Origin of the sequence: Aminobacter niigataensis (assembly GCF_014200015.1) — a bacterium.
GTDB lineage: Bacteria > Pseudomonadota > Alphaproteobacteria > Rhizobiales > Rhizobiaceae > Aminobacter > Aminobacter niigataensis.
On the sequence record NZ_JACHOT010000001.1, the window covers coordinates 164,145 to 219,353 of the forward strand.

The following is a 55,209-nucleotide window of genomic DNA, read 5'->3' on the forward strand; positions in this document are numbered from 1 at the left end:
TCGGCGTCGGTCGACCGGTCGCTGAAAAACCTCGGCACCGACTATCTCGACCTGCTGCTGATCCACCGGCCCGACCCGCTGATGGATGCCGACGAGACGGCGGCGGGGCTGGAGCGGGTGGTGAAGGCGGGCAAGGTGCGCGCCGTCGGCGTCTCGAATTTCACGGTGGCGCAGTTCGACCTTCTGGCGTCGCGGTTGCCGTTTCCTGTCGTTACCAACCAGGTCGAGCATTCGGTGCTCGAGACCTCGGCGCTGACGGACGGCCGTTTCGACCACGCGCAAAGGCAGCGCTACGCCCCGATGATCTGGTCGCCGCTCGGTGGCGGGTCGCTGTTTACCGGCGATGGCCAGCGTGAGCACAACGTTCGGGCGGCGCTGAGCCTGGTGGCGGCCGAGACCGGCGCCCATGATGTTGCGACCGTCGCCATCGCCTGGCTGCTGCGCCATCCGGCGCGCCTCGTGCCAGTGCTCGGCACGATGAAGCCGGAGCGGCTGGCGCAACTGGTGCGCGCACTCGAGGTCACACTCGACCGCCAGCAATGGTTTTCGATCCTCGAAGCGAGCGAGGGCAGGGCGGTCCCGTAACGTTCCGTCCGTGCCCCAAGACGCATCAGACATTTTGATGTGTTCACGTATTGTTCCTGATCGTTGCCGCTGATATAAGCGACGTTCCGCACTGCCCCCGGCGGTTCGATGCCGGTTGCTGCCTTCGGCGCAGCCGTAATAAGACATGCTGCGACAGCTTGAAGCCGCGCATCACCGGCATCGCCGATGCGCGAATTTGTGCCAGGTGGGTTTCGACATGGTTGATGAAAAGACCGCCAGAAGGGGCCTTGCGCTCGTCTTTACGACGCTGCTGCTCGACGTCATCGGCTTCGGCATCATCATGCCGGTGTTGCCGGCCTTCCTGCAGGAACTGACCGGCGTCGGCGTCAGTGCCGCGGCGATCGAGGGCGGCTGGCTGTTCTTCGTCTATGCGGCGATGCAGTTCCTGTTTGCGCCGCTGATGGGCAATCTGAGCGATCGTTTCGGCCGCCGGCCGATTCTGCTCGCCTCGGTGCTGACCTTCGCTATCGACAATCTGATCTGCGCCATCGCCTGGTCGTATTCGATGCTGTTCATCGGCCGCGTGCTGGCCGGCATCAGCGGCGCCAGCTATTCGACGGCCTCGGCCTTCATCGCCGACGTCTCGAACGACGAGAACAGGGCGAAGAATTTCGGCCTGCTCGGCATCGCCTTCGGCGTCGGTTTCGTGATCGGGCCAGTGCTCGGCGGCCTGCTGGGCGGGTTCGGACCGCGCGTGCCGTTCTTCTTTGCCGCCGGCCTTGCCTTCCTCAATTTCGTCGTCGCCTACTTCTTCCTGCCGGAGACGCTGACCAAAGAGAACCGCCGCAAGTTCGAGCTCAAGCGCGCCAACCCACTCGGGGCGCTGAAGCAGATGCGCAACTACAAGGGCATCGGCTGGATCGGCATGGTGTTCTTCCTGATGACGCTGGGCCACATGATGTATCCGGCGGTGTGGTCGTTCGTCGGCAGCTACCGCTACGGCTGGAGCGAGCAGCAGATCGGCTTCTCGCTCGGCGTGTTCGGCATCGGCGGTGCGCTTGTCATGGCGCTGGTGCTGCCGCGCGCCATACCGCTGCTCGGCGAGTGGCGCACGGCGGCGGTGGGCCTGGCGTTCACGACGGTCGCCGCCTTCGGCTATGCCGCCGCCTGGGAGGGCTGGCTGGTCTATGCGGTGATCGTGGCGACCTGCCTCGAGGCGCTGGCCGACCCGCCGCTGCGGAGCCTCGCGGCCGCCAAGGTGCCGCCATCGGCGCAAGGCGAGTTGCAAGGTGCGATGACCAGCCTGTTTTCGATCACCAGCATCATTACGCCGCTGCTCTATACCGGCATCTTCGCATGGTTCACCGGGCCGGACGCCCCGGTTTCATTCGCCGGCGCGCCCTATGTGCTGGGTGGGGTTTTCCTGTCGCTGTCGCTATTGGTGTTCTTGCTCAAGGTCGAAAGGCCGGCCACGACCGAGCAAGCGGCCCTAACGACAACCTCATAGCCGGGCGTCTCGCCAAGTCAGGCGAGGCCTGATGGGCCGTCAGGCCAGCAGGAAGCCACCACTATTGTTCCATGAAGCGCACACCCACCGATGTCGGTGAATACCAGCACACGCGCGCCGTTCGTTTCGCCGCCTCACCGGCAATTGCCAGATTGAACTCTGGCGGGACACCTGTTGTGTCGTCAAAATCCAACCTTGCGCCATTTTGGGACTGGTTGCGAACAATCCCCTCTAAGGAGCAATAGCCGCCGTAGAACGAGAGCTTGGCTCCCTTCAGCGTGCGGCGGCGGCCTTCCTTGCGTTGTTCTAGCTGTTCACGCGTATTGAGATCTATCACATATGCCATGACTGCCCCCGTTTCTTCAGTTCAGTCATAGTCGTCATGCACGAATCGTGCCAGCCCCAAAGAGGACGGCGTGCTTGTCGAAGTTGTATGCCAAGTACTGAAGACGCGAACTGAAAATATTGCCTCTTTGTGAACGGTCTCTACTTGTGAACTTGAGGTTCGGCGTCGTTGCGCTGCCGTGCGAAACTGGGCGCGAGCTTGACCGGAAGCTGGGCGAAGCACTGCCAGTGCGTCGCAGCTCTTGTGGCGGGTCGAGTTGCTCGGGCAACAAAAAAGGCCGCCCCAAGGCGGCCTTTTTTGTTCAGTCGAATGACTGATCAGCGCTCGGCGAGAGCGGGCTCGCCCTGGCGTTCGCGGATCAGGTTGGCGAAGCGGCGGAAGAGGTAGTGCGAATCCTGCGGGCCGGGCGAGGCCTCGGGATGGTGCTGGACCGAAAACACCGGCCGGCCGGTGAGTGCGATGCCGCAGTTGGAGCCGTCGAACAGCGAGACGTGGGTTTCTTCCACGCCTTGCGGCAGCGACCCGGCGTCGACCGCAAAGCCGTGGTTCATCGACACGATCTCGACCTTGCCGGTGGTGTGGTCCTTGACCGGATGGTTGGCGCCGTGGTGGCCCTGGTGCATCTTTGCGGTCTTGCCGCCGAGGGCAAGGGCCAGCATCTGGTGGCCGAGGCAGATGCCGAAGACCGGCAGTTCGGTCTTGAGCAGGTCCTTGATGACGGGCACCGAATATTCGCCTGTCGCGGCGGGATCGCCGGGGCCGTTGGACAGGAAGATGCCATCCGGCTTCATCGCCAGGATGTCTTCGGCCGAGGTCTTGGCGGGAACCACCGTGACCTTGGCGCCGAGGCCGGCGAGCAGGCGCAGGATGTTGCGCTTGACGCCGTAGTCGATGGCGACGACGTGCATGGTGGCTTCGTTGCGCTCGCCATAACCCTCGTTCCAGACCCAGGGCGTCTCGGTCCAGGACGACGACTGGCCCGATGTGACCTCCTTGGCGAGGTCGAGGCCGACGAGGCCGGACCAGGCGCGGGCCTGGGCCTTGAGGTTGTCGATGTCGAACTTGCCGTCGGGCGCATGCGCGATGACGGCATTGGGCATGCCTTTTTCGCGGATCAGCGCGGTCAGCGCGCGGGTGTCGACGCCGGACATGGCGACGATGCCGCGGCGCTTCAGCCACTGGTCGAGGTGACCGGCGGCACGATAGCTCGACGGGTTGGTGACATCGGCCTTGAACACGGCGCCGACCGCGCCGAAGCGGGCCGCCGGGTTGAGATCCTCGACGTCCTCGTCATTGGTGCCGATGTTGCCGATATGGGGAAAGGTGAAGGTGACGATCTGGCTGGCATAGGAGGGATCGGTGAGAACCTCCTGGTAGCCGGTCAGTGCGGTGTTGAAGCAGACTTCGGCGACGGCACTGCCTGTGGCGCCGAGGCCTCGGCCCGTAATGACCGTGCCGTCGGCCAGAACCAGAACGGCGGTCGGCACTTCGGTTGCCCAGGGGGCGGTCTCTGAGGCCATGGCGATGCTCCTGCGTAACGGCGCCGCGACTTGAAAAATGGCTCGGGAGAGGCCATATCGCGCAGCGAAAAGCACGGACGACCACCGTCAGGCGGGCCCCGTGCACAAAACAAACTAGTCCTTGCAAGGCGCGGACAATAAGCGAAGGCCGGCGGGTGGTCAATGACCGGTCCGGGATTCGCGGCTAATTATTTTTCCTAATGAAAACAGGAAGTTGGCCATTGTCATTCGGTTTGCCACTGTGGCAGGTCGGCGCTATTGTTTGCGACACGTTCAGGAGTAATGGCCATGCGCGAGATGCTCGCCGAGGCGCTGAAGACTGCATTGAAAGCCGGCGACAAGCGCCGTACCTCGACGCTGCGGCTGATCCAGGCCGCAATTCAGGACCGCGACATCGCCCATCGCGGCGCCGGCAAGGACCCGGTGTCGGACGAGGAAATCCTGCAGATCCTGACCAAGATGGTCAAGCAGCGGCAGGAATCGGCCAAGGCCTTCGAGGAAGGCTCACGGCTGGAGCTCGCCGCGCAGGAGCGCGACGAAATCACCATCATCACCGACTTCCTGCCCAAGCAGATGGAGGAGGGGGCGGTGCGCGACGCGGCGCAGAAGGTGATCGCCGAGGTCGGTGCCGACGGCCTGCGCGACATGGGGCGCTGCATGAATGCGCTCAAGGAGCGCTATCCCGGCCAGATGGATTTCGGCAAGGCGAGCGGCATCGTCAAGAACCTGCTGCAGTAGGCTTTGCCCCGATTGGGTTTTTGAACAACGCCCCGGCTGCCATGCAGTAGGGGCGTTGTTCTTGGGAGCTCAGGCGGCTCGGCGAAGACTGAGGGGCGTCCTGTCCTGAAGCGCCCAGATATGGCCGAACGGATCGAACACCGTGGCGCCGCGTCGGCCGTCGGTCGCTACATCCAGCTCTCCCCGTAGGGTCGCCCCCGCATTGACCGCTCTTTGCAGGGCGATCTCAGCGTTGGCGACGTCAAGTATGAAGACCGTACTGACCGCGCCCTTGGCCTTGGGATAAAAGGGGCCGCCTCGGTGCGGCTCCAGTTCCCTGCGGGGGTTGGCTCCTCCGACTTGCATTGCCGTATCCCCGATGTGAAGGTCTATGGAGATCGGCTCGCCCTCGAACATGTAGGCACCGCCACGAACGGCGCCGAAAGCCCGCTGGTAGAACGCGGCCGCTTCCTCCTCGCAGCCGTGCTCGACCACGATCGAGATGTGGAATTCGGACTTGGTGTCGCAGTGCGCCTTGAGCATGTCGTAAAAGCCGAATTGGTGCGCGACGATTTCGAGGCAGGCGCTGTGCGAGAGGTGGATGTTTTGTGTGGCCAGGCTGCTGCGCAGTTCCTTGGCCATGGACTTCACGCGATCAAGTGACGGCATGGATTGGTTCCCTTGGAAGGGGTGACAAACAACGTCAGTGCTCGCATTGCCGACGGCCACCCAAAAGGGTCAAATCAAGGGTGAGGTGCATTCACCAATCCGGAAGGAGCGAGCGGCAGGCTGCACGGCCAGCTTGAGTGTCGCCAACAAATCCGATTCGGGCAAGGTCGATGTCGTCAAGGATGCCGGCGCGCTGGCGCACGATGGCGTGGGTCACGCCTCGGGCAGGCGCTGGCGCACGATGGCTGCGTGGAAGCGCGCGCCGTGGATCAGGGCTTCGTCGTTGAAATCGAAGGACGGGTTGTGCAGCGGCGCCGAGGCTTCGCCATTGCCGATGCAAGCGAAACAGCCGGGCACATGATCGAGGAAGCGGGCGAAATCCTCGGAAGCAGTGACGATCTCGCCGTGGCCGTTGACCGCGCCGGTTTCAAAGACGGTGCGGGCTGCCGCGATCGCCGCCTCGGTGGCATCGGCGTCGTTGATCAGCGGTACGAACTCCCTGGTGTAGGCCACCTCGGCGGTGCAATTGTAGGTCAGCGCCGTGCCTTCGGCGATGATGCGCATCTGCCGTTCGATTTCGGCGCTGACCTCCGGGCGAAAGCTGCGGGCGTCGCCGAGCACGCGGGCAAAGCCGGGCAGGGCGTTGCGGGTGCCGTCGGTGATGAGTTCGGTGACCGAGACGACGGAGATGTCGGCCGGGCTCAGCCGGCGCGAGACGATGGTCTGCAGATTGGCGACCAGCGCGCAGGCGGCGACGAGCACCTCGCGGCCGCCATGCGGGCGGGCGGCGTGGCCGCCGAGGCCGCGCAGCACGATCTCGAAATTGTCCTCCGCCGACATGATCGGCCCGGGCCGGGTCTCGAAATGGCCGACGGGCAGGCCCGGCATGTTGTGCAGGCCGTAGATCTCGTCGAAGGGGAAGCGGCTCATCAGGCCGTCGTCGAGCATGGCGAGCGCGCCCTTTCCCCACTCCTCGGCGGGCTGGAAGACGAAGCGCACGGTGCCGTCGAAGCCGCCGTCGCCGGCAAGCAGCTTGGCTGCGCCCAACAGCATCGCCGTGTGGCCGTCATGGCCGCAGGCATGCATGACGCCGGGATTTTGCGAGGCGTGGCCGTGGCTGGCCTGCTCGGTGATGCGCAAGGCGTCCATGTCGGCCCTGAGCGCGATGGCTCGATTGCCGGTTCCGCGGCGCAGCGTACCGACGACGCCGGTGCCGCCGATACCTTCGACGACTTCGTCGAGGCCGAATTCCCTCAGCTTTCGGGCGACAAAGGCGCCGGTGCGCTTCTCCTCGAAGCCGAATTCGGGATGGGCATGCAGGTCGCGCCGCCATGCGGTCATCTCAGCGATGAGGGTTTTCTGGTCGAGCGCGGCCATGTGCTGATCCCCGGGTTCGGAGGGAGAGCCTCACTCGGATTGGCGGTGGCAGGCAAGGCTTGTCCGTGAGGCCAGGGCGCGAGGCTTACCTTCTCCCCTTATGGGAGAAGGTGGATCGGCGCGTAGCGCCGAGAGGATGAGGGGTGCTGGGCGGAGTGGGAGGGTGGAGAATGCGTGCCGTCAAAGAGAGTTTGGAAATACCATACTCCGTCCAGCACCCCTCATCTGCCCCTTCGGGGCACCCCGGCCCTCCGCTATGGCTCTGGGCGCTCGTCGTTGGAACAGCCAAATCGTTGGCTTTTCCTGGCCTTCGGCCACCACTCCTCACCCCACAATGGGAGAAGGGGATGTCTGAGTCCGCTCAGCTTGCCTTGAGGCGCGAGCCGCGCAGCAGGCCCTGCTCTTCGAGCACCGGATAGGCCATCGAGGCGAGCAGCGAGTTGATCTGCTTGAGGTCGCGGATGGTGTCGAGGTGGATGGAACTGGTCTCGACGCTCTTGATGGTGCCGTCGCGCAGGCGCAGGAAATGGCTCTGGCTGGTCTGCTTCTCGACGTCGCGCAGCCTGTCCTTCTCGAGCACGAGCTGGCGGGCGGTGTTGGCGTCGCGCGACACCAGCACGTTGAAGGCAAGGCGCGCATTGGCCATCACCGAGGCGTGGAATGCGGTCAGTTCGCGCCAGCCCTCGGGCGTGAACTCGAGGCCGCGGTCGAGCTTCTTCTGCACATGGGCGAGCATGTTGCGGACGATGATGTCGCCGACCTGCTCGAGCTTGACGCAGGCGCCGAGCAGTTCCTGGCAGCGCAGCGCCTCGTCCTCGGTCATCGGCCGGATGGTGGCCTTGGCGAGGTAGAGCTTGATCGCCGCATGCTTGCGGTCGACCCGATCGTCGAGGGATGCAAGGGCTGCGATCTTGTCGGCCTCGGGCTTTTCGTAGAGCTCGATGATGCGCTGGAGCATGATCTCGACGGTTTCGCAGACGCGGACCACTTCGCGCGTGGCGTTGGCCAGCGCCTGGGACGGCGTGTCGAGCGCGGCCTCGTTGAGCGCGCTGAGTTCGGCAAGCGCCATGTCCTTGGCCGGGTCGGCCTTGGTGCCCAGCGCGACGATCTTTTCCGAGGCGCTGTAGACCAGCTTGGCGAGCGGGATACCGGCGACCAGGATGATGCAGTTGAACAGGATATGGGCGTTGATGATCTGGTCGGGCACGGTCGCGCCGAGGAAGGCGACCGACGGCTTGGCCCAGAGGAAGGCAACCAGCATGACGAGCGAGCCTGCGCCGCGCATCAGAAGATTGCCGATGGGGACGACACGGACGCCGGGTTCGGCGTTGCGGGTGAGCAGGGGGGCGATGATCGAGCTGCCGAGATTGACGCCGAGCACCAGCACGATGCCGAGTTCGGGCGGCACGAAGCCGCGGCCGGCAAGGGTGACGATCAACAGCACGGCGGCGATCGAGGAATGGAACAGCCAGGTGACGACGGCGGCCAGCAGGTAGGCGGTGATGGGATCGCCGGCGAAATAGTCGACGATGACGGGCAGCAGCCTGCTTTCGCGCAGCGGCTCGGAGGCCTGGCCGACCATTTCGAGCGAGAGCACGAGAAGGCCGATGCCGACGAGGATGCGGCCGGTCTGCTGCCAGCTGCGGCGGTCGGTGGCCAGGAACATGGTGGTGCCGGCGGCGAGGCAGATCGGCACCAGCAGCGACAGGTCGAAGGTCAGGATCTTGATGACCAGTGCCGAGCCGATCTCAGCGCCGCGCACGGCAAGCTGGCCGGCGATGCCGCTGACGATGCCGGCCCCGGCGAAGGAGCCGACGAGCAGGGTGACCGCGGTGGAACTCTGGAAGGCGATGGCGAGCGCGGTGCCGGCCAGAACGGCCAGGATCGGGTTGCGCATGGTGTTGCGCAGCTTGTGGCGTAGGACGTCGCCATAGGCGCGTTCGACGCCGGTGCGCACCATGCGCGTGGCGAACAGCAGCAAGGCTATCGCGCCGGCGAGGTGGAGCAGGACGACGGAGCCGCTCATCGGCGGCACCGGCTGAAGTCTGGGGCGGCTGCGAAGGGCAGGACGCGCATGCGAATCACTGTCTTGACCATGTCGATTAGATTAGCCGGATAATATTTTTCGTCCATATTGCACGCGTGTGCACTGCTCGCAAGATATCTGAGTTGCTCATATATGAGATACGTCCGGCGGAGCCTCGGGTTCCCGGGCGACATTCCGTGCACGCAATTGGGATGGTCGCTGCGATTGGCCTGTGAACAGCGGGCATGCTGGCGAATAGGAGTCGTGTCCGACGGAGCGAGCGCCTATATCAGTTTCAAACAAGCAGGGCCCGATGCGCTTTTCCGACGGATTCTTGAGCGAGATACGCGACCGCGTGCCGATTTCGGCCGTGGTGGGCCTGCGCGTGACCTGGGATCGCAAGAAGACCAACGCGCCGCGCGGCGATTTCTGGGCGTGTTGCCCGTTCCACGGCGAGAAGTCACCGTCGTTCCACTGCGAGGACCGCAAGGGCCGCTACCACTGCTTCGGCTGCGGTGTGTCGGGCGACCATTTCCGTTTCCTGACTGACCTCGACGGCATGACCTTCCCGGAGGCGGTCGAGCGGATCGCCGAGATGGCCGGCGTGCCGATGCCGGCGCGCGACGCGCATGAGGAGCGGCGCGAGAAGGAACGCGCCAGTCTGACCGACGTCATGGAGCTGGCGACGAAATTCTTCGAGGACCGGCTGCAGAGTGCGGACGGGGCAAGGGCGCGGGCCTATCTGCGCGACCGCGGACTGACGCCGGCGACGCAACAGACTTTCAGGCTCGGTTTTGCGCCTGATAGCCGAAATGCGCTGAAGGAATTCCTGGCTTCGAAAGGCATCGAAAAAGTACAGATGGAGGCCTGCGGACTGACCGTGTTCGAGGACGTGCCGGTCTCCTACGACCGCTTCCGCGACCGCATCATGTTCCCGATTCCCGATTCGCGCGGACGCATCATCGCCTTTGGCGGCCGCGCCATGTCGGCGGAGGTCTCTGCCAAGTATCTGAACTCGCCGGAGACCGAGCTCTTCCACAAGGGCAACGTGCTCTACAACTTCGCTCGCGCCCGCAAGGCGCTACAGAAGGGCGGGGCGGTCATCGCCGTCGAAGGCTACATGGACGTGATCGCGCTGGCCCAGGCCGGCTTCGACAATGCGGTGGCGCCGCTCGGCACGGCGTTGACCGAAAATCAGCTCGAACTGTTGTGGCGCATGTCGGGCGAGCCGGTGCTGTGCTTCGACGGCGACAAGGCCGGGCTCAAGGCCGCCTATCGCGCCGCCGACATGGTGCTGCCGTTGGTGGCGCCCGGCCATACCGCGCGCTTTGCGTTGCTGCCCGAGGGCAAGGACCCCGACGACCTAGTCAAGGGGGAGGGACCGGAGGCGTTTCGAACGGTACTTACCGCCGCGCGACCGTTGTCCGAACTGGTCTGGATGCGCGAGACTTCGGGCGGCGTGTTCGACACGCCCGAGCGCCGCGCCGAGCTTGAAAAGACGCTGCGCGAGCTGACCGGCAGGATCAAGGACGAAAGCGTCCGCTATCACTACCAGCAGGAGATGCGCGAACGGGTGCTGAGTTTCTTCGGCAACCAGCGCGGCAGGCAGCAAGGCCAGGGCGAGCGCGGCAAGGGTTCGTTCGGCAAGGGCGGCGAGCGTGGCCAGTGGAACAAGGGCGGCGCGGGCGCGGCGGCCGGCCGGTTTGCCGTATCGGAAAGCCTGGCGCGCTCGGCGATGGTCAAGCGGGCGGGCGGCATCATGCCGTTGCGCGAGGCCGCCCTGGTTGTGGCGCTGGTCAACCATCCCGCGCTGATCGACGAGAATTTCGACCATGTCGAAAAGCTCGATCTCAGCCACGGTGAACTGAGGCAACTGCATACGGTGCTGATCGATGCCATGGCGCATGGCGAAGCCAACACGCGCGAGGCGGTGGTGGCGGCTATCGAACGGGCCTCGTGCGCGGAGATGTGGGAGCGGGCGGTGGCGCTGGCGCGGCGGACGCGGCAGTGGACGGCACTCGAGGATGCGGCGATCGAAGATGCCCGCGACGCCTTCGCCCAGGCGCTGCACTTGCACCGCAGCGCCCGCACCTTACATAAGGAACTGAAACAGGCCGAGGCGGCGCTGGCTACCGATCCGACCGACGAGAATTATCGGCATCTGGTGGAGATCCAGGCGCAGTTTCACGACGTGCAAGCCACCGAGGCGCTTATCGAAGGCTTCGGGGTGTCCTCGGGCCGAGGCGGGCGGAACTAGAGCGAGATTGCGATAATCCCGCATTTGATTCGCTTTTTTGTCGCGAATCATGCGACAGGCGCTTGACCTTCCGCCGGAATGACGGAATCAGGTCGATTCGAAAAGTTAACCGGCGGCCAGACCGCCAGTCGTGTCGACGGCCTGTAGAATGCGGATTGGGGCGCTTGTCACTGGACAGGAAGATATTCCGCCACAGATATCAGGGTTAATCTGGACTTAACACAGGTGCAGCTACTGGCAGTTCAGGCGCAGGTTGGATGAAGCCATCTGATTTGCACTGTCCGAGAGTTTAAGCGGCTGACGGGCCGCCTGGAGAAAGCAAAGAATGGCGACAAAAGAAAAGGAAGAGGTCGAGACCGAACGCGAAGGCGCAACTGACGGCCCTTTGCTCGACCTTTCCGATGACGCTGTCAAGAAGATGATCAAGGTCGCGAAGAAGCGCGGCTATGTCACCATGGACGAGCTCAACGCGGTGCTGCCTTCGGAGGAAGTGACCTCCGAACAGATCGAAGACACGATGGCGATGCTGTCCGACATGGGCATCAACGTGGTCGAGGACGACGAGCAGGGTGAAGAAGCCGAGGCCGCCGAAGGCGATGCCGAGGAAGATGCCAACGAGCTTGCCGAACAGACCGGCACGGCCGTTGCCGCGACGACGACCAAGAAAGAGCCGACCGACCGCACCGACGACCCCGTGCGCATGTATCTGCGCGAGATGGGCTCGGTGGAGCTTCTGTCGCGCGAGGGCGAGATCGCGATCGCCAAGCGCATCGAGGCCGGCCGCGAGACGATGATCGCGGGCCTGTGCGAAAGCCCGCTGACCTTCCAGGCCATCATCATCTGGCGCGACGAACTCAACGAAGCCAAGATCCTGCTGCGCGAGATCATCGATCTCGAAGCGACCTATGCAGGCCCCGAGGCCAAGCAGGCGCCGATCGTCGAGCGTGTCGACGAGGACGCCAAGCCGAAGGCCGACGAAAAGTCGCGCCGCGGCGGCCGCGACGAGGAAGACGACGTCACCAACGTGGGTGGCGACACCCGCGGCGAAGAGGATGAGGAAGAAGACGACGAGGCAAGCCTGTCGCTGGCGGCCATGGAAGCGGAACTGCGTCCGCAGGTCATGGAGACCCTCGACGTCATCGCCGACACCTACAAGAAGCTGCGCAAGCTGCAGGACCAGCAGGTCGAAAACCGTCTCGCTGCCGCCGGCACCCTGTCGCCGAGCCAGGACCGTCGTCTCAAGGAACTGAAGGACCAACTCGTCAAGGCGGTGAAGTCGCTGTCGCTCAACAATGCGCGCATCGAGGCGCTTGTCGAGCAGCTCTACGACATCAACAAGCGGCTGGTGCAGAACGAGGGCAAGCTGCTGCGCCTGGCCGAAAGCTACGGTGTGCGCCGCGAGGAATTCCTGCGCGAATATCAGGGTTCGGAACTCGATCCGAACTGGATCCGCTCGATCTCGAACCTGTCCAGCCGTGGCTGGAAGGAGTTCACCAAGAACGAGAAGGACGCGATCCGCGACCTGCGCGCCGAAATCCAGAACCTCGCCACAGAAACGGCGATCTCGATTCTGGAATTCCGCAAGATCGTCAACCAGGTGCAGAAGGGCGAGCGCGAAGCGGCGATGGCCAAGAAGGAGATGGTGGAAGCCAACCTCCGTCTCGTCATCTCGATCGCCAAGAAGTACACCAACCGCGGCCTGCAGTTCCTCGACCTGATCCAGGAAGGCAACATCGGCCTGATGAAGGCGGTCGACAAGTTCGAGTACCGTCGTGGCTACAAGTTCTCGACCTATGCGACATGGTGGATCAGGCAGGCGATCACGCGTTCGATCGCCGACCAGGCCCGCACCATCCGCATCCCGGTGCACATGATCGAGACGATCAACAAGATCGTGCGGACCTCGCGCCAGATGCTGCACGAGATCGGCCGCGAGCCGACGCCGGAAGAACTGGCTGAAAAGCTCGCCATGCCGCTCGAGAAGGTGCGCAAGGTGCTGAAGATCGCCAAGGAGCCGATCAGCCTCGAAACGCCGGTCGGCGACGAGGAGGATTCGCACCTCGGCGATTTCATCGAAGACAAGATGGCGATCCTGCCGATCGATGCGGCAATCCAGGCGAACCTGCGCGAGACGACCACGCGCGTGCTCGCCTCGCTCACCCCGCGCGAGGAGCGCGTGCTGCGCATGCGCTTCGGCATCGGCATGAACACCGACCACACGCTCGAAGAGGTTGGCCAGCAGTTCTCGGTCACCCGCGAACGCATCCGCCAGATCGAGGCCAAGGCGCTGCGCAAGCTCAAGCATCCGAGCCGCAGCCGTAAGCTGCGCAGCTTCCTCGACAGCTGACAAGAAACTCAGAAATGGCCGTCCCCAGGACGGCCATTTTGCTTTCCACCGTTCAAAATCGGGTCAGCCTGTTTGAGTTCACCTGTCTATTACGATCTGAGCGAACTTTATCTGCTGAGCCGGGGCAGGCTCAAATTCTATGGCATCGCCAGGGTGGTGGCGGAGATCGGCTATGAGCTTCATCTCCTCGACAAGGGCGTGGTATTTGTCGTGTACGATGAGACCGCGCGCGACTTCTTCGAGGTCAAACCGCATTTCGGCAAGGCGTCCTATAACGGCGTCGTCGATCTCGGCTTTCCGGAAGGCGCGATTCCTTTCCGGCTGCGTGGACCGAAGGCGGGCCGCAGCCTGCCGAACCGCATGTTTGCGACCACGTTCAGCGCATTCCTGAGAGCGGTCAACCGTTCAAAACTGCGCGCGCTCCGGTCGCATTTGAAGCCGATTGCGCTCAATGATGGATATCTGGTGTCGGCGGGGCGGCCGAAGCTCCTGGTCGACATGATCGATTGCCTGGTCCGGACCCGTTCCAAGACGCGGTTCTACCCGCTGCTGCACGATTGCATCCCGTTGCACGATTTTGGTGACAAGCCGGATGCATTCCAGCTCAATTTCCATGCCGACAACAACAAGGTGATCCGCCACGCCAGCCATATCATCGCCAACTCGCAGTTCACTGCGAGGGACCTGCAGGCGAAGGTGAAGGAGGGACTGTTGCCGCCGCTTCCCGGGGTCTCGGTGGTTCCCCTGGCGCATGAATGCCGCGCGGACGGCGAGAAGCCGAAGCTCGAGCTGCCGGCGCGGCCCTATGTGCTGGGCGTGGGCATCACGCTCGGGCGCAAGAACCTGGATGTCGTTCTCGCCGCACAGCGGCTGCTGGTGGAGCAAGGCAAGACACCGCCGCTGATGGTGATCGCCGGCGCCAACCGTCGCAGGACGGTCGCCGGCCTCAAGAGCGGCCTGAATGCGATGGTGGCGCCGCATGTGCTGATGGTCGACAGCCCGTCGCAGGCGGACCTCATCAGGCTGTACCAGAACGCGCTGGCCACCCTGATGCCGAGCAAACTCGAAGGCTGGGGCCTGCCGCTGGGGGAGTCGCTCTGGCTGGGCACGCCCGCACTGGCGTCGCCATCGTCCAGCCTGCCGGAGGTTGGTGGTGACCTCGCTGTCTATTTCGACCCGGATTCGCCGGGGGAACTGGCCGGCCTGCTGGAACGGCTGGCCACCGACCAGGACTATCGTCGCAGCCTGCAACAGCGCATTGCCGAGGCAAGGCCCAGCCTGCGGAGCTGGCGACATGTCGCCGAGGACATGCTGGCGGCGATCCAGAGCCCCGACTGCCAGCCGATGCACGTGGCCGGCTGATCGGGACAGGCCGTTTGCCGAGGTCCTAGGACGCTGACCGAACCCGGATCATGGGTGACCTTCCCTGCATTGGCGGGATCGCGGCCGCAGCCTTGGCCGAGGCAGGATCATGCGCCTTCCAGACGCTGCAAGATCTATCTCATCTTGTCGATCTCGGCCTGCTGGCCGGGCACGATATCGGCGCACAGCGCGGAGATCTCCGCGTCGCCGAGGGTGGCGTTTTCGCACATCAGCACCGCGCCGGAGTGATGCGGGATCATCGATTTCAGGAACTGCACGTCGCCAACCCCCGTCTGTTCCCTGATCATGAACCACGACGCGGCGAACACCAGAAGGCTGAAGGCGACGATCGCCATGTTCATCGCGCGGTTGGGATACATGGCGCGCATGAGCAGGAGCTCGATCAGAATCATCGGGAACACCATCAGTGCTGCCATGTAGAACTGGTTCAGGTTTGCAAATACATCGGCGAACGTGTTCACCATGGCATACATCAGCGCAAACATGGCGATGTAGGATAGAACGGCCATCGCCAGAAGACGAAGGTAGTTCTGCATGGAATGATGTTGACTGTTCATGGCATCATCCTTGGTTTGCTTTCACCAAGCCAAACCAACTGGTTGCACAAAAGTTCCGATTGTTTGCACGTTGCGGACAGAGTGGCGGCTTGTACGGCATGCCTCCGCCGGGTTTTGACCCGCGCAACGGCAGGAACTGGGTGGCGCCTGGCGCCACCCATAGTAGTCACGACGCCCTGGGAGACTCGACGACCAGTGCGACGATGCGGCGGACGAGCGGCAGCACCAAGAGCAGGGTGGGAAACGCCACCAGCCAGGACAGCGCCCAAGCCGACGGCCAAGTGGCGAGGAAGGCGGGCGTCGGGCCGAGGCTCTTCAGCGTCGAGATGGCCGAGACCACAAAGGTCATCACCACCGACAGAACCAGCGGCATGGCAAAGGCGGCATAACGCGCCGGCAGCTTGCCGCGCGGCTTCGAACGTAGGGTCATGGGAGAGTATTTCCTGAGATCGGCATCAATCACGAGAGCGCAAGACATGGCATTCCTCCCGGTCGGGCCGGTTGAATGCGTTGCTTGACGTGAGACGCTTACGGCGTGCGTTGGCGCAGCGGCCCGTTCCTGGGCCTGGGCACAAAAGGCAATGGTTGCGAAATCGGGTGGCTTCCGCAGGCGCGCCTGTTCAATTATGGTCCTGGCGACCTGGGAGGTTGCCGTGTCGATCGAATTCCTGCTGACCACGCTGATCATTGTCGCTTCGCCCGGCTCCGGTGTTGTCTACACGCTCGTTGCCGGCCTTTCGCGCGGCGGCAAGGCAAGCGTGCTAGCCGCTTTTGCCTGCACGCTCGGCATCGTGCCGCATCTGATCGCGGCGCTGACCGGCATTGCCGCGCTGCTGCACACCAGCGCGCTGCTGTTCGAGATCGTCAAATATGCCGGCGTCGCCTATCTGCTCTACATGGCATGGCATAGCCTGCGCGAACATGGCGCGCTCAAGATCGAAACCAACGCCGATCCGCGCAGCACATGGCAGGTGCTGATCGACGGCATCCTGGTCAATCTGCTCAATCCGAAGCTGTCGATCTTCTTCGTCGCCTTCCTGCCGCAGTTCATTGCACCCAACGAGCCGAACGTGCTCGGGCGGATGCTCGAATTGTCCGGTGTCTTCATGCTGGCGACGTTCGTCATCTTCGCCATCTACGGCCTGTGCGCCGCCGCCATGCGCGACAAGGTGACGAGCAGCCCGCGGGTCATGACCTGGATGCGGCGGACCTTTGCTGCGGCCTTCGTCATGCTCGGCGCCAAGCTGGCGCTGACCGAACGCTGAAGGGCCATGTGATGCAGTTCAGCATCGGCCGCGAAGATCCGGCCACGCCGGGGGTCATCGCGCTGCTGGAAGACGGCGACGCCTATGGCGCGTCGCTCTATCCGGCCGAAAGCAACCACTTCCTGCCGCTCGAAGCCCTCAGGGCCGACAATGTGCATTTTGTCGTCGCGCGCGACGATCAGGGGACCGCCGTCGGCACCGGCGCACTCGCCATGGCGGACGGTTGGGCCGAACTCAAACGCATGTGGGTGATACCGGCAGCCAGGGGCAAAGGGCTTTCCAAGGCGATCCTGGCCGAACTCGAGGCTCGTGCCAGGGCGGTCGGCCTTACCTTGCTGCGGCTCGAGACCGGTATCGCCAATCACGAGGCACTGGCGCTCTACGAGCGCACCGGGTTTGAGCGTCGAGGGCCGTTCGGCGACTACGGCGAAGACCCGCTCAGCGTGTTCATGGAAAAGCGCCTCGCCAGCCCAGGCCACAGCGGCTGAGCGCCAGAGGCCCGCTGCCGCCCCAGCACAGCACGAACTTGCACCTGATACGGAGGGGGAGGATACTCCCGCGCGTGGATGCATTGAGGGCGACGACCCGGATGCCCGCCCCGGCTATTTGAGCCGTGCTCCGTGGCACCGGAGGGAGGTGTGCCATGACGACATATATCATGCTGCTCAATTGGACGGACCAGGGCGTGCGCGAGGTGCGCAACTCGCCCAAGCGGCTCGACGCGGCCAAAAAGCTGCTCGGCGACATGGGCGGCTCGTTCAAGCAGTTCTACCTGACCATGGGCGAATGCGACATGGTGGCGGTGGCCGAGGCGCCGGACGACGCGGTGGTGGCGCGCTTCGCGCTGATCCTTGGACAGGGCGGCAACGTCAGGACGCGCACGTTGAAGGCATTCCCGGAACTTGCCTATCGCGAAATCATCGCATCGCTCGGCTAGCGACCGGCAGTGAAGAGGCAGGGCGCACGTGCGGTGCGTGTGCCCTGGCTGCCGCCGGTTCGAAACGCCTCGACTGATTCAGGACAAGCGTCTAAGCTTCGGAAAAACAACGGGAAGAACAAGCATGTCGTTTCTGAAGAGGCTTTTTGGCGGTGGTGGCGGTGCGGCCGAGCCCGCCGCTGCGGCCGTTGCCAAGGAGATCGAATACAAGGGCTTTTCGATCAAAGCGATGCCCTACAAGGAAGGCGGCCAGTTCCAGACCTGTGGCGTGGTTTCCAAGGAAATCGGCGGTACGGTCAAGGAGCACAAGTTCATCCGCGCCGACCGCTTCGCGGCACTCGACGATGCCGTCGAAGTGTCGCTGACCAAGGGTCGGCAGCTGGTCGACGAACAGGGCGAGCGCATGTTCGGCTGAGGCTGGCGGCGATTGCCTCGCAGATCATGGCCCGGCCCTTGTGCCGGGCTTTTGCTTTTCAGGGTCGCTCGCGTAGCATCAGCCCGTCAATGACCGCCGAGATGACGGCAATCTCGTCTTCGGGTGGGGCGCCGGCATCGATCGCCAAGGCTGCTCGGTCGAAGGCGGCGGCAAGCAGGCCGGTCAGCGCAGCCAGCGGCAGCTTGCGCATGGCGCCGGCCCGCATCGTGGCGGCGAGGCCCTCGCGCAAGGTGCGGTTGCCGTGGCGGTTGTCGATCTCGTCCATGCCGGCGCGGCCGAGCACAGCGGGGCCGTCGAGCAACAACAGCCGCGTCCTGCCGGGCGAGCGCATGGCTTCGATATAGGCCTTGCTGCCGGTGAGCAAAGCTTCGCGGGCGCCCATGGCTTGCGGTGCAGCATCCTCGATTTCGGCGGCGACCGATGCCGCCTCCTGCTCGGCCACGGCGCGGAACAGCTCCTGCTTGTCGGCAAAGTGGTGGTAGAGGGCGCCGCGCGTGACGCCCGCGGCGGCGACGATCTCCGGTGTGCTGGTCTCGGCGTAGGATTTTTCGGCAAACAACCGGCGTGCCGCCTCGATCAGGAGGGCGCGTGTCGCCTCGGTGCGGTCGCGGTTGGAGCGGCGCTCGGTTTTCTCTTGCATGCATGCAGCCTGTATGTTAGTTCACATTTACATGCAGACTGTATGTTGATTGAGGAGAGAAGGAAAGCCATGAAAACGACGAGCTACTATCCCGTGCTAATGACCGGCGATGTCGCCGGCACCGCCGCTTTCTACATCAAGCACTTCCGCTTCGCGTATGAGTTTGACGCTGGCTGGTATGTCCATCTGCGGTCGACGGAAGACAAGGGCGTCGATCTCGCCATCGTCCAGGGCGACCACGAGACGATCCCCGAGGAGGGGCGCGGGCGGGTCGCCGGCCTGCTGATCAATTTCGAGGTCAAGGATGTCGATGCCGTGCACGCGCGGCTCGTCGCGGAAGGGCTGCCGATCCTGCGCTCGCTGCGCGACGAAGACTTCGGACAACGCCACTTCATCACCAGGGATCCCAATGGCGTGCTGATCGACGTCATCACACAGATCCCGCCGAGCCCCGAGTACCTGGCGATGTATGTGCCGGATAGGGTTGAGGCCTGACGCAAATGAAAACGGAGGCGCCGCGAGGCGCCTCTTTTGATGTTCCGCTCAAGGTGATGGGAAACCTCAGATCGACGCGTCGCTGCCACGCTCGGCGGGATCTGAGCCCTCGGTAGCCGGCCTGGGATACTCTATCGTACGACCAGGACCGGGGCCTTGGAGTAATGGACGACCTCTGCCGTCTGGCTGCCGAGCAGAAGCCTGCTCACGCCGCGGCGGCCGTGGGAGGCCATGACGATGAGGTCGCAGCCACGCTCCGCGGCGGTCTCGACGATCGCTTCGGCGGGCGACTCGCCGAATGCCTGGACCGGCTCCACGCTGACGCCGATCCGGGAGGCCGCTTCTTTGGCGAGGCTCAGCGCTGCATCGGCATGCTTTTGCTGGGCATCGCTCCACGAAGCCATCGTGGCAGGACTGTTCAATGGATAGGGCTCGGTGACGGTGATGACCGTGACCTTGCTGCCAAGATTCTTGGCCAGCGTCAGCCCGTGGTCGACGCCCTTCTGCGCAAGTTCGGAACCATCGGTGGTTATGAGGATATGCGTGTACAAATCTACCTCCACTGCTTGATCATCGTCGTATTGATCGGGTCCCGCGGCCGGCGGCTGCGGGGGCAGTCCATCAGCTTGCTGCGACAGCGCCTGCGATCGCGTCCTTGAGCATCAGCCGGCGCTTTCGCAACGTCGCCTCGTGTTCCTGGCTCACCGGTTCGATGTGGGTTTCAGCCTTGTGGATCTGGTCGTTCACATCGTCATATTCTTCGAGGATACGAGCGAAACCGGCGTCCTGTGCTTTCAGGGCGTGAATGGTATCTAGCTTGCCGGGAAATTCCTCACCCAGGGTGTGCGGTGTGTTCGACATTTCATCTCCTTGCGAATTGTCGAGGCAACTATAGTGCCAGGCGGAGGCGTTGAACTTGATCTGGGTCAACTTCCAAAGGAGCAGGGCGGCGCAACTCAGCTCCTGTCGATGGCCCGCAAATGATGGTGAAGGACGTTGATCTCTTGCCAGCCGTACTGCGACCCTGAGCGCGTGACGATCCTTGCGGTGTCGTGCTGCCTGCGCAAGGGAACGTTGACCGCGTGCCGCACTGCCTGTGAAAGGTGATCGAACAGCATCCCCGGACCCAGCCGGCTCTCGTAGAAGGTGGCCGGTTCGGTCCAATCGATAGACCTGACGTCTTTCATCGTGCAACCGCTCCTGGGAAGCACATATCAACGCGCATTGGCCCCATATCGATCCGCGTTGCGTTCAGCTCGCACCCGCGGTGGAAGGACTGCGATGTTGTCACCTCTGGTCGTTGTAGGGTTCCTTCATCTGGCCGATCATTCGTGCCAGCTTGGAGAATGAGGGAATATCCGCTTCCGGCTGGCATTGGTTGGCAAGTTCCAGCACCCTGATCGGGAAGTTGATGGCGTCGCGATTTGACGACGACATTCCCTCTGATCGATCTTCGGCGGTCTCGCTCGCTTCGGCTTTGCGCAAGGCGATGTCGATTTCCTCGACCGTCAGCACACCCTTGCGGACGAGGACGTGATTGATAGCTGCGATGGCCATGATCAGGCCTTCGAGTTGCAGGTTGGCGACGTTCATGGCGATTGGCTCCTTTCAACGAAGCAGCAACGCCTGAACGCCGAATCCGATCCGGTTGATGGGTGATGTTGACGGATGCAAGTCGGGCTGGGCGGGGTCAAGACTGCCAGAACCGCGCCCGCTTCATCCTGTAGCCAGGCTGCTCGCTGCCGCCTGGTCGTTCAAGGATATGCGTGCTGGTGCCCGGCGCGTTCTGGCCATCTGAATGGCGCGCCTTTTCGTTGGTCTCGCCAACGGGCTCCGTGTTGCCGTATCGGTCGGCCGGCTGCTTGTTTTCGGCAGCCTGCTGCGAAAAGGCATCGCTGGGATCCAGGCCTTTCCGTGCGACTGGCCTGCGTGCGCCGGTTTCATAGTCGTTCTGCATCGATTGTCTCCTGCTGCTGCAGGACAACATGGAGTGGGGCGTAAAGTTCCTTCGCTGCGCGGGGAGCGTGGTCGGTCCGCCGTTGTGGAGGCACGACACGGTGCCAGCAGGTCGAGGGGGAGTTCTTGCTGTTTTGGGAGGAACCTTCTTGCCTGTGATCCATTCCCTCCCTTGCCAATTCCGGCAAGGAGCAATCCCAAATGAAAACGCTGGCTGAGATTTTCGAGCATACACTCGAGGATATGTATTACGCCGAGAACGCCATCACCAAGGCCCTTCCGAAGGTGGCCAAGGCGGCCAAGGACGCCAAGCTGAAGAAGGCTGCCGAGGATCATCTCGAAGAGACCAAGGGCCAGATCAAGAAACTGGAGCTGGTCTTCAAATCCATCGGCAAGAAGGCTTCGGGCGAAAAATGCGATGCGATCGAAGGCCTGATCAAGGAGACCGATGGGCTGATGGAAGAGGCATCTGGCACCGCACTGGATGCCGGTCTTCTGGCAGCGTGCCAAGCCGTCGAGCACTACGAGATTGCCCGGTATGGATCCCTGCGTGAATGGGCCAAGGACCTTGGTTATGACGAGGCTCACACGCTCCTGAGCGAAATCCTCGACCAGGAGAAGGCGACGAACAACAAGCTGACAAACCTCGCGGTGACGGCGATCAACAAGACATCGGCGACCGCGAAAGCGGCATAACGCTTACGCGGGAGTGGCAGGAACTACGGCGGACGAGGGCAGGGGCCCGTGCGGCGTCGGCAGGGAGTGGCGGGCTGCCTGGCGCCTGAACCATCATGCCTCGGCCATGGCAACTAGGTCGGGGAAACGACAGCGAGCACGGCTGCAATACCAAGCAGTAGCGGGCCCATCCACTTGAAGTGTTTTACGAGATTGCCCAGCCACGCTTGATGGGGTGGAACGGAAAGCTCAATGTATCCGAACCCAATGGCCGCCATCCAGACACCGGCGCAGGCCATGATGATCTCGTCGATGTAGGCTGAAAACACGCTGTCGATCTTCCCCGAGTGAACCACCAGGAAACCAGAAATGGGGCTGAGCGACAAGCAGCACTGGTGGGAGACCGGCAGTCCGCTACGCTTCGTTCGCCCTTACCTTTTCCAGTTCATGGCGATCGTTGCCGCACCCAGCACCGCTACGGCGCAGCCGAGAATGAACGGCGGAATGAAATAGGACAGCGCCTCGCTGTCTTCCCAGCGCAGCCGGAAGTCGTTGCAGCCGGTGCCGCCGCCGTAGGCATTGAGCCAGACCCACATGCCGAAGGTGGCCGCACAGATCAGCAGGCCTGCGGCGGCCAGGACATATCCTAGAGTGCGCAAAGTGGCCTCCTGCCTCCCGCCGTTCCGGTCGAGCGACGTCCGGGCCGCCGAAGGCTGAATCAATCCAGTGGGTTGGCCGGCGCGGCTGAGACGATGAATCCGCGCCGTGAGATGCCGTCCGTCCGCTCAGAGGCTCGGGCCGTCTTCCGTAGCCGCCTTCTTGGCGCCCTTGGCAAGCCCTGTAAGACGATCGATGTAGGCCAGCAGCAGCGCCGACAGCACGAAGGTCAGGTGGATGAGGGTCAGCCACATCAGCTGGTCGGAGGTGTATTGCTGGTTGTTGAGGAAGACCTGGAGCAGGTGGATCGACGAGATCGCGACGATGGTCGAGGCGACCTTGATCTTGAGCGAGCTGATGTCGATGGTGCCGAGCCAGTGGACCTCGCCGTCATGGTTGTCGAAGCGGCTGACGAAGTTTTCGTAGCCGGAGATGATGACCATCACCACCAGCGAGGCAACGAGTGCTGCGTCGATCAGGCCGAGCACCTTCAGGATGGTGTCGGTCTCGTCGAGCACCATGACCGTCATGACAAACCCGTAGAGCTTCTTGGCGAAGGACAGCGCGTAGATGGCGAGCGCCACAGCGAGACCGAGATAGAACACCACGAGCAGCCAGCGCGAGGCGAGGATGATGGATTCGACGGCGTGTTCGAGGCGTTTCATGAGACGTCCGAAATTTTGAGATTGGAAATCGAGGCGGTGCCGACGAATGCAACAGGTTTTGGGATAAAACAAGGCCCGGCCGCTGGAGGGGGATTCGGCCGGGCCTGTTCTCCTGAAACGTCGGAGATGGGACGGGGCAGGGAACCACGTCGCTCTCAAAGTGGCATCAAAATCCAGCGAATCAATGGCGAAAGCCGGGTCATCGCGTGATTGTTACCGGGCAATGCGGCGTCTGGACGCCGGCAGGATGCCCGGTACCGGGCGCCATCCGGCCAGTCAAACGGGCAGAAAAAAGCCCGACCCGCGAGGTGCGGGCCGGGCCTTTTGGGATGCCGCGTATGCTAGTTGGCGCTGGCGATGGGGGCCACCAGCGGGGTGATGCGGCGGATGGCGACGCGGCGGTTTTCGCGCTCCGGCTGCTGCGACTTCACCTTGAGATAGCGCTCGCCATAGCCTTGCGTCGACAGGTTCTCCGGCGCGATGCCGAAGACATTGGTCAGCGCGTCGGCCACGGCTTCGGCGCGGCGGTCGGACAGCGCCAGGTTGGCGACGTCGGAACCGACGGCATCGGTGTGGCCTTCGATGAGGAAGGTTTCGGCCGGGTTCTTCTTCAGCATCTTCTCCATCGCGTTGGCGACGCCTTCGAGCTTGGCAATCTCGGCCTCGGGGATCGAGGCCGAACCGAATTCGAAGCTCAGCGTGTCGAGGTCGACACGGCGGGCGATGTCGCGCACGCGGGCCGAACGCTTGACCTCGTCGACCGAATAGAGGCGCTTGACGCGCTCCACCGGCGGCTGCTCGAGGAAGTCGTAATAGGCGTCGTCATCTTCGACATACTGCGCATCGAGGATATATTCGTTGCGCGGGATGTGGAGCTGCAGCGGCGGCAGGTCGAGGCCTGGATCGCGCCATTCGTCCATCTCGCCGTAATACTGGTCGTCGACATAGCTCAGCACATATTCGCGGCCGTCGGGCGTGATGCGCGAGCGCTGCACGACGTCGCCGTAGCGGTTGCGGATGGTGATGATCTGGTTGCCGTTCTCACGGACGATCACCTCCCGGGTGCGGCCGCGCGGCAGTTCCTCGTAGTACACCTCCTGGGCGTCACGCGTCATGCGCGGCCGGTCGTTGCTCTCGACGATGACCTGGTTGTTGATCTGGATGATCACCCGGTCGCCGATTTCGCGCAGCACTTCGGTGCCTTCAGGACGCGGCCTGCGGCGCAGGTCGACCTCGGGCATGCGCTCGATGCGGGTACCCTTCTCGGCGGTGACGGCCTGGATCTCGACCGGCTGGGCCTGTTCGGTCGCGGCCTTGTCGTCGACAGGCGGCGGGCCGGGATCGACCGGTACCGGCTGCGGCTGGACGGTCTGTCCACCGGCCTGGCCTTCGGGCGCTGGCTGGCCTTCCTGGGCGGGCTGCGCAGGCTGGCCTTCGGCTGCCGGCTGCTGGCCGCCGGCCTGTGCGGGCGGCGTTTCCTTCTGGCTGTCGAGCAGCGGCGCCTCGTTCGGGTTCACCGGCGGTTGGTTTGCAGGTGCTTCGCCTTGCTGGGCCGGCTGTTGCGGCTGCTCACCCGTTGCAGGCTGTTCGCCGGTAGCCGGCTGCTCACCGGCAGCTGGTTGCTCGCCCGTTGCGGGCTGCTGAGGTTGCTCTGCCGCAGGTTGCTCGCCCTGGGCCGGAGCTTCGCCCGAAGGCGTTTCCGGTGCGGGGGCCTGCTCAGGTGTCGGCTCGGCAGGCTTCTCCGCCGGCTGCTCGGCAGGCTGTTCGGCCTGCGGCTTTTGCTCGGGCTGTGCTTCCGGCTGGGGAGCGACTTCGGGTGTCTGGGCTGGTTCCTCTGCAGCCGGGGCCTGCTCCTTCGGCTTGCGCTTGGGCGCTGGCTCTTCCGCCTGCGGTTCGGGCTGCGGTGTTGCCTCCGGCTCGGCGGCAGGCTGTTCCTGCTGCTGCTGTTCGGCGGCGGGCTCACGCTTCTTGCGCCTGGGGGCGGGCTCTTCCGCCTGCGGCTCCGGCTCTGCCTGCGGTGCGACCTCCTGCTGAGGCGCGGGTTCTTCCGCCGGTGCCTCGCGCTTCTTGCGGCGGGGCTCGGGTGCCGGCTCTTCGGCCTGTGGTGCCGGTTGTTCGGCCTGCGGCTCCGGCGCGGGTTCGGCCTGTGGCTGAGGTTCTGGCTGGGGCTCAGGCTGCGGTGCCGGCTCCGGTTCGGGGGCCGGCTCTTCGGCCGGGGCCTGCTGGGCGCCCTGGCGCGCCGCGCAGGCTTCGGCCGTTTCGCCTTCCTGGCAGTCCGACTGCACGCGGATGAGCGGCAGCGATGTGCCCGCATCAGACAGCGCGCCATTCGGCAGCGGCAAGGCGCCCAACGGCGCGGATGCCATGAACAGGCCGATTGCCGTGCCTGCGAGAATCCGTGGTTGGCGTTTCATCGTTGGAAATCTCCTCGAAGTGAACTTTGGGTCCCGTCCCGGCCCAAACAGATGGAACCCTGAATGGTTCCGCTCCGCCCGGCAGTCGCATGGTTTCGGGGCATTTGCCCGACGGCAACAAGGCAATATCGTGGCTTCGCTGAACTGGCGATGAATGCAATGGCTGCGTGCTTGACGCGGCCGGCGATGCGCGCCAAATGCCTGCCATGGACGAGCCTTACTGGAAAACGACGCCGCTGGAGGCGATGAGCCCCACCCAGTGGGAGGGGCTGTGCGACGGCTGCGGCAAATGCTGCCTGTCCAAGCTCGAGGACGAGGACACGGGCGAGATCTACTGGACCAGCGTCGGCTGCCGGCTGTTCGACGGCTCCACCTGCCGCTGCTCCGACTATGCCAACCGCCTCGCGCGCGTGCCGGATTGCGTCGGGCTGACGCCTGACAACGTGCGCACCATCGCCTGGCTGCCCAGCACCTGCGCCTATCGGCTCGTTGCCGAGGGGCAGGACCTCTACTGGTGGCATCATCTGGTTTCGGGCAGCAGCGAAACCGTGCACGAGGCCGGCATCTCGGTGCGCGGCAGGCTTACGGCCTCCGAGGACGATCTGGCCGAACCGGAAGACTATTTCGAGCACGTTCTCGAAGAAGAGCCGTAAGGCTCGCCATATTCCCGACCATTTCGGCAGGCTATTTCGCGGTCGCGCGGCGACTCACAAACGCGTGATCGCATCATATTATCTAACGGAATCAGCAGCTTGCCAGATGAACCGAAAATGAATGCACGGTTCGAAATCGGTTCAGCTTGGACGGTGCAATCTACAGCCATCGCTCAGGCAAAGACGGCTTGACGCCACGGAGTTCAAGGAGAAGACCATGTTCGACAAGATCAAGACTGCCGCCCTTTCGGCCCTTATCGGCTTCAGCACGCTGGCCGCCATTCCCGCTACCGCGCAGGCAGACGGCCTCTACCTGAACCTCGGCCAGGGCGAGCCGCGCGTCGGCATCTATGTCCAGGACGGCTACCGTGACAATGGCCGCTGGGACAACCGCAACGACGGCCGCTGGGACCGCAATGACGGCCGCTGGGGCGGTCGCCCCGATCACGGCCGCTGGGATCGCCGCTGCACGCCCGACCGTGCGCTCGACAAGGCCGACCGCATGGGCCTGCGCCGCGCCCGCGTCGTCGACGTCAACCGCCGCACCATCACCGTCAGCGGCCGCAAGTATGGCGAGCGCGTTGCGATCAGCTTCGCCCGGGCCCCGAACTGCCCGGTGGTTCGCTGGTAACAATGAGATCGGGCGTTGCCCGATCGGAGTAGCGGGAGCCCCTTTTCGCAAGAAAGGGCGTGGCTCCAAACAAAACCCCGGAGGCCTGGCCTCCGGGGTTTTTTATTGCCTGCACTGAGGACTCCGGGAAAACCGGGAAAACCAAGGGCTGCCGCTGCCGCCACGGCAGCCCTTGAGTATCTGTGTCAGTTCTTCAGTTCGAAGGTGACGTTGACCTGCACGCGGTAGGCGTTTTCGCCGGCTTCGACGGGAACCGAACCCGCCGCCGCACGGTCGAACGACTTGGCCTGCTGCAGCGGCATCGGCGGCGGCGCGAAGGACTGGTCGGCGATCTCGATCACCTTGCCGAGGCTGACGCCGGCGGCTTCGGCCAGGACCTTGGCCTTGGCGATGGCGTCGGCGACCGCAAGCTTGCGCGCCTCGGTGATCACCGTGTCGGGCTTTTCGTTGGTGAAGTTGATGCCGCCGCCCTGGTTGACGCCCAGCGACACCGCCTTGTCGAGGATCTCGCCGGTCTTGGTGATGTCGCGGATGCGGACCGACAGCGTGTTGGTGACCTGGTAGGCGACGAGTTCGGCTTCCTGCGATCCGTCGGGCTTGTTGGTGTAGTTGTAGCGCGGCTGGATCTGGATGCCGGCGGTCTGCAGGTCGCGTTCGGCGATGCCGGCGGCCTTCATCGCGGCGATGACGGCGGCCATGGCGTCGTTGTTGGCGTCGAGCGCCTCGCGCGCCGTCTTGGCCTCGCGCATCACCGACAGGGAAAGCAGGGCAAGATCGGGCGCGACCGAAGCTTCGCCTTCGCCGGTCACAATGATGCGCGGCGGCGGCTGGTTGTCGGCGCGGGCGGCGGCAGCGGGAACTGCGAGTGCCGCTGCAAGAGCGAGCGCCATGTATTTGCGATTCATAATATAATCTCCGTTGTCCTGAGCCCTTCGAGAGTGTCGAATAGGGGCGGATTATGGGTGGATTGCGGCAGCGCGCAACAGATGCGCGAAGATGGCTTGTGCCAGCGCGCAAAACTTACTATCCAGCCCGCGTGGGGCCTGTAGCTCAATGGTTAGAGCCGGCGGCTCATAACCGCTTGGTTGGGGGTTCGAGTCCCTCCGGGCCCACCATTCTTGTTCAAACAAACAATCTCTTTGCTCTTGCATTCCGCTGGTTGGACAGCGCAGCCAAGGGGGAGATATGGCTTGTTCATTTCGGCATATTTCGCAGAAGCAGTAGACTTGGGACTATAGGTCGACCGTCAAGGTATTATATGCGGTCCGGCCTGATGTCGGTTTCTCGGACACGTAAGGCAGGCGGCAGGGCTCGCTCCCTGAGACGCGAAGGCGGTCATATGCGACTCAAGACTTCTGCATGTACTGGGCGGAAGATCGAAATGCGCGCCTAAGTCGCCATTCGCCGGCCTGAGGTGTGGCGAGGCGAAATGGCCGGAGCCGAATCCGGTTTGTGCAACCTCATCCTTTGATACCAGGTGTTTTTCATCGCCTGATGATTTTCCCTGGCAGGAAAATAGTTTCACTCCCTTGATTTAATCTTCGCCCCAAAACAAAGTAGTCCGACCCACTTGCCCTTGGGTAACGTCCAAGCCTCCACCTAGTTGGGGCGAGGAAGCCACAAAGAAAAGCCGGGGACAGGGGCAGCCGGCATCAGAGGGGATGAATATATGGAAGGAACGACAACAGCATTTTTCGCGGGACAGGTGACGCTCACCCAGCTTGTCCAGAATCTGGTCTACGCTTCAGGTACGGTGGGGGCGCTGACCGTGGTCGCAGGTCTTCTGATGATCGATGCGGGTACCACGCGAAGCGCCAATCTCTACAATTCCACGATCGAGAAGATGGTGGGCTTCTTCATCGGGTTTGCGACCTACTTCATCATCGGCTTCGGCTTCTGGGCGGGGCAGTACTACATCATGTCTGGCGGAACCATGATGGATTCGCTCAAGGATTGGTGGTTCTTCGGGGCGCTGTCGAACGCGCACGCACAAACTGTCGATCCGGCGGTCTGGCCCGGGCTCAATACGTTCCAGATCTTCATCTTCTTCCTTGCCTGTTTCGCAGGTATCGTGAACGTCCTGCTCCATTTCGCGGTGTCGGAGCGCATGAAGGCTTCCGCCTTCTACATCACCTGCGTCGTGGCCACCGTGGTCTCCTCGGTCTTGAGTTGGGCGGTCTGGGGGTCGGTCGGCCCGCTGACGAACGCCGGCTTCCACGACTTCTTCGGCATCGGGTTCGTCTATATCTTCCCGACGGGCATCGCGATGGTCCTGGTGCCGCAACTGGGCAAGCGCCCGGGCATGTTTGCGCCTCACCCGAAAGTGCCGTCCTACAAGGCACCTTCGATCGGGCTCGCCGCAACCGGCCTGATCACGATCTTTGCAGGCCTGCCGATGGTCATTCTGTCCTGCCTGTTCTTTTTCGACCCCGAGACCTATGCGGTTTCGGTGACCATGGCCAACACCAGCGTGGGCATTGCCTTCAACAACTACGGCATCTCCTGGGCGGGTGGCGCCATCACCGGCGCAATCATCTCCTACCGTACGAAGAACTACATCTATCTGCTGCTCGGCCCGCTTGCCGGGTACGTTTCGGGCGCGCCAGGCTTCGACGTCTACTTGCCCTGGCAGATGTTCCTGGTCTCGCTCGGGGCGCCGATTGCAGCCTGGATCGTCTACAACTTCACATCGAAGCGTCAGATCGACGAGCACAAGCTCTTCCCGCTGTTTATCGGCGCGGGCTTCTATGCGCTCATCATGGTCGGGCTGGTCAAGTCGGGCACGCCGAGGGGCGGCTACTTCGGCGTCACCGAAGGCGCGTATGCGTTCCAGCACGGTCAAATCAGCGTGCTGATGCAACTTGCGGGCTTCGCGCTCTGCCTTGGCGCCGGGATACTGACCGGGCTGATCCTGTCGGTGGTGCTCAAGGCCACGACCGGGCTGCGGGTGCCGGAGGATGCGCAGGCGGAAGGGCTGGACAAGCTGTTCTGGGGCCTCGAGAACGAAAGCAAGAGCTGAGCGAAGCGCCGGTGCCGCGGCTCACGTCGCGGCACTGGCGCACAGCATCATCCCGGACAGGAACCCATGTTCCACCGGGTATGCCGCAGGTGGCCGGTGGAAGGCATTGGCCGCCCGGTTGCTGTCTTGGAAGGTGCGCTAGCTAGATTGTCATTTTAGTGAATTCGCGCCCGCTGTCCGGGCACCAGATGGAGAGCCTTTTGATATGGAGGTATCCTGGCGGACTGGTTGGCGCTGAAAGGGGCGCTGGTGCACAAGCCGCCAATTGGCTGTGCTCATTCAACCAGTGCATCGCCGCCGACTGGGCTTGCGCTATCGAAGATCATGAACACGATTGGAGTCCCTGGCTCAGCGGTTGCGTCGGTACGCCTCGCGCCAACCTCACCGCTCCGGGGAGCGTTGTACTCGGCAACGATTTCACCGAATGTGTTTCGCTGGACAGCAAGTTTTTGTCCGGCCTGAACAGCTTCGTTGAGGCCAACCAACAGCTCAACAAAGCCGCCATGCGTTGCAATGATAGGCATCATCCCGTCCGCGACAAAGACATTGGAGTCCTTGCTCGTCCTGCCAATCGGTCCCGATACGATGCCATGATGTTTGAGGACGTTGGTCGTCCCCTCAACAAACAGCGCAATCATGTCGTGGTCGAGGATCCGGGGGCGACCGATCTCCGGAGTGAATGCAGGAATGCCGGCATCGATGAGGGCGTTGGCCAAGAGGCCGGGCTCAGCAGCGTTGTCGAAGATCTGGTCGATCGGGTACAACTCCGCCATGGCGCGGACCTCCGGCAAATCCATCCGCGCGAGATGAAATGCGGTCATGTCCATGCCAGTAGCTGCTGTATGGAAGTCGATTGCGTAGTCGAGATTTGACCGCAGCAGCCTGTTGAACAGCAGACCGGCATGTCGCGACGGTGCGTCGGGGGCGTTCTCGTCGCCAGGGAACTGGCGATTGATGTCGACCAGGTCGATACCGCGTCCGGAGCTCGGCCATCTCCGAGCCATTCCCTCAAGGGCGGGACGAGAGACATCGAATACCGCGATCACCGTCCCCGACATCGAGGTCGGATCCAATCCATTCATCACTGTCTGCACTGTGTGGACGGGGCTCATTTCATCGCCATGCACCCCGCTGATCAGCCCCAGCCTTTTTCCGGAACCACTTCCCTTGGCTACGATGACCGAGACATACCAGTGCTGTCCCGTCGGCATTTGCACGCCTTGGAAATAGAAGCTGTGCTTCTTGCCTGGCTCGAGGTCGGCGACATCGAGCGAACTGATGACCGGTTTTCCGCCGATGGTATCACCCGTGAAAACGGTGCCTTTTCCATCAGCGGCCGACAAGCCGGCAGATGTCGATCCAGATTGCGCTTGGGCAGTTCCGGTCACGAGTGCGGCTGCCGCACCAACGGTTGCGACGGATCCGATCATGAAGCCGCGACGATCGACACTCTGGTCATTGCCAATTGTCATGGGGAGCCTCCGTGTTTCATCACAAGACCACCGCGCAGGGCCCGCATCCAGGATTTCTGACAGCAGCGTGGAAAATGGATCACCTGCGAATGCGTCGAACATCCACCACACGCCCGGTGCGTGAGCTCAGCGCGATCTCAAACCTGCTGTTGCCACGCCGAGCATGGTAGATGAAAATCCTGCCGCGGCAGTCTATGCGTCGGACATCGCGGAAGCCTCTGTTCTGAAGTAGCCTTTGGCCTTGGCTGCAAGAAATGGCCCGGCCGTGATTCAGGCTGGTTCCAATTGTGATGTTGACGGTTACCGCCTGAGCGGGAGTGGGTGTCGCCAGCGGCATTGCAAGGCCGATCGCAAGACCCAGAGCCAGCAAACGTTTCATGACGAACCTCGATTACACAAACGACATCTGCCCGATGTCAGTTCCTCCACGAACCTGTTGTCAACAAGCTGTCCTTGCCTGCCAGCGTCTTTGGGACGTGAGGCATAGTATCTGGACTCCGCGCCAACCTTCGTCGTCCATGGGCGCCCACCAAATGGAGCAAAGTCGACTCGATCGTTTCAGCAAGGCAGCGGACCGCGCGAAACGCTACGATTGAGGCGCAGAGCATAGCATTGGGACGCTCAGCCAATCACTTCGACGTTTCAATCGACTAAAGCAATGGCAGCATTGTCGTCGGTGCCATGCAATCGGCATGGTGCACGGTTGTGGAGGAATCGATCGATGATACGAACATTGAGTGAGGTTGCGGCTCTCCTTGTGATCGCGCTGGCTACGAGCGCGTGCAATACGCCCCAGGAACGTGCACTCGGCGGAGCCGCTATTGGCGCAACAGGCGGGGCACTGGTTGGCCAGGCGATCGGCGGCAATACCGGGGCAACGGTCGCGGGTGCCGCAATCGGGGGCGTGGCGGGTGCCATGATTGGCGCCGGGACCGCTCCGGGCCAGTGCCGTTTCCAGCGGGTCGACAGCCGTGGACGACCGATGGTCGACCGCTACGGCAGGCCGGTAACTTATCTCGCACCTTGCCGGTAGACGCTTTGTCGACCACCTAGAGGATCGGCGGCCTGTCAACTTCCGCAAACGGTTCTGTTTACGGTCATGCGCTGTTTGCTTGCATTGATGTTGTCTCTGTTTTGGTCTGGTGCGTCGGCGCAGGATTGCGTGGTGCTGCTTCATGGCCTTGGGCGTTCGGCCCCATCTCTGCTCCTGATCGAGGAGGCCCTGGAGGCCAATGACTTCAAGGTGGTGAATGATGGCTATCCGTCCCTGAATGCTCCCGTCGAAAAGCTGATCGCGCATGTCGACAAGTCGGTGGCCAGATGCGGGAAGTCTGGGAACGTCCACTTCGTGACGCATTCGCTCGGCGGAATCCTGGTCCGGGCCTGGCTGCAGCAGCATAGACCTGGAAATCTCGGCCGCGTGGTCATGTTGGGTCCGCCAAATGGCGGCTCCGAGATCATCGACGCATTCGGCGATCTCGCAATCTTGCAGATGCTCACCGGACCGGCAGGCCGGCAACTTGGCACCAATCCGGGCAGCATTCCCAACACTCTCGGGCCGGCGGATTTCAATCTCGGCATCATTGCCGGCGACAGATCGAACAACCCCGCGTTCTCCCAATTGTTCAGCGGCCCCAATGACGGCAAGGTTTCGGTCGAGAGCACCAAGCTCGAAGGCATGGCCGACCATATCGTGTTGCCGACGTCCCATACATTCATGATGATCAATCCATTGGTCATCGTGCAGGTTCTGAACTTCCTTCGCGATGGACATTTCGACCACCACCTGACCATGCGCGAGCTGTTCCGGCGCTTGTTGAGGAACTGACCACTCCGGCTGAGAGGGATTGATGTTCCGCTATCTCGCAATCTTCTGCCTTGTCGTCGCCGGAGCGACCATAGCCATATCCTTTTACCAGCCGCCCATGCGCCTTATGCCTACCCCGATCGTTTTCCTCGGCGGCCTTTCAAGCCCCTTCACCACCAATCCGGAGCACAAGTCAGACCCGGAGATCGCCCTCTTCTACGCTACCAACCGGCTTCCCGTCGGACCGCGCAACGATCGCCTCTATGCAGTCGTCCCGGGCAGGGATCTGCAGCTCGGGGAGGCGACGGTCAGAATCGGCGAGGAAGGTACAACCTGGGACAGGATCTATGCCTGGTCGACCGGTGCAAGCGACGACCGGCGGCCATTCCTCCATCTCAGCAATCTGAATGAGCAGGCGGCGATTGAGCCGGATCAGCCGCCTTCACCCGCAGCGATGGCCTGGTTCGACAAGATCGACCAAGCGTTGGCCGCCAGCCAGGATCGCGATGTCATTGTCTATGTCCACGGTGCCAACACCACCGTTGAACGTGCGGCGGGACAGGCAGCGCAGCTCCGCCATTTCACAGGCCGGACCTCTGTGGTTGTTCTATTCGCCTGGCCGACGGCCGAAAATTTCCTGAGATACCCGAGAGATATGGTGACCGCTTTTGGCGCGGCTCCCCAGCTTGCCAAGCTGGTCGAACTCCTGTCGCAGCACACCATTGCTGACAAGGTCGACGTGTTGACCTACAGCGCCGGCGGCACGGTCGGGAGCGACGCCCTGGCATTGGCGGGGCGCAAGGCAAAGCAGCCGGACGCCGCACCGGTGCGTATCGGCGAGGTTTATCACGCCGCCCCGGACGCCGATTTTCGACGTTTCGTGGCCGACATGCGCGATTACGCGGACGTGGCCGAACGCGTCACTGTTTCGGCCAATCTCAACGACAGCGCGCTCAGGCTATCGCAGGTAATAAACCGTGCATCGCGCGCAGGCAGGCCTGATATGGAAGAACTTGATGCGGATGACACGAACTGGCTTCTGCAAAGCGCACGAGCCGACGGCCTCGAACTGCTTCGGGTGAGGCCGGAAAACATTCCCGGCCTGTCCCGAACCTCGCATACATTCTGGTATGACGATCCGTGGGTCAGCAGCGACGTGCTTATCACGCTGCTGTACGACCTGGCTCCCGGCGAGCGCGGCCTGATGGACGCGGCAGCTGCCTCCGGGGTTCACTACTGGACCTTCACGCCAGATTATCCCGATCAACTTGCCCATGTCGTGTCGCGGCTACGTCAGCAAGGAAAAATCTCCCCCGGAACCGGCGGCTGACCCGGTATGAGCCACAATAACGGTTGTTTGCGTTGCTGACGCAATTCTGGACGGGAGCTCACTCGTGCCTTGCTGGAATCGAGTTAGCCCGCATGTCCAGCAATGAAATTGGCCGACAGTAGAAACAGCACGTAAAAGAGCGCCACGAGAACATACATCTGGCCGTCGCCAGTGTAGACCCTGCGCGTTGCTTCGGCTGAGACAGTGCCAAGGCGTGCGATACTCTCCCAGGCCCTCGTTGCCAGCGGCGCCGACCAGGGTTGCGAGATCTTGATGTAGTAGCGATAGAATTCGGCGATACCCGTGGCCGCAGTGCGGCCCTGGTCGAGGCGGTAAACGGTCCATCCGATCAGGAATAGAACGCCGGCGCCGGCAATCGAGGCGGCCATGACGGGAACCGGGTTCCAGTAGCCGTAGATCGTCTCGAGCGACATGCCCTCCCAGACCAGTGTTGAGGCGAAATAGGGGTCGATGGCAGTCGAAACCGGGTCCATGAACAGCTTGGGCTGGAAAGACAGGACGAGGATCGCCCCGACAAGCACGATTTGGGGCAGGAGAAGCTGCATCGGAGCTTCGCGGACGTGGACGGCGGCGGCCTGCGGCGGCGCGAGAAACAACGCGTGGGCGAGGCGGAACATGTAGAGCAGGCCGATGAGCGTCGCCAGGATGCCTGCTGCCGCCAGCCCGTACCAGCCCTTGTCGACCATGGCGCTGAGCAAAAGCCATTTGCCGCCGAAGCCGGCGAGCGGGGGCAGGCCCGACATCGACACGAGGGCGACGACCGCAACGACAAAGGTCACGGGCATCCGGCGGGCGAGGCCGCCGAGCTCTTCGAGCCGGCGTGTGCCGCAACGCAGGATCACGCCTGCGACAGCCAGGAACAGGATGCCCTTGACCATCAGATGGTTGGCGACGAGGTAAAGTGCCGTCACCCAGCCGAGATGGCTCATCAGCGCGATTGCCGTGATGATGTAGCCGAGCTGGCTCATGCTCGAATAGGCGAGCAGCCGCTTGACGTCGTCCTGCCTGAAGGCGAGGGCGGCGCCGATCACCGTCGTCAGCATGCCGATCCAGCCCATGAGATGGGCAAGCTCCAGCCCGACCTGCGAGCCGATGGCGAGATAGGTGACCATGAACAGGCCGAAGATGGCGACCTTGCTGACCACCGACGACAGCATTGCCGAGAGGTCGTCGTCGGCCTCGGCATAGGCGCCGGGCAGCCAGACATGGAAGCCGATCGCACCGGCCTTGATGAGGAAGCCGAGCGCCAGCAGGGCAAAGGCGGACGCAGCATCCGTCCCGCCTGTCCGGAACGCCTGCAGCAGCGAGGTGCCGTTGGCCGCATCGGCGAGCGCAAAGCCGGCGAGCAGGCAAAAGGCTGAAGTCAGCGAGAACAACAGGAAGGGCAGGGCATGGGGATGGGCATGCCTGCCCTGCGCGATCATGAAGTAGGACGACAACGTGATCAGTTCCCAGGAGAAGAAAAACTCCAGGCTGGTTTGCGCCCGCATCATCGTAGCGATCGAAAGCAAGAGCACCGCCATCAGCGGATAATAGCCGGGGCGGGAATCTTGCCTGTAGAGCGCGGCCGAGGCCACCACCAGGCCGCCGCCCAAGAGCACTGTAGCAAAAAGCCCTGACATGCCTGTTGTTTCAGATATCAGCCAGTTGCCCACGCCGAGCACGGCCAACAGCATCAGGCAGCATTTGACGCGCCCCGGCAGCCAGTCGAGCGCGTAAAGCACGATGCCGATGATGAGCGGCGAAAACAGCCAGAGCGAGGCGGCACCGGCGAGTTGGGCCGCATGATAGCTGCCGATGGCCAGCAGCACTGCACCGCCTGCGGCCGGCAGCAGGTCACGCGCCGTGAAGGATACCGGCAGATCGCCGGGCATGGCCCGCGTCGCCTGCTTGAACCAGCCGAACATATAGGCGGCCTCCAGCAGCGAGCCGAGCAGGATCAGGGCGATCCAGACATAGAGCTGGGCGCCGGAAAGCTGCATGACTAGCTCCCACTTGGCCCAGAAGCCGGGGAAGGGCGGCAGGCCGGCAATGGCGACAAGCAGAAGTGCAAAGACGAGCAGCACAAAAGGCCGCCCTGCGATAGTCGACCAGCCTGCGACTTCCGTTCTCTGCACCGCACCGGCGAGCCAGAACAGCCCGGCCTTGGCGAAGAGATGGTTGGCGAACAGGCCGCCGATGACCAGCGGCATGGAGGCGGCGGCACCCTGCTTCTGCAGCAAGGCCAGCGCCAGCATCATCAGCCCCATCTGGGCGATGGAGGAGTAGCCGAGCATGCGCTGGACGTTGGTCTGCTTGAGCCCGACGAGATTGGAAAACAGGAAGGTGGCGCCACCCGCCACCGCGATCAGCGAGAGGTGGTTTTCGAACAGCGGCAGGAGCTTGAGCAGCGCAAAGAACACGCCGGCCGAAACGCCGACCGATACCAGCGCGGCAATGCCTGCGGGTGCCGTCTCGTAGACGTCGAGGCCCCAGCCATTGGCCGGGAACGGCTTCAGTTCGAGGATCAGGCAAGCCAGGATGAAGATCAGCGCCGTGGTGCCGATCGGCCCGGCGATGAGTTCACGGCGTGCGATCAGCTCGTCGATGTTGAGCGTGCCGGTGACATGGTAGAGCAGCACCGAGCCGAGCAGCAGGAACGACGAGGCGATCACCGTCGCCATGATGTATTTGAAGCTTGCGGCGAGCGCTGCCGGGCCGCGCTCGAGCCCGAGCAGACCATAGGTCGCGATCGACACGATCTCCAGGAATACGAACAGATTGAACAGGTCGCGGGTCATCACCATGCCGTTGATGCCCATGACGAGGATCAGGTAGAGCAGCAGTGCTGCGTAACTGTCGCGCAGCCGTGGCCACAGCTGCCAGGCGCCGAGCAGCGCTGCGATGTTGACGCAGAAGGTGAAGAAGCCCTCCCATGCGCCGAAGCGCAGGTTGATGGAGATCGGCGGCGTAGCACCTGCGGTATAAACCTCGATGGCTGGCTGGCCGTTGCGCAGCGCCCAGAAATTGACGCCGGAGACGGCGGCGATGCCGCAGAGGGCTGTGATGAAGGCCAGTGCCGGCAACGGCTTGGCGATGCGGTAGAGCAGGGGAATGAGGAAGCCGCCGCCGAGGCCGAGCAGGAAGATGTTCAGCGGCTGGAACAGCGCCTCTACCATTTGGACTCCGTCAGCGCGTCGATGGACAGAGTCTTCCTGGCGTCGTGGATGCGGATGGCGAAGGCCAGCATGATGGCGGTGACCGAAAAGCCGATGACGATGGCGGTCACGACCAGGGCCGAAGGTACTGGATCGACCGCCCGCGTGGTCGCCTGCTCGATCCCAAGTGCGGTGTCGATGATCGGCGCCGTGCCGCCGGTGATGTAGCCGGTCGCCACCATGACGATGTGCAGCCCGGTGTCGAACAGGCCGAAGCCGATGATGATGCGCAGGATGTTGCGGTGGCGCAGGATGCCCCACATGCCTATCAGCACCAGCAGGAAGCCGGTGGTCATGAGGAGCGTCGAGACAGGCAGGCCCATGGCGTCTTCCTGCGTTCAGTTGCGAAAACGGTCGATGATGACGCTCAGTTCGGCGCCGACCTTGACGCCCAGCAGCGCCGAAATGACCGGAATGGCGCCGGCGCTGATCAGCGTGCCGAATTCACCCAAAGGCAGGATGTGGCTGTCGAGGAAGCCGGCGGCAAACACCAGCCCGAGGATGCCGATGCCGACATAGACGACCCCGGCAAGCGATTCCGTCACGCCGAGGAAGCCGTGGTTGAGCTTCGTTGCCGGCAAGGCGAGCATCAGAAGCATGGTTCCGGAGGCGACCACCGCACCGCCCTGGAAGCCGCCGCCGGCCGAGAGGTGGCCGTTCTTGATGACATAGGCGCCGAACAGAAAGATCAGCGGCAGGGTGATCTCGGCGCCGTTGCCGACGAGTTCGCTCGGGCGACGCGGCTCCCTACCGGGTTCTGAAGCCGTCGTGGTATCCTTGCCGCCCAACAGCACGCCGACGCCGGCGGCGACCATGAACAGCACCGCCACTTCGCCGAGCGTGTCGAAGCCGCGATAGGTGATCAGGATGCCGGTGACGACATTGGGCGCCCCGAGCTCGCGCGGCACCATGGCCAGATACTGTTCCGCGAGCGCGGACACGCTTTCGCGTTCGCCATAGCCGCCGACGATGCCGGCGAAGACCGCCCCGAACAAAAGCACTGCGAGCAGGGAAGAGGCCGCCTTCATGACACGTCCCCGTTGCCTTGCCGGTCGCCTTCCTCGCGCAGCGCATCGACCATGGTCGACGGCGCCATCGGCGTGCGGATGGCGTGCGCCGCTCGCGACAGCGCATGCGACGAGAGCGGGTTGGTCATCAGCACGAAATAGGCAACGACCAGCAGCTTGAGCGCCCAGTCCGGGTGATAGAAGCCGAGCCCGGCGAGCACCAGAATGTTGCCCAGTGTCGAGGCCTTGGTGCCGGCCTGGATGCGGGTGAAGGTGTCGGGCATACGCAGCAGGCCAAGCCCGGCTGAGAACAGGAAGAAGGCGCCTGTTAGCACCAGGATGCTGCCGGTCAGCTCCATGGTCACTCCCTCCCACCGCCGGTGCGGCGGATCGCATAGAGGAAGATGAGCGTCGACAGGCCTGAGCCGATTGCGGCTTCCGCCATGGCGACATCGGGGGCGGCGAGAAGCACATAGGAGACTGCGGCAAACAGGCTCGCCAGCCCGGCGCTCACCATTGCTGCCATCAGGTTGTCGAGCCAGACGGCCAGCACGCCGCTGACCAGGATGCTGCCGCAGATCAGGATGACGAGCAGCTCGAGCATCGTCACGGTCCCTTTTCGAGGAAGCGGGCGATGGCGAGTACGGCGAGGAAGCTGAGCAGGCCGTAGACGAGGGCGACGTCGATATAGACGAAGCGGCCTGACAGATGTGCGTAGAGCGCGATCAGCGCGATCGACACCACGGTCAGCATGTCGATGGCGACGACACGGTCGATTGCGGTGCGGCCGATCACCAGCCTTGCCACGCCGAAGACGATGGCGAAGAAGATCAGCACGCCGGCAATCTGAAGCAGCATGTCAGCCAAACACCGCCTCCAGGTGCTTTTCGAACGGAGCCACGATCATTTCGGTTGCCTGGTCCGGGTCGGTCGTCTTCACGTCGAGCCAGTGGACGAACATCGTCTCGCCCCTGACGTCCATGACCAGCGAACCGGGTGTCAGCGCGATCGAGTTGGACAGCGCCAGCCTACCGATCGGCGACTTCAAGCGAATGCGGACCCTGACGATGCCGGGGTGGATGTCGATGCGCGGCGAATAGACATAGCGCAGCATGTTGAGATTGGCCTTCACCAGCTCGGTGAAGAAGACGCTGGTATAGGTAAGGAAGTGCCAGGCGCTGCGCGGCGTGACAGCGATGTGCCAGACATTGCTGCGGCGCGCGAAGATCAAGGCGATGGCAAAGGAAATGACGGCGCCGGTGATGAGGATTGGCGTAGCCAGCGAGGCGTTGACGATCAGCCAGAGGATGAAGAGCAGCAGCCAAAGCACCGGCAGGCCACGGATTCCTTTCCCATCGGTCGGGGCCTGTTCGTTCATAGGCGACCCGCAAGTGCTACGCCGCCGAGGATGCGGCTGGGCAGATAGATGACGAGTGCTGCGGCACCTTCGATGGCCGAGCCACCGTCGGCCAGCAGCGTCTCGCCGGCGCTGGCGTCGTCGCCTTCGATCAAGCGACGCAACAGTCCACTCTGCCCGGCAAAGGCGATCAGCGTCGGCGAACTCGCGAAAATGTTATGCGAGCCGCCATCGACCTCGGACGCGTCAAGCACGGTGATGTGTTTCTGCTGCAGCAGCGCAATGTCGGAGCCGCTGCCGACGCGCGGGTGGCCGCCGGCGATGCGCCGGGAAATGCTGAGCGCCCGGTCGCGACGTGATACCACGATGGCGAAGGGCATCGGCAGTTCGCCAATGTCGCGGACCTGGCTCTGGAAGGCGTCGATGTCGATGTCGGGCGCTGCCAGCACCACGCCGCCGAGGCGCTTGAGGGCTTGCCGGCGGCCGGTCTGCGCCAGTTCCCGCAGCGCTTCCATGACCACATAGGCGCCCATCGAATGGCCGACGAGGATGACCCGGTTTGCCTTGGTCTGCGCCGCGATCTCGATCGTTTCCGCCAGTCCGCCGCGACCGACCACGGTGCTGTCGCGGTCGTAGACATAGAGCGGCAAGGCACCGCCCGAGGGCCAGGCATAATGCAGCGTGACCGCGCGGACATTGTAGTCATGGGCGATCTGCGCGGCCCGGAAGACGCTGTCGGCGAAGTTGTTGTTGTAGCCGTGCACGAAGATGAAGATTTCGCGCTCTTGCGGCGGGCGCTGGGCCAGGGCGGCATCGAGCTGGGCGACAAACTGCTTGCGGCTGGCGATCTGCTGGTAGCTCTGGGCCACGAAATGCCTGGCCGGGTCAGGCGTTCGGCCGGTCTTTTCGACGTCGCCGGCGACGTGGTTCCTGGGGATGCCGATGTCGAATTTTGCGAAATTGAGCGTCTGCGAGCGTTGGGCCGAATAGGGCAGCGACAGGTTGTCGGATCGGGCGCGTGTGGTGGCGACGTAGACGGGCACAACCGCTGCAGACGCGGCCTGGTCGGTGGTCGCGCCAAGGCCAAGCACGGCGCGTGGGCCACCGCAGCCGGCGAGCAGCATCGCCATCAACAGAACGGAAAACAGACGCTTCGCCGACATGCCTCGATCCAGCAAGCTTACGCGCGATCAGAAGCAGCAAATCCGCGTGGCGGCAACCGGCGAAGCAGGCCGAGGCCAAGGATTGGGACGCCAAGCATATCCTCGGGATTCCATGCCAATCACATGGCCGCCGGGCTCGGGCTAGATTGCCGTCATGGCGGAAGGACTTGTCGGGGCTGCCGCTGGCCAAAAAAATTGGTGACGACACGATTCGATGAACTCAGCCACTCAGCAGAAATTCTCGGTCTGGACCCTGATGGCGATGGTCGTCGGCTCGATGGTCGGCGCCGGCATCTTTTCGCTGCCGCAGGCCTTCGGTCGCGAGACCGGGCCGTTCGGTGCTTTGATCGCCTGGGCCATCGCCGGCGTCGGCATGCTGATGCTGGCTTTCGTGTTCCAGACGCTGTCGCGCCGCAAGCCCGACCTCGACGCCGGCATCTACGCCTATGCCAAGGCCGGCTTCGGCAACTATCTCGGCTTTCTCTCCGCCCTCGGCTATTGGTCGGCCGCGCTTCTCGGCAACGTGTCTTATTTCGTGCTGATCAAGTCGACGCTGGGGCTGTTCTTTCCGGTGTTCGGCGACGGCAACACCATCACGGCCATCGTCATCTCGTCGATGCTGCTGTGGACCGTGCACTCGCTGATCCTGCGCGGCGTCAAGGAAGCGGCGGCGATCAACACCATCGTCACCTTTGCCAAGATCATCCCGATCTTCCTGTTCATCGTCTTCGTCATCTACGGCTTCAGCGCCGACATCTTCGCCGCCAACTTCTGGGGTGGCGAGGACGTCAGCCTGCGCAGTGTCGCAAGCCAGGTCCGGGGCACGATGCTGGTGACGGTATTCGTCTTCGTCGGCATCGAGGGCGCGAGTGTCTACTCGCGCTACGCCCGCAACCGCCGCGACGTCGGCGTGGCAACGCTGCTCGGTTTTCTCGGCGTGCTTTGCCTGCTCGTGCTGGTAACGATCCTGTCCTATGGCGTCATGCTGCGCCCCGATCTGGCAGCCTTGCGTAATCCGTCGATGGCTGGCGTGCTGGAGGCGGTGGTGGGGCCATGGGGCGCCAAGTTCGTCAGCGTCGGCCTGCTGATTTCAGTTGCCGGCGCCTACCTGTCCTGGGTGCTGCTGGCGGCCGAAATCCTGTTCACTGCATCCCGCAACGAAACCATGCCGCGCTTCCTCGCGCATGAGAACAAGAATGGCGTGCCGTCGAACGCGCTGTGGCTCACCAATGCGGTCGTCCAGACCTTCCTGATCCTTACGCTCTTTGCCCAGTATGCCTTCCGGCTGGCGCTCGAACTCACCAGTTCGATGATCCTCATTCCGTATTTTCTGGTCGCCGCCTACGGCTTCAAGCTGGCCTGGAGCGGCGAGAGCTACGAAAAGGACCCGGCCGCGCGGCGTGGCGAGTTCGCCGTTGCTGCGATCGCCTTGGTCTACACGGCCTTCCTCATCTATGCGGCGGGCGCCAAGCACTTGCTGCTCTCGGCTGCCATCTACGGGCCCGGCACGATCCTCTTCTTCATGGCGCGCATGGAGCAGGGGCGCAGGGTGTTCACGCCTGTGGAGACGGTGATGTTCGTAGTTGCGGCTGTCGGCGCGGCGGCTGCGATCTACGGCATCGCCACAGGTCTCATCGTTGTTTAGCCAAGGCCGACAGCAGTCCCTGCGCATGCCCGTCGCTTGGTAGTTGCAACGCCGCAGGCGCAAGACGCCCGGCATGGCCGCGACCTGCAGCGCATTCTCAGAAGCAACTGTACGGTATTCGAGCATCTGCTTGATTGGCGCGATCTTTTCCGGATGGCGGCTTCGGTTCCTGATCCTTTGCGCTGCACAACTTTGGGACGCGGAGCATAGACATGGGATTCCATGCTGATCACAGCCCCACCCCTGCAATCCTATAGTTGATCCTGAATTTCTTTCGCATCTCGATCGCGGACATGGGTTCGCTGCCAGGAGGGGGACCATGGCTTCAAGCGATAATCAGAAGCTGTCGCTGTTTGCACTTACGTCCATGGTCGTGGGATCGATGGTCGGTGCGGGCATCTTCAACCTGCCCGGCCGCTTCGGTGCAGCGACAGGTCCGTTCGGCGCCATCATCGCATGGGCAATCGCGGGAACCGGCATGTACATGCTGGCGCGGGTGTTCCAGGCGCTGGCCGAGAAGAAACCGGACATCGACTCCGGCGTGTTCGCCTATGCCAAGGCGGGCTTCGGCAACTACATGGGGTTCCTGTCGGCCTTCGGCTATTGGCTCGGCAGCTGCCTCGGCAACGTCTTCTACTGGGTTCTGATCGGTTCGACGCTGGGGCGGTTCTTCCCTGGCATGTTCGGCGACGGCAGCAGCGCCACCGCAATCATCGTGTCGCTGATCGGCATCTGGGCATTCCATTTCATGATCCTGCGCGGCGTCGAGCAGGCCACGTTCATCAACACCATCGTCACGATTGCCAAGATCGTGCCGATCCTGGTGTTCATCCTCGCGCTGGTCTTCGCCTTCAACTACACCCAGTTCTCCGAGAATTTCTTCGGCGGCGCCGACATGCCGGCCAAGACGCTGATCGCTCAGGTGCGCGACACCATGCTGATCACCGTGTTCGTCTTCCTCGGCATCGAAGGCGCGAGCGTCTATTCGCGCTTCGCCAAGGAACGCTCCGACGTCGGCAGGGCAACGATCCTGGGCTTCGTCGGCGTCACCGGCCTGATGGTGGCAGTGACCTTGCTGCCCTACGCAGCGATGCCGCAATCGGGGATCGCCGCCGTCCAGCAGCCGTCGATGGCGAGCGTTCTCGAGGCCGTTGTCGGACATTGGGGCGCCGTCTTCATCTCCATTGGTGTCCTGGTGTCGGTGCTGGGCGCCTACCTCGCCTGGTCGCTGATCTGCGCCGAAGTGCTCTTTGCCGCCGCCAAGTCCAACGACATGCCGAAGCTCTTCGCCGCCCAGAACGGCAATCGGGTGCCGGCCAATGCCTTGTGGCTCACGAACATCGTCGTGTCGCTGTTCGTGATCTCCACCTACTGGTCCCGCGACGCCTTCAACTTCATGCTCGACATGACGAGCGTCACGGCGCTGCTGCCTTACCTTTTGGTCGCCGGCTACGGCATCCTGATTGCGCGCAGCGGAGAAGGCTACGAAACATCCCAGGGCGAACGTGGGCGGGATCAGGTCATCGCCTGGATAGCGGCGATCTACACCATCTTCATGTTCGTCGCCGCCGGGCTGAAATACGTCCTGCTCGTCGCCGTCCTCTTCGTGCCGGGTACGATCCTCTACTTCTGGGCACGCCGCGAACAGAAACTGCAGTTGTTCACCCCAACCGAGCTCATCGTGTTCGCCGTCACCCTGATTGCCGGACTGGTCGGCGTCTACGGTCTGCTGACCGGCACCATCACACATTGAACAGAAAGGCAGAAACGTCATGACAAACGGCACTCCCCTCGGCGTTCATTCGGAAGTTGGCCAGCTTCGCAAGGTCATGGTGTGTGCGCCCGGTCGGGCCCACCAGCGCCTGACGCCCTCCAATTGCGACGATCTTCTCTTCGACGACGTGCTTTGGGTCGACAACGCAAAACGCGACCATTTCGACTTCATGACCAAGATGCGCGACCGCGGCGTCGAGGTGGTCGAGATGCACAACCTGCTGGCCGAAACGGTTGCCAATCCCGAGGCCAAGAAGTGGATTCTCGACCATCAGGTGTCGCCGAACCAGATCGGCCTTGGCCTGCTCGACGAAGTCCGCTCCTATCTCGAAGGGCTCACTGATCGCGAGCTCGCCGAAACCCTGATCGGCGGCCTCTCGACCCATGAGTTCCCCGAGGCCGTCGGCGGCGAACAGCTGGTGCTGATCCGCGACGCGGCAGGCGTCAACGAATATCTCCTGCCGCCGCTGCCCAACACGCTCTATACCCGCGACACCACGTGCTGGATCTATGGCGGCGTGACGCTCAACTCGCTCTACTGGCCGGCGCGCCACGAGGAGACGATCCTCACCACCGCCATCTACAAGTTCCACCCCGACTTTGCCGGCAAGGTCAATGTCTGGTGGGGCGACCCGACCAAGGATTGGGGACTTGCCACACTCGAAGGCGGCGACGTCATGCCGATCGGCAAGGGCAACGTGCTCATCGGCATGAGCGAGCGCACCTCGCGCCAGGCGATCAGCCAGGTTGCCGCTGCCCTGTTCGAGAAGGGAGCCGCCGAGCGTGTCATCGTTGCGGCGATGCCCAAGCTGCGCGCGGCGATGCATCTCGACACCGTCTTCACCTTCGCAGACCGCGATTGCGTGCTGCTGTATCCCGACATCGTCAACGGCATCGCCGCCTTCTCCTATCGCCCCGACGGCAATGGCGGCGTCGAACTGCACAAGGACAAGGGCAGCTTCGTCGAGACGGTGCGCGACTCGCTCGGCCTCAAAAAGATGCGCGTCGTCGAGACCGGCGGCAACGACTACATGCGCGAGCGCACCCAGTGGGACAGCGGCGCCAACCTCGTCTGCGCTTCGCCCGGCGTCGTCTTCGCCTACGACCGCAACACCTACACCAACACGCTGCTGCGCAAGGAAGGCATCGAGGTCATCACCATCACCGGCGCCGAGCTTGGCCGGGGCCGTGGCGGCGGTCACTGCATGACCTGCCCGATCATCCGCGACGCAGTCGACTACTGACGTCATCGTCTGTGCTTGTCCCTCCAGCGTTCGGCGAAAGCCGTGCGCTGGTTTTGGGTCGATGAGGAACCCGAAATGGCATCACGTCCGTCTTCCACCAGCAGGCGCCTCCTTGGGCTGGCCGCTGTAGCCACAACCTCGCTGCTTGTCGCCGCCTGCCAGCGGGCGGAGGAGGCAGTCGAACTGCCACCGCGTCCGGTCAAGACGGTTGCCGTTTCCTTCAGTGCCGAGGACACGTTCGGCTCGCTCGTCGGCGACGTGCAGCCGCGCACCGAAACCAATTTCGGTTTTCGGCAGGGCGGCGAGATCAGGGAGCGCGACGTGGATGTCGGCGACCGCGTCGAGGTCGGCGCCGTGCTGGCGCGGCTGGACACCGAAGACGCCCAGGATGCCGTGCGCAAGGCCGAGGCCAATCTGTTTGCGGCGCAATCGAATTTCGACAATGCCGACCAGACGCGCAGGCGGCAGGAGCAGCTTTATCCGCGCACCATCAGCCGCGCAGCACTTGATGCGGCGACCGCCCAGGCAAACGCCGCGCGGGCAGGCGTCGACGCCGCGCAGGCCGCCGTGCGCGTCGCCCAGAACAATCTCGACAACCGCGTGCTGAAGTCCAACGCCGCGGGCGTGGTCACCGCGGTGGGCGGCGATGTCGGCCAGGTTGTCGGTGGCGGGCAGATGATCGTGCGTGTCGCGCAACTCGTCGACAAGGACGCGGTCTTCCAGGTGCCGGAGGCGACCATCCAGTCGGCCAGCCGCGATGTCCGCGTCGAGGCGCGCCTGCTCAGCAATCCGAACAGCAAGGCAATCGGCGCCGTCCGCGAGATTTCTCCGGTCGCCAATCCGGTGACCCGCAACTTCACGGTCCGGGTCGGGCTGGAGACGGTGCCTGACGACTTCCGCTTCGGCAGCGCCGTGCGCGGCACGGTACAGGTCGCCGGTGACCCGGTTGCCAGGCTGCCGATGACGGCCCTGTTCAACCAGGGCAGCCAGCCGGCCGTCTGGGTGGTGGATCCCAAGACGAATACCACGAAGCTGGTGTCGATAGAGGTCCATCGCTTCGAAACGAGTGACTTCCTCGTCGCCAACGGCTTGCAGGACGGCGACAATGTCGTGGTGGCCGGCGTGCAGCAGCTTCGCCCGGACATGTCAGTGCGCCTGCTCGGGGCTGCCAAATGAACGAGGGCGGCTTCAACCTCTCGGAATGGGCCATCAAGCGGCAGGGGCTCATCGTCTTCCTGATGGTGCTTGGCGCCATCGCCGGGGCATTTTCGTTCCTGAATCTCGGTCGCAGCGAAGATCCCGACTTCACCGTCAAGACCATGCTGGTTCACGCCGTCTGGCCGGGCGGCACCATCGAGCAGACGGTCGACCAGGTGACCGACAGGCTGGAACGGACGCTGCAGGAAGTGCCGCGGCTCGACACGCTGCGCAGCCTGACCAGTGCCGGCCAGTCGATCATCTATGTCTCGCTCGAGGATTCGACCGCGCCGGATGAGGTCGCCGACATCTGGTACCAGGTCCGCAAGAAGGTCGGCGACATCCAGGCCACCTTGCCGGCTGGCGTGCGCGGCCCCTTCTTCAACGACGAGTTCGGCGACACCTTCGGCATCATCTATGCGCTGCAGTCGACCGACTTCAGCGATCGCGAGCTGCGCGACTGGGCCTACGAGGCGCGCAGCCGGCTGCTGCGTGTCCACAATATCGGCAAGGTCGAGATGCTCGGCACGCAGGACGAGACCATCTACATCGAGTTCTCGACCCAGCGTCTGGCAAGCCTGAGCATCAGCCCGGCGACGGTGATGAGCACGATCCAGGCGCAGAATGCCGTGATGCCGGCAGGCACCATGACATCGGCAACCGACCGCACCATCCTCGAAGTGTCGGGCGACCTTCGCGACGAAAACGACATCCGTGAGATCAACATCCCGACCTCCTCGGGTTTCGTGCGGCTGGGCGACATCGCAACCGTCACGCGCGGCACGGTCGATCCGCCCCAACCGATGTTCCGCGTCAAGGGCAAGCCCGCCATCGGCGTTGCCGTTTCCATGGCCTCAGGCGGCGACATTCTCGAACTCGGCCGCAACATCAAGCAGGTGATGACCCGCTTCGAGCACGACCTGCCGCTCGGCATCGACCTCGTCCATGTCGCCAGCCAGCCGGAGGTCGTCACCAGCGCCATCAGGGGCTTCACCGTCTCGCTGACCCAGGCCGTCATCATCGTGCTCGGCGTCAGCTTCCTGGCGCTTGGCTTCCGCGCCGGCATCGCCGTTGCGGTTTCGATCCCGCTGGTCCTGTGCATGACCTTCCTGGCCATGGAGATCAGCGGTATCGCCCTGCAACGCGTGTCCCTGGGTGCGCTCATCATCGCGCTGACGCTGATGATCGACGACGCCATGGTCGCGGTCGAAATGATGATGGCCAAGCTCGACGAAGGCTACGATCGCGTAAAAGCCGCGTCATATGCCTATACCTCGACGGCATTTCCGATGCTTGCCGGCACGCTTGTCACCATCGCCGGCTTCATCCCCGTCGGGCTCGCCCGCAGCGTATCGGGCGAATATGCGCGTTCGCTGTTCGTGGTCATTGCGGTCGCACTCATCGTCTCCTGGTTGATCGCGGTGCTGCTGACGCCGATCGTCGGTCTGGCGGTGCTGAAGTCGGGCGCAAAGTCGGCAAACAGGGGCGAGGGCGGTCTGGCGCGAGGATTCAAGAAGCTACTCCTTGCCTGCATCCGCATGCGCTACATTGTCGTCGCCGGCACGGTCGCGCTGTTCGTCGTAGCGCTGCTTGCTGCGCCGCTGATGAAGCGGCAGTTCTTCCCGCCTTCCGATCGTCCGGAACTGATGCTGCAACTGGTGCTGCCGCAAAGTGCGTCGCTGCAGGCGACTTCGGCGGAGGTGGACAGAGTCGAAAAGCTGCTCGCCACCGACAGGGACGTCGTCAGCTGGAGCTTCTATGTCGGCTCGGATGCCATCCGCTTCTACCTGCCCATGGACATCCAGGCGCCGGCGCCGTTCCGTGCCCAGGCGGTTGTGATCGCCAAGAGCGTCGAGGCGCGCGACGGCTTGCAGGCAAGGCTGCAAAGCGAACTCGACCAGCAGTTCCCTGATATCATCGCCCGTGTCTCGCCGCTGGAGATGGGACCGCCCGTGGGCTGGCCGGTCCAGTATCGCGTCATCGGCTCCGATGTTGCCGGTGTCCGCAGCCTCGCCTGGAAGGTCGCCGACGCCGTCGGCAATGTCAGCGGCGTCATCACGCCCAATCTCGACTGGAACGAGCCGATCCGGAAGGTGGTGATCGAAGTCGACCAGGATCGGGCGCGCCTCGTCGGCCTGAACTCGGCCGCCATCAGCCAGACGCTGTTTGCCACGGCATCAGGCCTGCCGATCACGCAGGTCCGCGACTCCATCTACCTGGTCAACGTCGTTGCCCGCGCCGCGGCTGACGAGCGTGCCAATGTCGAAACGCTGCGCTCGCTGCAGATCCCGGTAGGACCGAACCAGACGATCCCGCTGGCCAGCATCGCCAACATCGAATACCGCACCACCCAGCCGATCATCTGGCGGCGCGACCGCGAAACCACGATCACAGTGCAGGCCGACGTAGCGGAAGGCGTGATGGCCGACAGCGTCGTCGACCAGGCGTCAGCTGCGATCGACAAGTTGCGCCACGACAATCCAAATTACCGGATCGAGGTGGGCGGCTCGGTCGAAGGCGCCGAGACCGGCATGGGATCGGTGCTGGAGATGATCCCGCTGATGGCGATCGTCATGGTCATCATCCTGATGTTCCAGCTCCAGAGCATCCAGAAGTTGCTGCTCGTCATCAGCGTGGTGCCGCTCGGGCTGATCGGCGTCGTGCTGGTGATGCTGATCACCAACATTCCTGTCGGCTTCATCGCCGTGCTCGGCATGATCGCCCTGATCGGCATGATCACGCGAAACTCGGTGGTGCTCATCGACCAGATGGACAACCGGCTGGAGAGCAGCGGGATGTGCTGGCAGAGCGTCATCGACGTCACGGCCGAGCGCGTTCGTCCGGTGTTCCTGACCGCGGGTTCGACCATTCTCGGCATGTTGCCGATCATCCGCGATCCGTTCTGGGCGCCGCTGGCCTTCACCGTCATCGGCGGTCTGGTGGTGGCCGCCGTGCTGACGCTGATCTTCCTGCCTGCTCTCTACGTGCTTTGGTTCCGCATTCCGGAGGAACAGCCGGCATCGCCTGCACCGCAGGCAACGGCCCAGCCTGCCAGTGTGCCAGCCTGAGCATTCGCATGGAGACCGATGACTTTCCGGCGGACGGGCAGGGCGGTGCCATTGAAATCCGCCTCGAGGACGTGTCGCAACTGTTCGAGACGATGGACCCGTTTCCGTTCCGGGAACGGGATCTGGCGCGGGACGCGGACGAGTACATTTGCGGCTGGGCAAGTGAACTGCCCGCCGACCGGCCGCTGGAAATCAGGATTCACCTGCCTGCGGCGGTAGCCGACAGTGCCGAGGTTCGTGGCCTCGACGCGTCATTGTCCAACTATTTCGGCTACCGCGCCGGCGTCGTGGCGCGCGAACTGTCCGATGAGTTCCGCATCGGCCGACGGGCGTTGCTGATCGGGCTTGGCGTGCTTGGCTTTTGCCTGCTGTTGGGCCAGGTGTTTGTCGCCCTCACATCCTATGGCCGCATCGGGCACTTCGTCGAGGAAGGTCTCATCATCGTCGGTTGGGTGGCGCTGTGGCGACCGCTCGAGATATTTCTCTACGACTGGTGGCCGATAGCCCAGAAAAAGAGACTCTACCGGCGCCTGGCCGATGCCCGCGTGGGCGTCAGTTTCTACGACAAGGCGGGCGGCGAGGGTCTTGACCTTAAGTCGAGGCGCTCAAAATGAAACGCAAGGCAAAGCGTTGGGACGCACCGCTAATCCCCGGCTCTTGCCCGCAGGCTATGCTGCTGTGCAACACGCTTCGCATCGTCCGATCTTGAAGCAAAAGGAGTTACCATGTCTGACCTGATCGTCATCGTGTACCCGACCGAAGCCAAGGCCGAAGAAGTGCGCGAGCGCCTTTTCGAGCTGCAGAAACAATATCTCATCACGCTCAGTGACGCGGTCATCGCAACCAAGAACGATGCCGGCAAGATCAAGCTGAACCAACTGGTCAACACCACGGCCGCCGGCGCCGTCTCAGGCAGCTTCTGGGGCCTGCTCGTCGGCGTGCTGTTCCTCAACCCGCTGCTCGGTGTCGCCGTTGGTGCCGCGTCTGGCGCGCTTGGCGGTGCGATGAGCGACTTCGGCATCAACGACGCCTTCATGAAGGAGCTTTCGGGCAGCCTACAGCCCGGCAATGGTGCGCTGTTCGTGCTGGTCAAGGAAATGACCGCCGACAAGGTGCTGAAGGAGATCGCGGGCTTCGGCGGCGTGGTGCTCAAGACCTCTCTCGACGAAACCAAGGAACAGGCCCTGCGCGACGCCCTGCAAAAGGCATCTGCCGCGCCGGCGAGCTGAGGGGTTTAGCCTGGACATCGCAGCGGGCCGCAGCCCGGCCCGTTGCATCCGCCGCCACGCGTCGCGGAGCTGGTTGTCTGATTGTTTGACACAGGGGAGTTGGCCATCATGAACCGCCTGTTTGCAAATCCTGCCGCATTGCTGCTCATGGCTCTGGGCATGCTGACGGCCTGCGTTCCCCAGTCGCCGGGCCCCGGTCCTGGCCCGTCGCGTCCGCAAGCATGCACATTCGAATATGCGCCCGTATGCGGACAGCGCGGCGACCGCACCCGTACCTTCTCCAATTCCTGCATGGCTCGCGCCGACGGCTTCCGCGTGATCCATAACGGCCAGTGCCGCAGGCCCGAGCAGCAGCAGACTGCCTGCCCGGCGATCTATCTGCCGGTCTGCGCCGTCAGCGGCGCAAGGTGGCGCACCTTCTCCAACAGCTGCCTGGCGCGCGCCGACAATTTCCGGGTCGTGCATGAAGGCCGCTGCCGTTGACGACAGTGCATCCAGATGATCCGATCGAGGCAGTTGAAGTCGGGAAATGGGCAGCAGGGGTGGGGCAACGGCAGCATGAACGCATATCTTGCCACCGGCATCCTGGTGCTCGCACTGCTGCGGGTGGGAGATGCGATCTTCGTTCCGCTCGTGGTGTCGCTGTTCATCATAGCCCTGGTCTGGCCGATCCAGGCCGCGCTTCAGCGGTTCCTGCCACGGCTGCTGGCACTGTTCATCACGCTTTCAACGACGATCGCGATCGTTGTCGCCGTCGGCTCGTCCGTGGTCTGGGGCTTCGGTCGGCTCGGCCAATGGCTGTTCGTCAATGCCAGCAGGTTCCAGGCGATCTACGTCGACTGGACCGAATGGCTGGAAGAGCGCGGCGTGGCCGTTGCCGGACCGCTCGCCGACCGCTTCGACGTCAACTGGCTGGTTGGTTTCACCCAGGGCATTGCCGGCCGCCTGAACAGCTTTGCCGGGCTGGCGTTGCTGGTCTTCGTGCTGGTGATGCTTGGACTGCTCGAGGTCGAGGACTTCAACCGGCGCCTGGAATCTCCCGCCGCCCAGCCATATGGCGCCCGCATTCGCGCCGCCAATCGCGAGATCGGCATCAAGCTGCGCCGCTTCATGGCCGTGCGCACCTTCGCCAGCGTGCTGACAGGCCTCGTGGTCTGGGGCTTTGCACTGGTGGCCGGGCTGGAGCTCGCGGCGGCTTGGGGCGCCATTGCCTTCGCGCTCAACTACATTCCGTTTCTCGGACCGTTCTTCGCGACCATGTTTCCGACCCTGTTCGCGATCGCGCAGTTCGAGTCGTGGCAGATGGCCTTCGTTGTGTTCATCGGCCTCAACCTGATCCAGTTCATGATCGGCAGCTATCTCGAGCCCATTCTCACGGGTGCTTCGCTGGCGATATCGCCCTTCGCGGTCATCTTCGCCGTGTTTTTCTGGAGCTTCATGTGGGGCATCTCGGGCGCCTTCATCGGCGTGCCGATCCTGATCGCCTTCATCGTCTATTGCGCCCAGGCACCATCGTCCCGCTGGATCGCAGCACTCCTTGCGTCGGGCAAGACAGAGAAGCTGGAAGCGCAGGTCGAGCGCAAGGATTGAGACGGTCGTCCCTGTCGCAGCCTACCGGCCAACCATCGGCATTAACCGTCATGTTTCGGCCTCGTTGAACAAACCTTCGCGCGCGCTATGATATGTGCACGCGAAGGATCATGAGTGCAGGTGTCTCCTAGGCCAGCTTGAGCACGGACCTAAGTCTCAAGCCAGCCGCAGACGGCACCTGAAAACGCCACCGGGACGAGATGCACGTCCCAACGAGGGGGTTGGCATGGTTGCTCCTGGTAGAAGCTTTGCGCCGGAGAACCAGGATGGTTTTCTCGCCTCGGTAGGTCAGCACGACGGGCCTATTCCTCATTTCGAATTTTCGACCGATGATGTGGCGCGGGCCGATCAGTTCGACGCCTGGCGGCATAACTTTGCGACGATGCTCGACCTCACGCCAACCGGCAACTCGCCCGAGGTGATCGATGGCAGGCAGGTGATCTGGGACCTCGGCTGCCTGGCCTTCACCTCGATCAGCACCGGGGCGCTGAACTTCGCCAGCTTGCCCAACCATGTGCGCCGGGACACGCTCGATCACTGGATGATGACGCTGTTCCTCGATGGGGCGGCAAGCACCGTCGCCGGCAGCCGGGCCTTTGACGGCGGCGTCGGCGCGGTACAGCTCCATTCTCTGGGGCAGCCTTTCGACGGGCATGTCACCGACAGCCACATGCTGATGCTGCTCATCCCGAGGGATTTCTTCCAGGAGCATTCCGGCGCCTTGAGCCTGGCGGAGTTCTCGACCCTCGGTGGCGGCATGGGCTGCTTGCTCGCCGATTACATCGTCGGCCTTGCCAAACGCCTGCCGACGTTGACGGTTGCCGACCTCCCCGGCGTGGCAGCAGCGACGCGCGCCATGATCCTGGCCTGCATCGCGCCTTCACCCGATCATCTCGACGAGGCGAGGGCACCGGTTTCGAACATGCTGCTGGAGCGGGCGCGGCAATACATCAATGCCAATCTCTACAACCCGAACCTCGACAATGACATGCTGTGCCGTGCGCTCGGCATTTCGCGTACCAGGCTCTATCGCCTGTTCGAGCCCAGCGGTGGTGTGATGCGCTACATCTTGCACCGGCGCCTGGTCGATGCTCATTCGAAGCTCGCCGACCCGACCGAGACCCGGCGTATCTTCGAGATCGCCGAACAGCGCGGGTTCAACGATGGCGCGGAATTCAGCCGGGCCTTTCGGCGCGAGTTCGGCTACAGCCCGAGCGAAGTCAGGACACGCGGCCTGGGCGCCATACCGGCGAGACCGGTCGCCGACCTGGCCTCCCTCGAACCGGTCGAGCGGCTCGGCCATCTTCTCAGGCGCCTGCAGAGTTAGGTTTCGAGAACTTGCAGCTGGCGCCGGCTGCGCCCGACGGAAAGCGCGGCAACCGCGATCAGCACCATGCCGGTCGCTGCCACGCCAGCCATGAGAAGGTAGGTCCGCTCGCCCCAGCCGGCATAGACCTGACCGCAAAGCGCGGTCAGCAGCGCCATCAGGCCGGCCCACGCGCCGGCAAGCCATCCCTGGACCTGCGCCTGCATCGCGGGCGCAGCCAACTGGGCCAGCACCACGATGCTTCCCACATGTGTGGCGCCGAAGGTGAAGCCATGGGTAAGCTGGAAAACGGCAAGCAGTTCGACGTTGGGGTCGAATGCCATGCACAGCCAGCGACCGGTCGCGACCGCAGCCCCCAACAATAGCAGGAACATCGCAGCTCTGGCATTGCCGACGAGACGCCCGGCGATTGCAAACACGGCGATCTCCGAAACTACCCCCAAGGCCCAGAGCATTCCTGTCATGCCCTTGCCGATGCCTGTAGAGTGCCAGTGCAGCGTTCCGAAGGCGTAGATCAGCCCGTGGCTTGCCTGAACACAGGCCGCTCCAATCACGACGAGGACGATAAGGGGGCCGGCGCTGCCGCTTGGTCGAAAGGCGTGGCGCTCGCTGTGGCGCGTCGACGGCAGCCTTGCGACGGTCAAGGCGGTTAGGGTCGTCAGCAAGGCCGAGGCGGTGAGCAGCCATATGATCATATCCGGCTCGAACCACATGAGCAGCATGCCACCGGAAATGTTGGCCATGGCGAACGCGATCGAACCCCAAAGCCTGACGCGTCCGTAGTCAATGGCCGGCACTGTCGTGCGCGTCGCGCGCAGCGTGACGGCGTCGGCCAAGGCGATGAGCGGACCTTGCGCGAGGCCGATCGCTGCGACGAGCAGCAGGATCGGCAGGAAGGTGCTTGTTGCCCCGAGCAGGGGCGTGCCGATCGCAACCGCCGCGGCACATATCAGAAGCGCGCCACTCAGGCGCGCCTGCCGGTCGGCGACAGCCGTGACCACCGGGTTGGCAACAACGCGCGCCAGGAGCGGCATGGCCAGTATGATGCCGATGCGGCCATCATCGAGGTGCTGCGAACGCAGCCACA

The 55,209-nt window shown here is 63.4% G+C and carries 56 protein-coding genes and 1 tRNA gene (2 of these 57 running past the window's edge); 28 read left to right on the forward strand and 29 right to left on the reverse strand.

The features are described from left to right. A protein-coding gene (locus GGQ99_RS00885) for an aldo/keto reductase (RefSeq protein WP_183260016.1) crosses the window boundary here: on the forward strand, positions 1-585 show its 3' portion. The gene continues 336 nt to the left of window position 1, outside the view; 585 of the gene's 921 nt are visible here — the last part of the coding sequence; its start codon lies beyond the left edge, outside the window; the stop codon is at positions 583-585. Between the two features lie 217 nt (positions 586-802). Continuing rightward, positions 803-2,053: a TCR/Tet family MFS transporter gene (locus GGQ99_RS00890; protein ID WP_183260018.1), complete on the forward strand. Its 1,251-nt coding sequence runs from the start codon at positions 803-805 to the stop codon at positions 2,051-2,053. Positions 2,054-2,114: 61 nt separating this feature from the next. Here GGQ99_RS00890 and GGQ99_RS00895 read toward each other — a convergent pair whose 3' ends face one another. After that, entirely contained in the window at positions 2,115-2,399 is a 285-nt protein-coding gene (locus GGQ99_RS00895) for a hypothetical protein (RefSeq protein ID WP_183260020.1), read from the reverse strand. Between the two features lie 317 nt (positions 2,400-2,716). Next, entirely contained in the window at positions 2,717-3,919 is a 1,203-nt protein-coding gene (gene carA, locus GGQ99_RS00900) for a glutamine-hydrolyzing carbamoyl-phosphate synthase small subunit (protein ID WP_183260029.1), read from the reverse strand. Between the two features lie 288 nt (positions 3,920-4,207). On the opposite strand from carA, the gene GGQ99_RS00905 reads away from it, so the two are divergent. Continuing rightward, positions 4,208-4,657: a GatB/YqeY domain-containing protein gene (locus tag GGQ99_RS00905; RefSeq protein WP_108609809.1), complete on the forward strand. Its 450-nt coding sequence runs from the start codon at positions 4,208-4,210 to the stop codon at positions 4,655-4,657. A gap of 69 nt (positions 4,658-4,726) precedes the next feature. On the opposite strand, the gene GGQ99_RS00910 is transcribed toward GGQ99_RS00905, so the two are convergent. From GGQ99_RS00910 to GGQ99_RS00920, 3 genes are all read right to left on the reverse strand, one after another. Further along, positions 4,727-5,305 carry a glyoxalase superfamily protein gene (locus GGQ99_RS00910; protein WP_246389364.1) on the reverse strand — a complete coding sequence of 193 codons (579 nt, stop codon included), beginning with the start codon at positions 5,303-5,305 and terminating at the stop codon, positions 4,727-4,729. 213 nt (positions 5,306-5,518) lie between these two features. After that, positions 5,519-6,682, reverse strand: a complete 1,164-nt coding sequence (locus GGQ99_RS00915; RefSeq protein WP_183260031.1) for an amidohydrolase — start codon at positions 6,680-6,682, stop codon at positions 5,519-5,521. 361 nt (positions 6,683-7,043) lie between these two features. After that, positions 7,044-8,708, reverse strand: a complete 1,665-nt coding sequence (locus tag GGQ99_RS00920; RefSeq protein WP_183260032.1) for a Na/Pi cotransporter family protein — start codon at positions 8,706-8,708, stop codon at positions 7,044-7,046. Between the two features lie 313 nt (positions 8,709-9,021). Between GGQ99_RS00920 and dnaG the strand changes: the two genes are divergently transcribed. The 3 genes from dnaG (at position 9,022) to GGQ99_RS00935 (ending at position 14,674) form a co-directional block, all read left to right on the forward strand. Then, positions 9,022-10,965, forward strand: a complete 1,944-nt coding sequence (gene dnaG / locus GGQ99_RS00925) for a DNA primase (RefSeq protein WP_183260034.1) — start codon at positions 9,022-9,024, stop codon at positions 10,963-10,965. Between the two features lie 325 nt (positions 10,966-11,290). Continuing rightward, a complete protein-coding gene (gene rpoD, locus GGQ99_RS00930; RefSeq protein WP_108607411.1) occupies positions 11,291-13,312 on the forward strand; it encodes an RNA polymerase sigma factor RpoD in 2,022 nt (673 codons plus the stop codon). A gap of 72 nt (positions 13,313-13,384) precedes the next feature. Next, positions 13,385-14,674, forward strand: coding sequence for a glycosyltransferase family 4 protein (locus GGQ99_RS00935; RefSeq protein WP_183260036.1), 1,290 nt, complete (start codon positions 13,385-13,387; stop codon positions 14,672-14,674). Between the two features lie 134 nt (positions 14,675-14,808). Here GGQ99_RS00935 and GGQ99_RS00940 read toward each other — a convergent pair whose 3' ends face one another. After that, positions 14,809-15,252: a DUF305 domain-containing protein gene (locus GGQ99_RS00940; protein WP_246389367.1), complete on the reverse strand. Its 444-nt coding sequence runs from the start codon at positions 15,250-15,252 to the stop codon at positions 14,809-14,811. Between the two features lie 166 nt (positions 15,253-15,418). Beyond that, positions 15,419-15,682, reverse strand: a complete 264-nt coding sequence (locus GGQ99_RS00945) for a DUF2798 domain-containing protein (protein ID WP_108607413.1) — start codon at positions 15,680-15,682, stop codon at positions 15,419-15,421. Between the two features lie 223 nt (positions 15,683-15,905). On the opposite strand from GGQ99_RS00945, the gene GGQ99_RS00950 reads away from it, so the two are divergent. The 4 genes from GGQ99_RS00950 (at position 15,906) to GGQ99_RS00965 (ending at position 17,869) form a co-directional block, all read left to right on the forward strand. Then, on the forward strand, positions 15,906-16,517 hold the full coding sequence (locus GGQ99_RS00950; RefSeq protein WP_183260038.1) for a LysE family transporter: 612 nt from the start codon (positions 15,906-15,908) through the stop codon (positions 16,515-16,517). An 11-nt stretch (positions 16,518-16,528) separates the two neighbouring features. Continuing rightward, entirely contained in the window at positions 16,529-17,005 is a 477-nt protein-coding gene (locus GGQ99_RS00955) for a GNAT family N-acetyltransferase (RefSeq protein ID WP_108607414.1), read from the forward strand. Between the two features lie 155 nt (positions 17,006-17,160). Next, positions 17,161-17,454 carry a GYD domain-containing protein gene (locus GGQ99_RS00960; RefSeq protein WP_108607415.1) on the forward strand — a complete coding sequence of 98 codons (294 nt, stop codon included), beginning with the start codon at positions 17,161-17,163 and terminating at the stop codon, positions 17,452-17,454. Positions 17,455-17,578: 124 nt separating this feature from the next. Then, entirely contained in the window at positions 17,579-17,869 is a 291-nt protein-coding gene (locus GGQ99_RS00965; protein WP_108607416.1) for an HlyU family transcriptional regulator, read from the forward strand. A 58-nt stretch (positions 17,870-17,927) separates the two neighbouring features. Here GGQ99_RS00965 and GGQ99_RS00970 read toward each other — a convergent pair whose 3' ends face one another. After that, positions 17,928-18,530 carry a TetR/AcrR family transcriptional regulator gene (locus tag GGQ99_RS00970; protein WP_108607417.1) on the reverse strand — a complete coding sequence of 201 codons (603 nt, stop codon included), beginning with the start codon at positions 18,528-18,530 and terminating at the stop codon, positions 17,928-17,930. A 69-nt stretch (positions 18,531-18,599) separates the two neighbouring features. On the opposite strand from GGQ99_RS00970, the gene GGQ99_RS00975 reads away from it, so the two are divergent. After that, positions 18,600-19,025, forward strand: coding sequence for a VOC family protein (locus GGQ99_RS00975; RefSeq protein ID WP_108607418.1), 426 nt, complete (start codon positions 18,600-18,602; stop codon positions 19,023-19,025). Positions 19,026-19,156: 131 nt separating this feature from the next. Here the strand turns inward: GGQ99_RS00975 and GGQ99_RS00980 are convergent, their stop codons facing one another. From GGQ99_RS00980 to GGQ99_RS01000, 5 genes are all read right to left on the reverse strand, one after another. Beyond that, entirely contained in the window at positions 19,157-19,576 is a 420-nt protein-coding gene (locus GGQ99_RS00980; protein ID WP_183260040.1) for a universal stress protein, read from the reverse strand. A 70-nt stretch (positions 19,577-19,646) separates the two neighbouring features. Next, positions 19,647-19,886: an HP1242/YdcH family protein gene (locus tag GGQ99_RS00985; protein WP_183260042.1), complete on the reverse strand. Its 240-nt coding sequence runs from the start codon at positions 19,884-19,886 to the stop codon at positions 19,647-19,649. Positions 19,887-19,981: 95 nt separating this feature from the next. Next, a complete protein-coding gene (locus GGQ99_RS00990) occupies positions 19,982-20,212 on the reverse strand; it encodes a hypothetical protein (protein ID WP_108607420.1) in 231 nt (76 codons plus the stop codon). A 100-nt stretch (positions 20,213-20,312) separates the two neighbouring features. Continuing rightward, on the reverse strand, positions 20,313-20,618 hold the full coding sequence (locus GGQ99_RS00995) for a hypothetical protein (protein WP_183260044.1): 306 nt from the start codon (positions 20,616-20,618) through the stop codon (positions 20,313-20,315). A gap of 97 nt (positions 20,619-20,715) precedes the next feature. Further along, entirely contained in the window at positions 20,716-20,982 is a 267-nt protein-coding gene (locus GGQ99_RS01000; protein WP_183260046.1) for a hypothetical protein, read from the reverse strand. Positions 20,983-21,182: 200 nt separating this feature from the next. Between GGQ99_RS01000 and GGQ99_RS01005 the strand changes: the two genes are divergently transcribed. Next, positions 21,183-21,677 carry a YciE/YciF ferroxidase family protein gene (locus GGQ99_RS01005; protein WP_108607423.1) on the forward strand — a complete coding sequence of 165 codons (495 nt, stop codon included), beginning with the start codon at positions 21,183-21,185 and terminating at the stop codon, positions 21,675-21,677. Positions 21,678-21,790: 113 nt separating this feature from the next. Here GGQ99_RS01005 and GGQ99_RS01010 read toward each other — a convergent pair whose 3' ends face one another. The 4 genes from GGQ99_RS01010 to GGQ99_RS01025 form a co-directional block, all read right to left on the reverse strand. Then, a complete protein-coding gene (locus GGQ99_RS01010) occupies positions 21,791-21,985 on the reverse strand; it encodes a hypothetical protein (protein WP_108609813.1) in 195 nt (64 codons plus the stop codon). 102 nt (positions 21,986-22,087) lie between these two features. Further along, entirely contained in the window at positions 22,088-22,315 is a 228-nt protein-coding gene (locus GGQ99_RS01015; protein WP_183260048.1) for a hypothetical protein, read from the reverse strand. Positions 22,316-22,441: 126 nt separating this feature from the next. Beyond that, positions 22,442-22,978: a TIGR00645 family protein gene (locus tag GGQ99_RS01020; RefSeq protein WP_108607425.1), complete on the reverse strand. Its 537-nt coding sequence runs from the start codon at positions 22,976-22,978 to the stop codon at positions 22,442-22,444. A gap of 341 nt (positions 22,979-23,319) precedes the next feature. Next, complete coding sequence (locus GGQ99_RS01025) at positions 23,320-25,392, reverse strand: OmpA family protein (protein WP_183260049.1); 2,073 nt, start codon at positions 25,390-25,392, stop codon at positions 23,320-23,322. Between the two features lie 206 nt (positions 25,393-25,598). Here GGQ99_RS01025 and GGQ99_RS01030 point away from each other — a divergent pair, with 206 nt between their 5' ends. Together GGQ99_RS01030 and GGQ99_RS01035 are read left to right on the forward strand one after the other, a co-directional pair. Next, entirely contained in the window at positions 25,599-26,045 is a 447-nt protein-coding gene (locus GGQ99_RS01030; RefSeq protein WP_108609814.1) for a YcgN family cysteine cluster protein, read from the forward strand. Positions 26,046-26,262: 217 nt separating this feature from the next. Further along, a complete protein-coding gene (locus GGQ99_RS01035) occupies positions 26,263-26,676 on the forward strand; it encodes a hypothetical protein (protein ID WP_183260051.1) in 414 nt (137 codons plus the stop codon). Between the two features lie 185 nt (positions 26,677-26,861). Here the strand turns inward: GGQ99_RS01035 and GGQ99_RS01040 are convergent, their stop codons facing one another. Then, the gene (locus GGQ99_RS01040) at positions 26,862-27,581 is read right to left on the reverse strand and encodes an SIMPL domain-containing protein (RefSeq protein WP_108607428.1); all 720 of its coding nucleotides are present in this window, start codon (positions 27,579-27,581) and stop codon (positions 26,862-26,864) included. Positions 27,582-27,715: 134 nt separating this feature from the next. Between GGQ99_RS01040 and GGQ99_RS01045 the strand changes: the two genes are divergently transcribed. Together GGQ99_RS01045 and GGQ99_RS01050 are read left to right on the forward strand one after the other, a co-directional pair. Continuing rightward, positions 27,716-27,791: transfer RNA gene (locus GGQ99_RS01045), tRNA-Ile, on the forward strand. A 554-nt stretch (positions 27,792-28,345) separates the two neighbouring features. After that, complete coding sequence (locus GGQ99_RS01050; protein WP_108607440.1) at positions 28,346-29,695, forward strand: ammonium transporter family protein; 1,350 nt, start codon at positions 28,346-28,348, stop codon at positions 29,693-29,695. Positions 29,696-29,970: 275 nt separating this feature from the next. Here the strand turns inward: GGQ99_RS01050 and GGQ99_RS01055 are convergent, their stop codons facing one another. Next, positions 29,971-31,167, reverse strand: coding sequence for a M14 family metallopeptidase (locus GGQ99_RS01055; RefSeq protein WP_183260053.1), 1,197 nt, complete (start codon positions 31,165-31,167; stop codon positions 29,971-29,973). Between the two features lie 79 nt (positions 31,168-31,246). Then, positions 31,247-31,546, reverse strand: a complete 300-nt coding sequence (locus GGQ99_RS01060) for a hypothetical protein (RefSeq protein ID WP_183260055.1) — start codon at positions 31,544-31,546, stop codon at positions 31,247-31,249. A 786-nt stretch (positions 31,547-32,332) separates the two neighbouring features. Between GGQ99_RS01060 and GGQ99_RS01065 the strand changes: the two genes are divergently transcribed. Next, entirely contained in the window at positions 32,333-32,995 is a 663-nt protein-coding gene (locus GGQ99_RS01065; protein ID WP_343061637.1) for an esterase/lipase family protein, read from the forward strand. A 22-nt stretch (positions 32,996-33,017) separates the two neighbouring features. Then, a complete protein-coding gene (locus tag GGQ99_RS01070; RefSeq protein ID WP_183260059.1) occupies positions 33,018-34,304 on the forward strand; it encodes an alpha/beta hydrolase in 1,287 nt (428 codons plus the stop codon). Positions 34,305-34,387: 83 nt separating this feature from the next. On the opposite strand, the gene GGQ99_RS01075 is transcribed toward GGQ99_RS01070, so the two are convergent. Genes GGQ99_RS01075 through GGQ99_RS01110 form a run of 8 tightly spaced genes read right to left on the reverse strand, consistent with a single transcriptional unit; the run spans position 34,388 to position 41,049 of the window. Then, positions 34,388-37,483, reverse strand: a complete 3,096-nt coding sequence (locus tag GGQ99_RS01075; protein WP_183260061.1) for a complex I subunit 5 family protein — start codon at positions 37,481-37,483, stop codon at positions 34,388-34,390. Continuing rightward, complete coding sequence (locus tag GGQ99_RS01080) at positions 37,477-37,845, reverse strand: sodium:proton antiporter (RefSeq protein WP_108607447.1); 369 nt, start codon at positions 37,843-37,845, stop codon at positions 37,477-37,479. The genes GGQ99_RS01075 and GGQ99_RS01080 overlap by 7 nt, the downstream gene beginning before the upstream one ends. A gap of 15 nt (positions 37,846-37,860) precedes the next feature. Further along, on the reverse strand, positions 37,861-38,550 hold the full coding sequence (gene mbhE / locus GGQ99_RS01085; RefSeq protein ID WP_183260063.1) for a hydrogen gas-evolving membrane-bound hydrogenase subunit E: 690 nt from the start codon (positions 38,548-38,550) through the stop codon (positions 37,861-37,863). Further along, complete coding sequence (mnhG, locus tag GGQ99_RS01090) at positions 38,547-38,888, reverse strand: monovalent cation/H(+) antiporter subunit G (RefSeq protein WP_183260065.1); 342 nt, start codon at positions 38,886-38,888, stop codon at positions 38,547-38,549. The genes mbhE and mnhG overlap by 4 nt, the downstream gene beginning before the upstream one ends. 2 nt (positions 38,889-38,890) lie before the next feature. Next, a complete protein-coding gene (locus GGQ99_RS01095) occupies positions 38,891-39,133 on the reverse strand; it encodes a hydrogenase subunit MbhD domain-containing protein (RefSeq protein ID WP_183260067.1) in 243 nt (80 codons plus the stop codon). Positions 39,134-39,135: 2 nt separating this feature from the next. Continuing rightward, positions 39,136-39,387, reverse strand: a complete 252-nt coding sequence (locus tag GGQ99_RS01100; protein ID WP_245439860.1) for an MrpF/PhaF family protein — start codon at positions 39,385-39,387, stop codon at positions 39,136-39,138. Between the two features lies 1 nt (position 39,388). Next, positions 39,389-39,907, reverse strand: coding sequence for a Na+/H+ antiporter subunit E (locus tag GGQ99_RS01105; RefSeq protein ID WP_183260069.1), 519 nt, complete (start codon positions 39,905-39,907; stop codon positions 39,389-39,391). Continuing rightward, a complete protein-coding gene (locus GGQ99_RS01110; RefSeq protein WP_183260071.1) occupies positions 39,904-41,049 on the reverse strand; it encodes an alpha/beta hydrolase in 1,146 nt (381 codons plus the stop codon). The genes GGQ99_RS01105 and GGQ99_RS01110 overlap by 4 nt, the downstream gene beginning before the upstream one ends. A 214-nt stretch (positions 41,050-41,263) precedes the next feature. On the opposite strand from GGQ99_RS01110, the gene GGQ99_RS01115 reads away from it, so the two are divergent. From GGQ99_RS01115 to GGQ99_RS01160, 10 genes are all read left to right on the forward strand, one after another. After that, complete coding sequence (locus tag GGQ99_RS01115) at positions 41,264-42,694, forward strand: basic amino acid/polyamine antiporter (protein ID WP_183260073.1); 1,431 nt, start codon at positions 41,264-41,266, stop codon at positions 42,692-42,694. Between the two features lie 319 nt (positions 42,695-43,013). Then, complete coding sequence (locus tag GGQ99_RS01120) at positions 43,014-44,447, forward strand: basic amino acid/polyamine antiporter (protein WP_108607455.1); 1,434 nt, start codon at positions 43,014-43,016, stop codon at positions 44,445-44,447. Positions 44,448-44,466: 19 nt separating this feature from the next. Then, positions 44,467-45,711 (forward strand): arginine deiminase, encoded by a 1,245-nt coding sequence (gene arcA, locus GGQ99_RS01125; RefSeq protein ID WP_108607456.1) that lies wholly within the window; start codon positions 44,467-44,469, stop codon positions 45,709-45,711. A 75-nt stretch (positions 45,712-45,786) separates the two neighbouring features. Continuing rightward, a complete protein-coding gene (locus GGQ99_RS01130) occupies positions 45,787-46,887 on the forward strand; it encodes an efflux RND transporter periplasmic adaptor subunit (RefSeq protein WP_183260074.1) in 1,101 nt (366 codons plus the stop codon). Next, positions 46,884-49,976, forward strand: a complete 3,093-nt coding sequence (locus GGQ99_RS01135; RefSeq protein WP_183260076.1) for an efflux RND transporter permease subunit — start codon at positions 46,884-46,886, stop codon at positions 49,974-49,976. The genes GGQ99_RS01130 and GGQ99_RS01135 overlap by 4 nt, the downstream gene beginning before the upstream one ends. A gap of 8 nt (positions 49,977-49,984) precedes the next feature. Then, complete coding sequence (locus GGQ99_RS01140) at positions 49,985-50,590, forward strand: hypothetical protein (RefSeq protein ID WP_183260078.1); 606 nt, start codon at positions 49,985-49,987, stop codon at positions 50,588-50,590. 111 nt (positions 50,591-50,701) lie between these two features. Beyond that, a complete protein-coding gene (locus tag GGQ99_RS01145; protein WP_183260080.1) occupies positions 50,702-51,205 on the forward strand; it encodes a DUF1269 domain-containing protein in 504 nt (167 codons plus the stop codon). A gap of 108 nt (positions 51,206-51,313) precedes the next feature. Continuing rightward, positions 51,314-51,688, forward strand: coding sequence for a Kazal-type serine protease inhibitor domain-containing protein (locus GGQ99_RS01150; RefSeq protein ID WP_183260082.1), 375 nt, complete (start codon positions 51,314-51,316; stop codon positions 51,686-51,688). 75 nt (positions 51,689-51,763) lie between these two features. Next, positions 51,764-52,795: an AI-2E family transporter gene (locus GGQ99_RS01155; RefSeq protein ID WP_108607461.1), complete on the forward strand. Its 1,032-nt coding sequence runs from the start codon at positions 51,764-51,766 to the stop codon at positions 52,793-52,795. Positions 52,796-53,021: 226 nt separating this feature from the next. Further along, positions 53,022-54,122 carry a helix-turn-helix domain-containing protein gene (locus tag GGQ99_RS01160; RefSeq protein WP_183260084.1) on the forward strand — a complete coding sequence of 367 codons (1,101 nt, stop codon included), beginning with the start codon at positions 53,022-53,024 and terminating at the stop codon, positions 54,120-54,122. Here GGQ99_RS01160 and GGQ99_RS01165 read toward each other — a convergent pair. After that, on the reverse strand, positions 54,119-55,209 hold the 3' portion of the coding sequence (locus tag GGQ99_RS01165; protein ID WP_183260086.1) for an MFS transporter. 79 nt of this gene lie beyond the right edge of the window; only the last 1,091 of its 1,170 coding nucleotides appear in the window; its start codon lies beyond the right edge, outside the window — the gene reads right to left on this strand; the stop codon is at positions 54,119-54,121. The genes GGQ99_RS01160 and GGQ99_RS01165 overlap by 4 nt on opposite strands.

Excerpts from the sequence above, each read along its gene's own strand:
- GGQ99_RS00890 (WP_183260018.1), top strand. The coding sequence starts at position 803 with ATGGTTGATGAAAAGACCGCCAGAAGGGGCCTTGCGCTCGTCTTTACG.
- GGQ99_RS00895 (WP_183260020.1), bottom strand. The coding sequence starts at position 2,399 with ATGGCATATGTGATAGATCTCAATACGCGTGAACAGCTAGAACAACGC.
- carA (WP_183260029.1), bottom strand. The coding sequence starts at position 3,919 with ATGGCCTCAGAGACCGCCCCCTGGGCAACCGAAGTGCCGACCGCCGTT.
- GGQ99_RS00905 (WP_108609809.1), top strand. The coding sequence starts at position 4,208 with ATGCGCGAGATGCTCGCCGAGGCGCTGAAGACTGCATTGAAAGCCGGC.
- GGQ99_RS00910 (WP_246389364.1), bottom strand. The coding sequence starts at position 5,305 with ATGCCGTCACTTGATCGCGTGAAGTCCATGGCCAAGGAACTGCGCAGC.
- GGQ99_RS00915 (WP_183260031.1), bottom strand. The coding sequence starts at position 6,682 with ATGGCCGCGCTCGACCAGAAAACCCTCATCGCTGAGATGACCGCATGG.
- GGQ99_RS00920 (WP_183260032.1), bottom strand. The coding sequence starts at position 8,708 with ATGAGCGGCTCCGTCGTCCTGCTCCACCTCGCCGGCGCGATAGCCTTG.
- dnaG (WP_183260034.1), top strand. The coding sequence starts at position 9,022 with ATGCGCTTTTCCGACGGATTCTTGAGCGAGATACGCGACCGCGTGCCG.
- rpoD (WP_108607411.1), top strand. The coding sequence starts at position 11,291 with ATGGCGACAAAAGAAAAGGAAGAGGTCGAGACCGAACGCGAAGGCGCA.
- GGQ99_RS00940 (WP_246389367.1), bottom strand. The coding sequence starts at position 15,252 with ATGAACAGTCAACATCATTCCATGCAGAACTACCTTCGTCTTCTGGCG.
- GGQ99_RS00945 (WP_108607413.1), bottom strand. The coding sequence starts at position 15,682 with ATGACCCTACGTTCGAAGCCGCGCGGCAAGCTGCCGGCGCGTTATGCC.
- GGQ99_RS00955 (WP_108607414.1), top strand. The coding sequence starts at position 16,529 with ATGCAGTTCAGCATCGGCCGCGAAGATCCGGCCACGCCGGGGGTCATC.
- GGQ99_RS00960 (WP_108607415.1), top strand. The coding sequence starts at position 17,161 with ATGACGACATATATCATGCTGCTCAATTGGACGGACCAGGGCGTGCGC.
- GGQ99_RS00965 (WP_108607416.1), top strand. The coding sequence starts at position 17,579 with ATGTCGTTTCTGAAGAGGCTTTTTGGCGGTGGTGGCGGTGCGGCCGAG.
- GGQ99_RS00970 (WP_108607417.1), bottom strand. The coding sequence starts at position 18,530 with ATGCAAGAGAAAACCGAGCGCCGCTCCAACCGCGACCGCACCGAGGCG.
- GGQ99_RS00975 (WP_108607418.1), top strand. The coding sequence starts at position 18,600 with ATGAAAACGACGAGCTACTATCCCGTGCTAATGACCGGCGATGTCGCC.
- GGQ99_RS00985 (WP_183260042.1), bottom strand. The coding sequence starts at position 19,886 with ATGTCGAACACACCGCACACCCTGGGTGAGGAATTTCCCGGCAAGCTA.
- GGQ99_RS00990 (WP_108607420.1), bottom strand. The coding sequence starts at position 20,212 with ATGAAAGACGTCAGGTCTATCGATTGGACCGAACCGGCCACCTTCTAC.
- GGQ99_RS00995 (WP_183260044.1), bottom strand. The coding sequence starts at position 20,618 with ATGAACGTCGCCAACCTGCAACTCGAAGGCCTGATCATGGCCATCGCA.
- GGQ99_RS01000 (WP_183260046.1), bottom strand. The coding sequence starts at position 20,982 with ATGCAGAACGACTATGAAACCGGCGCACGCAGGCCAGTCGCACGGAAA.
- GGQ99_RS01005 (WP_108607423.1), top strand. The coding sequence starts at position 21,183 with ATGAAAACGCTGGCTGAGATTTTCGAGCATACACTCGAGGATATGTAT.
- GGQ99_RS01020 (WP_108607425.1), bottom strand. The coding sequence starts at position 22,978 with ATGAAACGCCTCGAACACGCCGTCGAATCCATCATCCTCGCCTCGCGC.
- GGQ99_RS01025 (WP_183260049.1), bottom strand. The coding sequence starts at position 25,392 with ATGAAACGCCAACCACGGATTCTCGCAGGCACGGCAATCGGCCTGTTC.
- GGQ99_RS01030 (WP_108609814.1), top strand. The coding sequence starts at position 25,599 with ATGGACGAGCCTTACTGGAAAACGACGCCGCTGGAGGCGATGAGCCCC.
- GGQ99_RS01035 (WP_183260051.1), top strand. The coding sequence starts at position 26,263 with ATGTTCGACAAGATCAAGACTGCCGCCCTTTCGGCCCTTATCGGCTTC.
- GGQ99_RS01040 (WP_108607428.1), bottom strand. The coding sequence starts at position 27,581 with ATGAATCGCAAATACATGGCGCTCGCTCTTGCAGCGGCACTCGCAGTT.
- GGQ99_RS01050 (WP_108607440.1), top strand. The coding sequence starts at position 28,346 with ATGGAAGGAACGACAACAGCATTTTTCGCGGGACAGGTGACGCTCACC.
- GGQ99_RS01055 (WP_183260053.1), bottom strand. The coding sequence starts at position 31,167 with ATGACAATTGGCAATGACCAGAGTGTCGATCGTCGCGGCTTCATGATC.
- GGQ99_RS01060 (WP_183260055.1), bottom strand. The coding sequence starts at position 31,546 with ATGAAACGTTTGCTGGCTCTGGGTCTTGCGATCGGCCTTGCAATGCCG.
- GGQ99_RS01070 (WP_183260059.1), top strand. The coding sequence starts at position 33,018 with ATGTTCCGCTATCTCGCAATCTTCTGCCTTGTCGTCGCCGGAGCGACC.
- GGQ99_RS01075 (WP_183260061.1), bottom strand. The coding sequence starts at position 37,483 with ATGGTAGAGGCGCTGTTCCAGCCGCTGAACATCTTCCTGCTCGGCCTC.
- GGQ99_RS01080 (WP_108607447.1), bottom strand. The coding sequence starts at position 37,845 with ATGGGCCTGCCTGTCTCGACGCTCCTCATGACCACCGGCTTCCTGCTG.
- mbhE (WP_183260063.1), bottom strand. The coding sequence starts at position 38,550 with ATGAAGGCGGCCTCTTCCCTGCTCGCAGTGCTTTTGTTCGGGGCGGTC.
- mnhG (WP_183260065.1), bottom strand. The coding sequence starts at position 38,888 with ATGGAGCTGACCGGCAGCATCCTGGTGCTAACAGGCGCCTTCTTCCTG.
- GGQ99_RS01095 (WP_183260067.1), bottom strand. The coding sequence starts at position 39,133 with ATGCTCGAGCTGCTCGTCATCCTGATCTGCGGCAGCATCCTGGTCAGC.
- GGQ99_RS01100 (WP_245439860.1), bottom strand. The coding sequence starts at position 39,387 with ATGCTGCTTCAGATTGCCGGCGTGCTGATCTTCTTCGCCATCGTCTTC.
- GGQ99_RS01105 (WP_183260069.1), bottom strand. The coding sequence starts at position 39,907 with ATGAACGAACAGGCCCCGACCGATGGGAAAGGAATCCGTGGCCTGCCG.
- GGQ99_RS01110 (WP_183260071.1), bottom strand. The coding sequence starts at position 41,049 with ATGTCGGCGAAGCGTCTGTTTTCCGTTCTGTTGATGGCGATGCTGCTC.
- GGQ99_RS01115 (WP_183260073.1), top strand. The coding sequence starts at position 41,264 with ATGAACTCAGCCACTCAGCAGAAATTCTCGGTCTGGACCCTGATGGCG.
- GGQ99_RS01120 (WP_108607455.1), top strand. The coding sequence starts at position 43,014 with ATGGCTTCAAGCGATAATCAGAAGCTGTCGCTGTTTGCACTTACGTCC.
- arcA (WP_108607456.1), top strand. The coding sequence starts at position 44,467 with ATGACAAACGGCACTCCCCTCGGCGTTCATTCGGAAGTTGGCCAGCTT.
- GGQ99_RS01130 (WP_183260074.1), top strand. The coding sequence starts at position 45,787 with ATGGCATCACGTCCGTCTTCCACCAGCAGGCGCCTCCTTGGGCTGGCC.
- GGQ99_RS01135 (WP_183260076.1), top strand. The coding sequence starts at position 46,884 with ATGAACGAGGGCGGCTTCAACCTCTCGGAATGGGCCATCAAGCGGCAG.
- GGQ99_RS01140 (WP_183260078.1), top strand. The coding sequence starts at position 49,985 with ATGGAGACCGATGACTTTCCGGCGGACGGGCAGGGCGGTGCCATTGAA.
- GGQ99_RS01145 (WP_183260080.1), top strand. The coding sequence starts at position 50,702 with ATGTCTGACCTGATCGTCATCGTGTACCCGACCGAAGCCAAGGCCGAA.
- GGQ99_RS01150 (WP_183260082.1), top strand. The coding sequence starts at position 51,314 with ATGAACCGCCTGTTTGCAAATCCTGCCGCATTGCTGCTCATGGCTCTG.
- GGQ99_RS01155 (WP_108607461.1), top strand. The coding sequence starts at position 51,764 with ATGAACGCATATCTTGCCACCGGCATCCTGGTGCTCGCACTGCTGCGG.
- GGQ99_RS01160 (WP_183260084.1), top strand. The coding sequence starts at position 53,022 with ATGGTTGCTCCTGGTAGAAGCTTTGCGCCGGAGAACCAGGATGGTTTT.